At 70.8% G+C, this 57448-nt stretch carries 51 protein-coding genes, 8 tRNA genes and 1 riboswitch (2 of these 60 cut by a window edge); of the genes, 24 read left to right on the top strand and 35 right to left on the bottom strand.

The features are described 5' to 3' along the window. Positions 1-497: the 5' end (the start) of an ABC transporter permease gene (locus tag P3G67_RS19960; protein ID WP_276094651.1), read on the bottom strand. Its footprint begins 1096 nt before the window's first position; the window shows 497 of its 1593 coding nt (coding positions 1-497); it begins with the start codon at positions 495-497; its stop codon lies off the left edge, out of view. Next, entirely contained in the window at positions 494-1390 is an 897-nt protein-coding gene (locus tag P3G67_RS19965; protein WP_276094652.1) for an ABC transporter ATP-binding protein, read from the bottom strand. Before P3G67_RS19965 ends, P3G67_RS19960 begins: the two co-directional genes overlap by 4 nt. A 61-nt stretch (positions 1391-1451) precedes the next feature. On the opposite strand from P3G67_RS19965, the gene P3G67_RS19970 reads away from it, so the two are divergent. Further along, positions 1452-1928, top strand: coding sequence for a GbsR/MarR family transcriptional regulator (locus tag P3G67_RS19970; protein WP_276094653.1), 477 nt, complete (start codon positions 1452-1454; stop codon positions 1926-1928). A 102-nt stretch (positions 1929-2030) separates the two neighbouring features. Here the strand turns inward: P3G67_RS19970 and P3G67_RS19975 are convergent, their stop codons facing one another. Further along, the gene (locus tag P3G67_RS19975; RefSeq protein ID WP_276094654.1) at positions 2031-2834 is read right to left on the bottom strand and encodes a diacylglycerol kinase; all 804 of its coding nucleotides are present in this window, start codon (positions 2832-2834) and stop codon (positions 2031-2033) included. A gap of 137 nt (positions 2835-2971) precedes the next feature. On the opposite strand from P3G67_RS19975, the gene P3G67_RS19980 reads away from it, so the two are divergent. Continuing rightward, positions 2972-4255, top strand: a complete 1284-nt coding sequence (locus tag P3G67_RS19980) for an adenylosuccinate synthase (protein WP_276094655.1) — start codon at positions 2972-2974, stop codon at positions 4253-4255. A gap of 116 nt (positions 4256-4371) precedes the next feature. After that, entirely contained in the window at positions 4372-5724 is a 1353-nt protein-coding gene (locus P3G67_RS19985) for an aspartate aminotransferase family protein (RefSeq protein ID WP_276094656.1), read from the top strand. Positions 5725-5745: 21 nt separating this feature from the next. Here P3G67_RS19985 and P3G67_RS19990 read toward each other — a convergent pair whose 3' ends face one another. Next, complete coding sequence (locus tag P3G67_RS19990) at positions 5746-6027, bottom strand: hypothetical protein (protein ID WP_276094657.1); 282 nt, start codon at positions 6025-6027, stop codon at positions 5746-5748. 164 nt (positions 6028-6191) lie between these two features. On the opposite strand from P3G67_RS19990, the gene P3G67_RS19995 reads away from it, so the two are divergent. Both P3G67_RS19995 and P3G67_RS20000 read left to right on the top strand, forming a co-directional pair. Next, positions 6192-6881 (top strand): GntR family transcriptional regulator, encoded by a 690-nt coding sequence (locus P3G67_RS19995; RefSeq protein WP_276094658.1) that lies wholly within the window; start codon positions 6192-6194, stop codon positions 6879-6881. Between the two features lie 113 nt (positions 6882-6994). After that, positions 6995-7645, top strand: coding sequence for a hypothetical protein (locus P3G67_RS20000; RefSeq protein WP_269858655.1), 651 nt, complete (start codon positions 6995-6997; stop codon positions 7643-7645). A gap of 36 nt (positions 7646-7681) precedes the next feature. Here P3G67_RS20000 and P3G67_RS20005 read toward each other — a convergent pair whose 3' ends face one another. After that, a complete protein-coding gene (locus tag P3G67_RS20005) occupies positions 7682-8515 on the bottom strand; it encodes an SLATT domain-containing protein (protein ID WP_269858656.1) in 834 nt (277 codons plus the stop codon). A 204-nt stretch (positions 8516-8719) separates the two neighbouring features. Here P3G67_RS20005 and purD point away from each other — a divergent pair, with 204 nt between their 5' ends. The 4 genes from purD to P3G67_RS20025 all read left to right on the top strand — a co-directional run bounded on the left by purD (position 8720) and on the right by P3G67_RS20025 (position 14647). Then, on the top strand, positions 8720-9970 hold the full coding sequence (purD, locus tag P3G67_RS20010) for a phosphoribosylamine--glycine ligase (RefSeq protein ID WP_276094659.1): 1251 nt from the start codon (positions 8720-8722) through the stop codon (positions 9968-9970). 233 nt (positions 9971-10203) lie between these two features. Then, entirely contained in the window at positions 10204-11886 is a 1683-nt protein-coding gene (locus tag P3G67_RS20015) for a hypothetical protein (protein ID WP_276094660.1), read from the top strand. A 239-nt stretch (positions 11887-12125) separates the two neighbouring features. Next, a complete protein-coding gene (locus P3G67_RS20020) occupies positions 12126-13652 on the top strand; it encodes a N,N-dimethylformamidase beta subunit family domain-containing protein (RefSeq protein ID WP_276094661.1) in 1527 nt (508 codons plus the stop codon). 95 nt (positions 13653-13747) lie between these two features. Continuing rightward, positions 13748-14647, top strand: a complete 900-nt coding sequence (locus P3G67_RS20025) for a phosphoribosylaminoimidazolesuccinocarboxamide synthase (protein WP_276094662.1) — start codon at positions 13748-13750, stop codon at positions 14645-14647. Between the two features lie 71 nt (positions 14648-14718). Here the strand turns inward: P3G67_RS20025 and P3G67_RS20030 are convergent, their stop codons facing one another. From P3G67_RS20030 to P3G67_RS20070, 9 genes are all read right to left on the bottom strand, one after another. Then, a complete protein-coding gene (locus tag P3G67_RS20030; protein WP_276094663.1) occupies positions 14719-15963 on the bottom strand; it encodes an MFS transporter in 1245 nt (414 codons plus the stop codon). A 112-nt stretch (positions 15964-16075) separates the two neighbouring features. Further along, positions 16076-16151, bottom strand: a tRNA-Gly gene (locus P3G67_RS20035). 18 nt (positions 16152-16169) lie between these two features. Then, positions 16170-16811: a response regulator transcription factor gene (locus tag P3G67_RS20040; protein ID WP_276094664.1), complete on the bottom strand. Its 642-nt coding sequence runs from the start codon at positions 16809-16811 to the stop codon at positions 16170-16172. Next, positions 16808-18031: a sensor histidine kinase gene (locus P3G67_RS20045; RefSeq protein WP_276094665.1), complete on the bottom strand. Its 1224-nt coding sequence runs from the start codon at positions 18029-18031 to the stop codon at positions 16808-16810. Before P3G67_RS20045 ends, P3G67_RS20040 begins: the two co-directional genes overlap by 4 nt. 48 nt (positions 18032-18079) lie before the next feature. Beyond that, complete coding sequence (locus P3G67_RS20050) at positions 18080-18847, bottom strand: ABC transporter permease (protein ID WP_276094666.1); 768 nt, start codon at positions 18845-18847, stop codon at positions 18080-18082. Continuing rightward, complete coding sequence (locus P3G67_RS20055; protein WP_276094667.1) at positions 18844-19848, bottom strand: ABC transporter ATP-binding protein; 1005 nt, start codon at positions 19846-19848, stop codon at positions 18844-18846. Before P3G67_RS20055 ends, P3G67_RS20050 begins: the two co-directional genes overlap by 4 nt. A gap of 125 nt (positions 19849-19973) precedes the next feature. Further along, a tRNA-Gly gene (locus P3G67_RS20060) sits at positions 19974-20049 on the bottom strand. Between the two features lie 77 nt (positions 20050-20126). Further along, positions 20127-20198, bottom strand: a tRNA-Gly gene (locus P3G67_RS20065). A gap of 360 nt (positions 20199-20558) precedes the next feature. After that, positions 20559-20876, bottom strand: coding sequence for a histone-like nucleoid-structuring protein Lsr2 (locus tag P3G67_RS20070; protein ID WP_269858666.1), 318 nt, complete (start codon positions 20874-20876; stop codon positions 20559-20561). A 367-nt stretch (positions 20877-21243) separates the two neighbouring features. Here P3G67_RS20070 and purS point away from each other — a divergent pair, with 367 nt between their 5' ends. The 6 genes from purS to purM all read left to right on the top strand — a co-directional run bounded on the left by purS (position 21244) and on the right by purM (position 28204). Further along, a complete protein-coding gene (gene purS / locus P3G67_RS20075) occupies positions 21244-21489 on the top strand; it encodes a phosphoribosylformylglycinamidine synthase subunit PurS (RefSeq protein ID WP_269858667.1) in 246 nt (81 codons plus the stop codon). Then, entirely contained in the window at positions 21486-22214 is a 729-nt protein-coding gene (gene purQ / locus P3G67_RS20080; protein WP_276094668.1) for a phosphoribosylformylglycinamidine synthase subunit PurQ, read from the top strand. The genes purS and purQ overlap by 4 nt, the downstream gene beginning before the upstream one ends. Before the next feature lie 32 nt (positions 22215-22246). Further along, a complete protein-coding gene (gene purL / locus P3G67_RS20085; RefSeq protein ID WP_276094669.1) occupies positions 22247-24496 on the top strand; it encodes a phosphoribosylformylglycinamidine synthase subunit PurL in 2250 nt (749 codons plus the stop codon). A 206-nt stretch (positions 24497-24702) separates the two neighbouring features. Then, positions 24703-25497 carry a maleylpyruvate isomerase family mycothiol-dependent enzyme gene (locus P3G67_RS20090; RefSeq protein WP_276094670.1) on the top strand — a complete coding sequence of 265 codons (795 nt, stop codon included), beginning with the start codon at positions 24703-24705 and terminating at the stop codon, positions 25495-25497. Between the two features lie 84 nt (positions 25498-25581). Beyond that, on the top strand, positions 25582-27099 hold the full coding sequence (gene purF / locus P3G67_RS20095; protein WP_276094671.1) for an amidophosphoribosyltransferase: 1518 nt from the start codon (positions 25582-25584) through the stop codon (positions 27097-27099). 34 nt (positions 27100-27133) lie between these two features. Further along, on the top strand, positions 27134-28204 hold the full coding sequence (gene purM, locus P3G67_RS20100; protein ID WP_276094672.1) for a phosphoribosylformylglycinamidine cyclo-ligase: 1071 nt from the start codon (positions 27134-27136) through the stop codon (positions 28202-28204). 68 nt (positions 28205-28272) lie between these two features. Here the strand turns inward: purM and P3G67_RS20105 are convergent, their stop codons facing one another. Further along, positions 28273-28533 carry a DUF3073 domain-containing protein gene (locus P3G67_RS20105; protein ID WP_269858673.1) on the bottom strand — a complete coding sequence of 87 codons (261 nt, stop codon included), beginning with the start codon at positions 28531-28533 and terminating at the stop codon, positions 28273-28275. Positions 28534-28784: 251 nt separating this feature from the next. Then, positions 28785-29897, bottom strand: a complete 1113-nt coding sequence (locus P3G67_RS20110) for a Leu/Phe/Val dehydrogenase (RefSeq protein ID WP_276094673.1) — start codon at positions 29895-29897, stop codon at positions 28785-28787. A 217-nt stretch (positions 29898-30114) separates the two neighbouring features. On the opposite strand from P3G67_RS20110, the gene P3G67_RS20115 reads away from it, so the two are divergent. Next, positions 30115-30987, top strand: a complete 873-nt coding sequence (locus P3G67_RS20115) for a hypothetical protein (RefSeq protein ID WP_391858303.1) — start codon at positions 30115-30117, stop codon at positions 30985-30987. Positions 30988-31464: 477 nt separating this feature from the next. After that, positions 31465-31671, top strand: coding sequence for a developmental transcriptional regulator BldC (gene bldC, locus P3G67_RS20120; RefSeq protein ID WP_003980577.1), 207 nt, complete (start codon positions 31465-31467; stop codon positions 31669-31671). A gap of 308 nt (positions 31672-31979) precedes the next feature. Here bldC and P3G67_RS20125 read toward each other — a convergent pair whose 3' ends face one another. The 3 genes from P3G67_RS20125 to hrpA all read right to left on the bottom strand — a co-directional run bounded on the left by P3G67_RS20125 (position 31980) and on the right by hrpA (position 36458). After that, on the bottom strand, positions 31980-32198 hold the full coding sequence (locus P3G67_RS20125; RefSeq protein WP_269858676.1) for a DUF6274 family protein: 219 nt from the start codon (positions 32196-32198) through the stop codon (positions 31980-31982). 153 nt (positions 32199-32351) lie between these two features. Then, positions 32352-32426: transfer RNA gene (locus P3G67_RS20130), tRNA-Asp, on the bottom strand. A gap of 84 nt (positions 32427-32510) precedes the next feature. Beyond that, a complete protein-coding gene (gene hrpA, locus P3G67_RS20135) occupies positions 32511-36458 on the bottom strand; it encodes an ATP-dependent RNA helicase HrpA (RefSeq protein WP_276094675.1) in 3948 nt (1315 codons plus the stop codon). A gap of 89 nt (positions 36459-36547) precedes the next feature. Between hrpA and P3G67_RS20140 the strand changes: the two genes are divergently transcribed. Beyond that, entirely contained in the window at positions 36548-37573 is a 1026-nt protein-coding gene (locus tag P3G67_RS20140) for an ABC transporter permease (RefSeq protein ID WP_276094676.1), read from the top strand. Positions 37574-37654: 81 nt separating this feature from the next. Here P3G67_RS20140 and P3G67_RS20145 read toward each other — a convergent pair. From P3G67_RS20145 to crcB (P3G67_RS20180), 8 genes are all read right to left on the bottom strand, one after another. Further along, positions 37655-37728 (bottom strand) — tRNA-Phe (locus tag P3G67_RS20145). A 4-nt stretch (positions 37729-37732) separates the two neighbouring features. Then, positions 37733-37807, bottom strand: a tRNA-Asp gene (locus tag P3G67_RS20150). 38 nt (positions 37808-37845) lie between these two features. Continuing rightward, positions 37846-37918 (bottom strand) — tRNA-Glu (locus P3G67_RS20155). Positions 37919-38013: 95 nt separating this feature from the next. After that, positions 38014-38364, bottom strand: coding sequence for a metallopeptidase family protein (locus P3G67_RS20160; RefSeq protein WP_276094677.1), 351 nt, complete (start codon positions 38362-38364; stop codon positions 38014-38016). Further along, positions 38358-38969: an MFS transporter gene (locus P3G67_RS20165; protein WP_276094678.1), complete on the bottom strand. Its 612-nt coding sequence runs from the start codon at positions 38967-38969 to the stop codon at positions 38358-38360. The genes P3G67_RS20160 and P3G67_RS20165 overlap by 7 nt, the downstream gene beginning before the upstream one ends. Positions 38970-38976: 7 nt before the next feature. Next, complete coding sequence (gene crcB / locus P3G67_RS20170) at positions 38977-39351, bottom strand: fluoride efflux transporter CrcB (RefSeq protein ID WP_276094679.1); 375 nt, start codon at positions 39349-39351, stop codon at positions 38977-38979. Beyond that, positions 39348-39692, bottom strand: coding sequence for a DUF190 domain-containing protein (locus P3G67_RS20175; RefSeq protein WP_269858682.1), 345 nt, complete (start codon positions 39690-39692; stop codon positions 39348-39350). The genes crcB (P3G67_RS20170) and P3G67_RS20175 overlap by 4 nt, the downstream gene beginning before the upstream one ends. Then, entirely contained in the window at positions 39683-40177 is a 495-nt protein-coding gene (gene crcB / locus P3G67_RS20180; protein WP_276094680.1) for a fluoride efflux transporter CrcB, read from the bottom strand. Before crcB (P3G67_RS20180) ends, P3G67_RS20175 begins: the two co-directional genes overlap by 10 nt. Positions 40178-40415: 238 nt before the next feature. Here crcB (P3G67_RS20180) and P3G67_RS20185 point away from each other — a divergent pair, with 238 nt between their 5' ends. The 4 genes from P3G67_RS20185 (at position 40416) to P3G67_RS20200 (ending at position 45019) form a co-directional block, all read left to right on the top strand. After that, complete coding sequence (locus P3G67_RS20185) at positions 40416-40895, top strand: hypothetical protein (protein ID WP_269858684.1); 480 nt, start codon at positions 40416-40418, stop codon at positions 40893-40895. Between the two features lie 226 nt (positions 40896-41121). After that, entirely contained in the window at positions 41122-43209 is a 2088-nt protein-coding gene (locus P3G67_RS20190; RefSeq protein ID WP_276094681.1) for a DEAD/DEAH box helicase, read from the top strand. A gap of 166 nt (positions 43210-43375) precedes the next feature. Continuing rightward, the gene (locus P3G67_RS20195) at positions 43376-44905 is read left to right on the top strand and encodes an amino acid permease (RefSeq protein WP_276094682.1); all 1530 of its coding nucleotides are present in this window, start codon (positions 43376-43378) and stop codon (positions 44903-44905) included. 41 nt (positions 44906-44946) lie between these two features. Then, positions 44947-45019, top strand: a tRNA-Lys gene (locus P3G67_RS20200). Positions 45020-45395: 376 nt separating this feature from the next. On the opposite strand, the gene P3G67_RS20205 is transcribed toward P3G67_RS20200, so the two are convergent. Then, the gene (locus P3G67_RS20205; protein ID WP_276094683.1) at positions 45396-46706 is read right to left on the bottom strand and encodes an alpha/beta hydrolase; all 1311 of its coding nucleotides are present in this window, start codon (positions 46704-46706) and stop codon (positions 45396-45398) included. A gap of 473 nt (positions 46707-47179) precedes the next feature. On the opposite strand from P3G67_RS20205, the gene P3G67_RS20210 reads away from it, so the two are divergent. Continuing rightward, complete coding sequence (locus tag P3G67_RS20210; protein WP_269858719.1) at positions 47180-48586, top strand: FtsW/RodA/SpoVE family cell cycle protein; 1407 nt, start codon at positions 47180-47182, stop codon at positions 48584-48586. Here P3G67_RS20210 and P3G67_RS20215 read toward each other — a convergent pair. Further along, a complete protein-coding gene (locus tag P3G67_RS20215) occupies positions 48540-49616 on the bottom strand; it encodes an alpha/beta hydrolase (RefSeq protein WP_276094684.1) in 1077 nt (358 codons plus the stop codon). The two genes, P3G67_RS20210 and P3G67_RS20215, sit on opposite strands and share 47 nt — an antisense overlap. Before the next feature lie 233 nt (positions 49617-49849). Beyond that, positions 49850-49994: riboswitch (cyclic di-AMP (ydaO/yuaA leader) on the top strand. 12 nt (positions 49995-50006) lie between these two features. On the opposite strand from P3G67_RS20215, the gene P3G67_RS20220 reads away from it, so the two are divergent. Further along, positions 50007-50948 (top strand): M23 family metallopeptidase, encoded by a 942-nt coding sequence (locus P3G67_RS20220; RefSeq protein WP_276094685.1) that lies wholly within the window; start codon positions 50007-50009, stop codon positions 50946-50948. A 156-nt stretch (positions 50949-51104) separates the two neighbouring features. On the opposite strand, the gene P3G67_RS20225 is transcribed toward P3G67_RS20220, so the two are convergent. From P3G67_RS20225 to P3G67_RS20250, 6 genes are all read right to left on the bottom strand, one after another. Next, positions 51105-51407, bottom strand: coding sequence for a hypothetical protein (locus P3G67_RS20225; protein ID WP_276094686.1), 303 nt, complete (start codon positions 51405-51407; stop codon positions 51105-51107). Positions 51408-51499: 92 nt separating this feature from the next. Continuing rightward, a complete protein-coding gene (locus P3G67_RS20230; protein WP_276094687.1) occupies positions 51500-52192 on the bottom strand; it encodes a hypothetical protein in 693 nt (230 codons plus the stop codon). Between the two features lie 337 nt (positions 52193-52529). Beyond that, complete coding sequence (locus P3G67_RS20235; protein ID WP_276094708.1) at positions 52530-53858, bottom strand: PrsW family glutamic-type intramembrane protease; 1329 nt, start codon at positions 53856-53858, stop codon at positions 52530-52532. A 215-nt stretch (positions 53859-54073) separates the two neighbouring features. Continuing rightward, entirely contained in the window at positions 54074-54862 is a 789-nt protein-coding gene (trmB, locus tag P3G67_RS20240; RefSeq protein ID WP_391858304.1) for a tRNA (guanosine(46)-N7)-methyltransferase TrmB, read from the bottom strand. A gap of 92 nt (positions 54863-54954) precedes the next feature. Then, a complete protein-coding gene (gene lhgO, locus P3G67_RS20245; protein ID WP_276094688.1) occupies positions 54955-56163 on the bottom strand; it encodes an L-2-hydroxyglutarate oxidase in 1209 nt (402 codons plus the stop codon). Between the two features lie 550 nt (positions 56164-56713). Further along, positions 56714-57448, bottom strand: partial view of an MFS transporter gene (locus P3G67_RS20250; RefSeq protein ID WP_269858710.1) — the 3' portion only. 657 nt of this gene lie beyond the right edge of the window; the window shows 735 of its 1392 coding nt (coding positions 658-1392); the start codon falls outside the window, past its right edge; the stop codon is at positions 56714-56716.

Here is a 57448-nt window from a genome sequence, read left to right on the forward strand (position 1 = left end):
GCGCCGCCGAACGCGAGCCCGAACGCCAGTGCTCCGGTGGCGCCTTGGGGCAGCAGGCCGAGGGTGACGATGGCGGCGAGGGCGAGTGAGGTGCCGAAGCCGGTGAGCAGTGCGGCGGCCAGGGGCGCCCGCCGTCCGATGGCGCCCGCGCCGAGCAACTCCAGCCGCCCGTCCTCCTCTTCCTCGCGGGTGTGCCGCACCACCAGCAGCAGTGCCATCAGCCCGGCCAGCGCAGGGCCTGTCGACCCCATGCGCCAGGCGGTGAGCCCGCCGATGCCGGTGTCGTAGACGGGGCCGTAGAGCGCGCGCAGCGAGCCGTTGGCGGCCATGCTGGCGGCGAGTGAGGTGCGGCTGGCCTGGGTGGGGTACAGGCCGCTGATGGCGGACCGCATCGCGATGGCCAGCAGGCCGAGCGGGAGCACCCAGGCCGGGATCATGATCCGGTCGCGCCGCAGTGCCAGCCGGACCAGGGCGCGGGTGCCGGTGAGGTCGTTCATCGGGCCGCCGTCTCGCTCCGGTAGTGGCGCAGGAAGAGCTCGTCGAGCGTGGGCGGGGTGCAGTTGAGGGCGCGGACGCCGACCGAGGTGATCTGCCGTAGTACGGCGTCGAGTTGGTCGGTGTCGACCTGCAACGCGACGCGCTCGCCGTGGACGTCGAGGTCATGGACGCCGGGCAGACGCGCGAGTCCGTTGGGCGGACCGGCGAGTTCGGCGGTGATGGAGGTGCGGGTCAGGTGCCGCAGCTCGGCGAGGGTGCCGGTCTCCACGGTGCGGCCCCTGCGGATGATGCTGACCCGGTCGCACAGGGCCTCGACCTCGCTGAGGATGTGACTGGAGAGCAGGACGGTGCGGCCCCGGTCGCGCTCCTCGCGCACGCACTCGCGGAAGACCTCCTCCATCAACGGGTCGAGCCCTGACGTCGGTTCGTCGAGGATGAGCAGCTCCGCGTCGGAGGCGAACGCCGCGACGAGGGCGACCTTCTGCCGGTTGCCCTTGGAGTAGGCGCGGCCCTTCTTCGTGGGATCGAGTTCGAAGCGGCGCAGCAGCTCCTGCTTGCGGTGCTGGTCCAGGCCGTCGCGCAGTCGGCCGAGCAGGTCGATGACCTCGCCGCCGGACAGGTTGCGCCACAGGGTGACGTCTCCGGGGACGTACGCCAGCCGCGCGTGCAGCCGTACCGCGTCGCGCCAGGGGTCGCCGTCGAGCAGCCGCGCCTGGCCCCGGTCGGCGCGCAGCAGGCCGAGCAGCAGCCGGATGGCGGTGGACTTCCCGGCGCCGTTCGGCCCCAGGAAGCCGTGGACCTCACCGCGTGCGACGGTCAGGTCGAGCCCGTCCAGCGCCTGGGTGCGGCCGAACGCCTTGTGCAGGCCGGTCACCTCGATTGCCGAGTTCATGGTTTCGAAGCTACGCTGGTTTCAGAAAGTTGTGAAGTTAGAGAATCGTATAGTGATCGCCATGGCAGACCAGCAACGGGACGAAGAAGCCGTCGACCGGTTCGTGGAACGATTCGCCTCCGAACTCGTGGAGGCGGGCATGCAGCGGATGCCCGCCCGGGTGTTCGCCGCCCTGCTGGTCGCCGACGACGGTGCGCTGACCTCCGCGGAAGTCGGCGAACGGCTCAAGGTCAGCCCGGCCGCCGTCTCCGGCGCGGTGCGCTACCTCGCGCAGGTCGGCCTGATCAGCCGGGAGCGGGAACCCGGCTCACGGCGCGAGCGGTACCGGCTGCACAGCGACCAGTGGTACGAGACGTTCACCCGTCGCGACCGCTTCCTCACCCGGCTGGAGAGCACCCTGGCCTCCGGCGTCGATGCGGTCGGCGGCAGGACCCCGGCGGGGGAGCGGATCGCCGAGACCGCCGACTTCTTCGCCTTCCTGCAACGGGAGTGGACCAAAACGATGGAGCGCTGGCGCGCGGAACGCTCGGGCCGCTAGGGACTCCGGCGGTTCTTGGCGGATCGCGGTTCGTCCGACCACGGCGGCGGAGACCGGCGGCGTCGAACGAACCGCAACCCCGACCGCGTGATCCCCCGGCGGCTAACGGGGAACCGTCAGCCGCCAGGCGTCGGCCTGTACCGTCCAGGTCCTGGTGCGCACCGGGCCGGTCAGCGACTCGTCGGCGTGGTAGCGGAAGTCCCGGCCGGAGATCGTCACCGCCTGGGCGCGCACCCGCAGCGGGCGGCCGCTGGTCTGCTGCACGTAGACGTCCGCCAGACCCCCGGTCGGGGAGCGCACCGACACCTCGTGCACCGGGCGGTCCAGGTCGGCCAGCAGCACCCCGTCCGCCTCCACCCGCAGCCGGTGCCCCGGCGACTGGCCGGGGCCGCCGGTCAGGGTGCGCAGCAGCGAACGGGCGCCGCGCTCAAGCCAGTTGCGCCGGGGCGGCGGGGCGGGCCAGGACGGGATCCGCAGCGTACCCAGCACGATCCCGCCGCTCTCGTCGAGCAGCAGGTCGAGGTCGCGCACCGCGCCGTCCAGCGCCGCGCGGGCCGCCGCCACCGTGGACGCCGGCACACCCAGCCGTCGGGACAGCGCCAGTTCGGAGCGCTGACCGACCGGCACCATCGACAGCGCCGCCTCGCCCAGCGCGCCCTCCAGATGCAGCAGTCGCACCGTGCGCAGCAGCGCGTGATCGTCGCCGATCACCACCGGACGGCGGCGACCGCGGTGCACCAGCGCCCGGCGCAGTTCCTCGCCGCTGTCCGGAAGACAGACCTTCAGCGACGACGCGCCCGCCCGCAGGACGTCCTTCGCGATGCGCACCGATTCACCGTCCAATGTGCGGGCCGCGGGGTCGATGACCACCAGCAGCGGAAGCCCGGCCGAGGCTTGAGCCGACACCTTCGTCCTTCCTCAGGTAAAATCTCGGTGCAAGAGCCCCTTGCGCCTTTGCGCCAGGGGCTTCGTCTATTCCGGGGCACCGGTTCGACGGCTCTTACGCACGTTGGACATGCCCCGCCCGGAAGGGGTGTACGCCTGTGCCCGCACTTGTGCTGCTCGGTGCTCAGTGGGGTGACGAGGGCAAGGGAAAGGCCACCGACCTGCTCGGTGGCTCGGTTGACTACGTGGTCCGCTACCAGGGCGGCAACAACGCCGGTCACACGGTGGTCGTCGGCGACCAGAAGTACGCGCTGCACCTGCTCCCATCCGGGATCCTCTCCCCGGGGTGCACCCCCGTCATCGGCAACGGAGTCGTCGTCGACCCGGCGGTCCTGCTTTCTGAGCTGAGTGGACTCCAAGCGCGTGGTGTCGACACCTCCAAGCTCCTGATCAGCGGAAACGCCCATCTGATCACCCCGTACCACCAGACCCTGGACAAGGTCACCGAGCGCTTCCTGGGCAAGCGCAAGATCGGTACCACCGGCCGCGGCATCGGCCCGGCCTACGCCGACAAGATCAACCGGGTCGGCATCCGGGTGCAGGACCTGTTCGACGAGTCGATCCTGCGGCAGAAGGTCGAGGCCGCGCTGAACGACAAGAACCAGATCCTGGTCAAGATCTTCAACCGCCGGGCCATCTCCGCCGACAAGGTGGTCGAGGAGTACCTGGGCTACGCGGAGCAGATCCGCGACTACGTCGCCGACACCACCCTGGTGCTGAACCAGGCGCTGGACGAGGACAAGGTCGTGCTGCTCGAGGGCGGCCAGGGCACGCTGCTCGACGTGGACCACGGCACGTACCCCTTCGTGACCTCCTCCAACCCGACGGCCGGCGGTGCCTGCACCGGTTCCGGTATCGGCCCGACCCGCATCTCGCGCAGCATCGGCATCCTCAAGGCGTACACCACCCGGGTCGGCGCGGGTCCGTTCCCGACCGAACTGTTCGACGAGGACGGCGAGAAGCTGCGCACCATCGGCGGCGAGCGGGGCGTCACCACCGGCCGTGACCGCCGCTGCGGCTGGTTCGACGCGGTGATCGCCCGGTACGCCACCCGGGTCAACGGGCTCACCGACTTCTTCCTCACCAAGCTCGACGTGCTCACCGGCTGGGAGGAGATCCCGGTCTGCGTGGCGTACGAGATCGACGGCAGGCGCGTCGAGGAACTCCCGTACAGCCAGACCGACTTCCACCACGCCAAGCCGGTCTACGAGACGCTGCCCGGCTGGAACGAGGACATCACCAAGGCGAAGACCTTCGACGACCTGCCGAAGAACGCCAAGGCGTATGTGAAGGCCCTGGAGGACATGTCCGGCGCCCCGATCTCCGCGATCGGCGTGGGCCCGGGCCGGGACGAGACGATCGAGATCAACTCGTTCATCTGAGGCACCGGCCTGGCACCGCTTCGGCCACTGCCGTTGACAACATGTCGACGGCAGTGGCCGAAGCCATACAGGCTGAGCATTTCGGCGTGCGGTCGCGGCTCCTTACGCTGGGCGGCATGACAGCCCCTCTCGCAGATCCCGAGCGCGGCGCTGCCGTCAAGGCCGCGGACCGTGCGCATGTCTTCCACTCCTGGTCCGCGCAGGCGGTCATCGACCCGCTGGCGGTGGCCGGGGCCGACGGCTCCTACTTCTGGGACTACGAGGGCAACCGCTACCTGGACTTCTCCTCCCAGCTGGTGAACACCAACATCGGGCACCAGCACCCCAAGGTGGTCGCCGCCATCCAGGAACAGGCCGGGAAGCTGGCCACCTTCGCGCCCGCGTTCGCGATCGACGTACGGTCCGAGGCGGCGCGGCTGATCGCCGAGCTGACCCCGGGCGACCTGAACAAGATCTTCTTCACCAACGGCGGCGCCGAGGCGGTGGAGAACGCGGTGCGGATGGCCCGGCTGCACACCGGGCGGCACAAGGTGCTGTCGACCTACCGGTCGTACCACGGGGCGACCGCGGCGGCGATCAACCTCACCGGTGACCCGCGCCGCTGGGCGTCCGACACCGGCTCGGCCGGGGTGGTGCACTTCTGGGGGCCGTTCCTGTACCGCTCGCAGTTCCACGCCGACACCGAGGCGCAGGAGTGCGAGCGGGCGCTGAAGCACCTTGAGGAACTGATCGCCTTCGAGGGCCCGCAGACCATCGCCGCGATCATCCTGGAGACGGTCCCCGGCACCGCCGGGATCATGGTCCCGCCGCCCGGCTATCTGGCGGGGGTACGGGAGATCTGCGACCGGTACGGGATCGTCTTCGTCCTCGACGAGGTGATGGCGGGCTTCGGGCGCACCGGCAAGTGGTTCGCCGCGGACCACTGGGGGGTCGTCCCGGACCTGATGACCTTCGCCAAGGGCGTCAACTCCGGTTACGTGCCGCTCGGCGGGGTGGCGATCTCCGAGCGGATCGCGGAGACCTTCGCCCACCGCCCGTACCCGGGCGGACTCACCTACTCCGGCCATCCGCTGGCCTGTGCCTCGGCCATCGCGACGATCAACGCGATGCGGGAGGAGCGGATCGTGGAGAACGCCGCCGAGATCGGCGAGCGGGTGCTCGGGCCCGGCCTGCGGGAGCTCGCCGCGCGGCACGAGTGCGTGGGGGAGGTGCGGGGGATGGGTGTCTTCTGGGCGCTGGAACTGGTCAAGGACCGGTCGACCAGGGAGCCGCTCGTGCCCTACAACGCCTCCGGCGCGGACGCCGCCCCCATGGCGGAGTTCGCCGCCGCGTGCAAGCGGGGTGGGCTGTGGCCGTTCGTGAACATGAACCGGACGCATGCGGTGCCGCCGTGCAACGTCTCCGAGGCGGAGGCCAAGGAGGGGCTCGCCGTCCTGGACGCGGCGCTGTCCGTCGTGGACCCGCGATGATCCCGCCCGTTCGCCGCGGCATCAGTGCCAGGAGGCCAGCAGGTCCCCCAGGGGCATCGCCGGACAGACGTTGACCCGAGCCTGGAGTTCGCGGAACAGCGGTTCCGTCACCGCGGGCAGCTGCGTCGCGTCGCGGAGGTCGAAGACCAGCAGAACCGTCCGTACCCCGTCCGCGTAGAACGCGTACGCCGCCTCCGGCCGCACCCGCTCGGCCAAGCGCCGCAGCGTCTCGCGCAGCGTCCCGGACTCCAGCGCCCGGCTCCCCGCCTCGGCCTCGATCTGGATCGTCATCAGCGTCCGCACGTAGCCCATCGTCCGGCCGCGCGGCGCCGCGCACCCGCCCCGCGGGCCGAACGGGTGGTGGCGCTGGTCACGTGGCGGAGTACCGGCCGTCGGCCCGGGTAGCCGCCTCGCATATCTTGTCCCGGGCACATCAGGCCCCCGGGGCCCAGGAGCGAGGAGGCGGCATGCCGGGCAGCACGCCGGTTCGGCGCAGCAGTCTGCGCCAGCAGATCGCCGACGCGCTGCGCGACGAGGTCCTCACCGGACGGCTGGCCGCCGGACGCCACTTCACCGTCAAGGAGATCGCCGACCTGTACGGCGTCTCGGCCACCCCGGTGCGCGAGGCGCTGGTCGACCTCGCGGCGCAGGGCCTGCTGGACGTCGAACACCACCGCGGCTTCCAGGTGCGGCAGTTCACCCACGACGACTACCGCGGCCTGGTCGAGGCCCGCACGCTGGTGAGCGAGGGGATATTCCGCCGGCTGGCCGCGCACGGCCCGCTGCTGCTGCCCGACGAGGGCATGGCGTCGGTGCGCCGCCGCGCGGAGGCCGCCGCGAGCGCCGCCCGGGCGGGTGCGCTGGACGTACTGATCGGCTGCGACCTGCGCTTCTGGCGGGAGTTGGCGGTGCTCACCGCCAACACGCACGTGTGTGAGTTCCTGGACCGGCTGCGGGTGCAGTCGTGGGTGTTCGCGGTTCCTCTGCTGCGTCGCGAACCGGATCTGGCGGGAGTGTGCTGGACCGAGCACGTCGCACTGGCGGACGCCATCCGGGACGGCGACACGCAGGGCGCGCGCCGCATAGTGGAGGCGTACAACGAGCACTCGCTCTCCCTGATGCGGCGACTCGTCGAGCGGCACGGCGACGGCCGCTGACTGCCGGCTGACGCCCCCCTGACGTACGGCACGGGTCCGTCACGTACCCCTGACGCGACGCCGAGCTGCGGTTACGCTGGCGATCCTGCCTCCTACCACCTCCTGGAGCGCCCGTGGCCTGCGACCTATGGTTGGTCCCCCTGGTCGATGTGCTGTGTCACAGCCCGGAAAACCCGTTCGCGGAAGAGATCGGCGCGTACAACAAGGCACTTGGTGAGGCGGGCCTGCCGCCGGTGCCGATCCACGGCTACATGCCCGGACTGTCGGGGGACGTCGCCCCGGTCGCCGGGTTCGACTACGCGGCCCTGCACTTCCTGCGCCGCGCCCACATGCTGATGCTGTGCGGGCTTGAGGTGACGCCGGTCGGTGAACTCGGCGGAGACTACGAGCAGTTGCTGGAGATGTTCGAGTCCGCGGCGCAGCAGTCGCACCTGGTCTGGCACTACGACCACGCGGGCGCGTACGTACCGCTGGACTTTCCCGCACCGGTGGTGAACGACGAACTCCTCGCGGGCGGTGGGCCGTTGGGGTCCAGCCATGGGCTGCTGCGCGAACTGGAGTCGGTGGCACCGGCGATCGGCGTCGACCCGGCCAACCCGCCGCTGGCGCCGGCCCCACCGGAGCGGCCGACGGCGCTCGACGAACCGGCCGCACAGATCCCGTACGAGGACCATCCGTTCGCCCGGGAGCGGCACGTCTGGCTGGGGCTGCACGCGGCGGCGACCCGCAGCCTGGCCCAGGGCTCGATGATCATGTTCAGCTGAGCGGCGGTGCGGTCCGGGGGCCTGCGAGGAGAACCCTTACCTCCCAGGACCCTCCGGTGGGCGCTGCCGGGGCATGTTGGGGCGGTTTCCGGGCGGCAGCGGAAACCGCCCGAGCTGCTGCCCGCCCTCGCCGCGCCGCCAGGACACCAGGGCCTGGGTGCGCAGCGGCGCGGTTCCTGCGCCGAACTCCACCATCCACTCGGCGGTCTCGCCACGCACCAGCTCCGAGACGTCCTCGCTGAACCCGCGCAGCACCGCCAGGCACCGCTCGGCGGCCTCGCTCGCGGTGCCCTCCGTGGGGCCGAGCACCTCGCGTACGCTCTCCGACGCCCAGTCGAACCGCAGCTTCTCCAGTCGCCGTTGCACCGCCTGCGCGGTCGCCACGTCGCGCATCCACCCAGAGGTCAGGCCGAACCACCGGTCGACGCCCACGCAGACCGCGGCGGCCAGCAGCCCCAGGTAGCCCCAGGCCGCCAGGTCGCTCGCGGTGTGCGTCAACTGCACCAGCGGCAGCGCCAGTCCGGTGGCCACCCCGAGCACCGTGGCGATCCGCAGCGCGCGGGCCCAGCGGCGCTTCCACACCCGGTCCGCCAGGTACCAGTCGGCGGTGCGCAGCGCGCTGTCCTCAGCCCAGCGGTACAGCTCGCCGAGGCGGCGCGCCGGGTCGCCCCAGTCACCGAGCGGGAACGGGACGCCGCGCAGATCCCCCTGCGGTGGACCGCCGCGCCGGGGAGTGCCGTCCACCCGCCCCACGGGCGGCCGACCGGACGGTGCCGCGTCGCCACCCGCCCGGCCCAGCGGCCACAGGCCGCGCCCCGGGCCGTTCCCCTCCTGAGGGGTCCCCTCGGGGTGCTTGTCCGGTTGGCTCACCCGTAGAACTCCCTCGCACTCGCGTCGTCCCGCCGAAATCCCCTTCTTACCGCCGAACGGCTGACCACGGGGGCACGATCGACGGAATTCCGCCCGAAAGTGCCGTGTGGTCGGGTATATGCGCCTCGACGTGTTACCCGAAAGAGTGAAGCGGGGAGAAAGGGCGGCTGGGTGGGGGAAGACCCCCGCAACTAGGCTGACCCCGTGAAGGTCCTCGTAATCGGCGGTGGCGCCCGCGAACACGCCCTGTGCCGCGCCCTCTCCCTCGACCCCGACGTCACCTCCCTGCACTGCGCGCCCGGCAACGCCGGAATCGCCGAGCTCGCCGAACAGCACCCGGTGGACGTGCTCGACGGCGGGGCCGTCGCAGACCTCGCCGCCCGGCTCGCCGCCGACCTGGTCGTGGTGGGCCCGGAGGCCCCGCTGGTGGCCGGCGTCGCCGACGCGGTGCGCGCCCGCGGCATCCCGTGCTTCGGACCGTCCCGCGAGGCGGCCCGCTTGGAGGGCTCCAAGGCATTCGCGAAGGACGTGATGGCCGCCGCGGGGGTGCCCACCGCCCGTTCCTACGTGTGCACCACGCGGGAGGAGATCGACAGGGCGCTCGATGCCTTCGGCGCGCCGTACGTCGTCAAGGACGACGGGCTCGCCGCGGGCAAGGGCGTGGTGGTCACCGAGGACCCGGCGACCGCCAGGGAGCACGCGCTGGCCTGCGACCGCGTGGTCATCGAGGAGTTCCTGGACGGCCCCGAGGTCTCGCTGTTCGCGATCACCGACGGCACCACCGTGTTGCCGCTGCAGCCCGCGCAGGACTTCAAGCGGGCGTACGACGCGGACCAGGGCCCGAACACCGGTGGCATGGGCGCGTACTCGCCGCTGCCGTGGGCCGACGCGAAGCTGGTGGACGAGGTCATGTCGACCGTGCTCCAGCCCACGGTGGACGAACTGCGCCGGCGCGGCACGCCGTTCGCCGGTCTGCTGTACGCGGGCCTGGCGATCACCTCGCGCGGGGTGCGGGTCATCGAGTTCAACGCCCGCTTCGGCGACCCGGAGACCCAGGTCGTGCTCGCCCGGCTGAAGACCCCGCTGGCGAGTGTGCTGCTGAACGCGGCGACCGGTCGGCTGGACGAGGAGCCGCCGCTGCGGTGGAGCGACGGCGCGGCGGTGACCGTCGTGATCGCCTCGCACAACTACCCCGCCACCCCCCGCACCGGTGACCCCATCGAGGGGCTTGAGGCGGTGCCGTCCAACGACCCTCATACGTATGTACTGCATGCGGGTACGAAGTGTGATGCAGAGGGACGCGTGGTGAGCGCGGGCGGCCGGGTACTGTCCGTGACCGCGACGGGTACGGATTTGGCCAAAGCTCGGGAGCGTGCGTACGCCGGTGTCGACCTGATCCACCTGGACGGATCACACCACCGGAGGGACATCGCCAAGGCGGCGGCGGAGGGCTGAAACGGAGCCTCCTGCTCCGGAGCGCCACCATCGGGTGAGCCCTTGCCCATCCGGCTGACGCGGCCCCCGCTCGCAACTAGGGTGCCCCGCATGCGGACTCCAGCCGTGCCCTTAAGGCAACTGGCCGCACCGCATTGCGATGTCAGTGGGCAGTGCCACAGTGGGGGGATGAAGCAACGCCGTCGGCGTCTCGTTCTCAGCGGGGCCTTCTCAGCTAGGGGGTGAACAGCTCGGTGGCCGGTGAAGACGCAGCACGCACCCGCGCCCTCGCGGTGCTCCGCATCCGCAGCACCGCGCTGGCGGTCGCCCTGCTGCCCGCCGCCTTCGCGGTGGTGCTGCTGGTCGCCGGTGCCACCGGCCGGATCGGCGGCGGGGGCTGGGACGCGCTGCGCTGGGCCGTACTGGGCGGCGCGCTTGCGGTGCTGGTGCTGGCGGGCGGAGTGGCCGCGGTGATCGTACGGGCCAGGCCCGCCGTCAGCCCGACCGTCCCGGTGGCCGAGTCCTCCGCGCCCGAGCTGTACCGGATGGTGCGTGACCTGGCCGGACGCCTCCAGGTACCGGCGCCGTCGGCGATAGCGCTCACCCCGGACTGCGACAGCTGGCTGGAGGACCGCAGCCACCAGCGGCACCGCACGGGCCGTGCCGGCCGTCGGCTGGCGCGCCGGGCGCCGCAGGCCCCGGTGCTGGTCATCGGCTCGCCGTTCATGTGGTGGATGCGGGTGGCCGAGCTACGCGCGCTGCTCGCCCCGGTCGTCGCGGGCACCGGCCCGTCCGCCGACCCGGACATAGCCGCCGCCCGGCGCTTCGTACGCGGGCTGGACGCCGCCGTTGCGGTGTCGGCGCAGGGTGCCGCCGTGCCGGGCGGGCGCGGCGGGCTGACCCGGATGGTCCGGCGCCCGGCGCTGGCGTTCATCGGCTGGGTGGCCCGGCTGCTGCTGCGCGGCTGCCGGGCGCACATCGCCGAGATGGAGCGCGCGGTCGCGGCGGCGGCCTCGGAGCGCGCGCAGGCGGTGGACTACGGGCTGCGGATCGTCGCCCAGGAGCAGGTCGGCCTGGCGTACGCCGGGTGGGACCGGCTGCTCACCCGGGTGGCGCTGCCCGCCTGGCGAATGGGCCGCTGGCCGTCCCGGCTGGACGCGGGCGTGGTCTCGGCGCTCACCGAGCTGTCCCGCCGGGACCGGCTGGCCGAGGGCTTCGAGAGCAGACTCGGTGAACGTCCCGCCTGCGACCTGCTGGAAGAGCCCGGCACGATCGACGAGGCGGCCTCCCTGCTCGCCGCCCGCCTCTTCCACGGCGTCCCGTCGCGCCCCGCCATCGGCTGGTCCCCGGTCGCCTGGGAGGCGTACCCCGAAGAGGTGGTCGACCGCATATGGCGCAGCGACGCCGCGCGGCTGCACCGGGTGCTGGACGAGCTGTCGCCGCCCGCCGGAGTGCCGGACGGCGCCGGGATCGGCGAGGGGCACGGCCCTGCCAAGGCGACCCTCGCCCGTGTGCTGGACCGGCTCTCGCAGGGCGGCAGCGAGGAACTCGCGGCCCGGATCAGCGTGTTGCAGGCGCGCGAGGAACGTGAACAGGCGCAGGCCGAAACGCTGGTGGGGCCCACCGTGCCGACCGCCGCCGTGGGCCCGGAGGGCGACCCGGCCACCCCCGTCTACCAGTTGCTTCCGCCGCGCACCGGCCGTGAGCTGCTCACCGACCACGTCACCGCGATGGTGTGCTGCGCCGCCGTGGACACCGCAGGCGCCGCCCCCGGGCTCGACTGGCTGGACGGTCCGGCGCTGCTGGTCGGCGGCACACCTCGGTCTGACCTGTCCTGGCCGGTGCTGCGGCTGGTGGAGAACGGGGACGCCGCGCCACTGCGGTCCTGGCTGAACGCGGTCGGGGTCCGCCTGGAGAAGCCGGTGCGGCTTGTCTGATTCGACGGCTGGTGGCTCCACCGACGGCCCGCTAGCGGCCGCCACACTGCCCGGCTCACCTCACATCGGTCTCATCGGTCACATCTCGGCAGACAGCACAGATGACCGGAAATGGACCCTTCACCGCGAATCTGTTCCGATAATTAGCCACTAAGGGTGATGGACGGACCGCATTGTGTGATGTGCTGGGGCAAACAGCAGGCGCACCGCCAGCAGGACAAGGCGGGGAGGGGATTTTCGTGGGGACGGACCAGATCCGGCGCTGGGACTCCGGGGCCCTCGCGCACGCCGTGACCGACCCCTTCGGCCAGGGGCCACTGCCCTGGCTGCGCGGCCGGGAGTACTACCTGGACGGATCGGGGCAACTGCTGCCCTGGTACGTGGAGTTGGCCGCCATCGACGCGATGGACGCCCTCGACGGCGAACGCGTTCCCGAGCAGCGCTCGATGCGCAGGCATGTGTCGGGACCGCGCAACGCCGATGACGTGCGCCTGCAGATCAAGGGCTTCGCCTCGTCCGGCTCCGTCGTGCCCGGCGGGAGCGTCGACTTCCACATCACCGTCGATCCGCCGCAGCAGTTCAGCGTCGACGTCTACCGGATCGGGCACTACGGCGGTGACGGCGCCGCCCACATCACCACCAGCCCCCGGCTGTCCGGCATCGTCCAGCCGCCGCCGCTGGCCGCGGGGCGCACCGTCTCCTGCCACCACTGGTGGCTGTCCTGGCGGTTGCAGGTCCCCTCGTACTGGAACACCGGCGCCTATGTCGCGGTGCTCACCACCGCCGACGGCTACCGCAGCCACGTCCCGTTCACCGTTCGAGACTCCCGGCCCGCCGATCTGCTGCTGGTGCTGCCAGACATCACCTGGCAGGCGTACAACCTCTATCCCGAGGACGGCCGCACCGGCGCCAGCCTCTACCACGCGTGGGACCAGGAGGGCCGACTGCTCGGCGAGGAGGCGGCCGCGGTGACCGTCTCCTTCGACCGCCCCTACGCGGGTGCCGGCCTGCCGCTGCACGTGGGCCACGCCTACGACTTCATCCGCTGGGCCGAACGTTACGGCTACGACCTCGCGTACGCCGACACCCGCGATCTGCACGCCGGACGCATCGACCCCGGCCGCTACCGGGGCATGGTCTTCCCCGGTCACGACGAGTACTGGTCGGTGTCCATGCGCCGGGCCGTCGAGCGGGCCCGGGACCAGGGCACCTCGCTGGTGTTCCTGTCCGCCAACACCATGTACTGGCAGATCGAGTTGGGGCCTTCTCCCGCGTCCGCCCCCGACCGGCTGCTCACCTGCCGCAAGCGGCGCCGCGACCCCGGTGATCCGCGTTGGCGCACCGCGCTGTGGCGGGACATGGGCGAGCCGGAACAGCAACTGCTCGGGGTGCAGTACGCGGGCCGGGTACCCGAACCGTCGCCGCTGGTGGTGCGCAACGCCGACCATTGGCTGTGGCAGGCGACCGGCGCCGACGAGGGTGACGAACTGCCCGGCCTGGTCGCGGGCGAGGCGGACCGTTACTTCCCACGTACCGCGCTGCCGGAGTACACCGACCGGATCCTGCTCGCACACTCCCCGTACGAGGACACCCAGGGGGCGCGGGTGCACCAGGAGACCTCGCTGTACCGGGCGCCCAGCGGCGCGTATGTCTTCGCCTCCGGCACCTTCGCCTGGTCGCCGGCGCTGGACCGGCCCGGCCATGTCGACCCCCGGGTGCAGCGGGCCACCGCCAACCTGCTGGACCGCATCTGCAAGCGGGACTGAACCGGGGTTGGAAAGGGTGACCGACCCCGGGCCGCGCGGCCGGACGGCGGGTACGGGAGAATCAGGGCACTTGGACCAACCCACGTGGAGGAACCGTGTCCGGATTCGTCGAGAAGCCCGAGCCCGAGCAGGTACCGGGCCTGGTGCATCTGCACACCGGCAAGGTCCGTGACCTCTACCAGGACGCCGAGGGGCGGCTGGTGATGGTCGCCAGCGACCGCATGTCGGCGTACGACTGGGTGCTTCCGACGGCCATCCCGGACAAGGGGCGGATCCTCACCCAGCTGTCCCTGTGGTGGTTCGAGCAGCTCGCCGACGTGGTCGCCAACCATGTGATCTCCACCGACCTGCCCGAGGGGGCGCCCGCCGACTGGGCGGGCCGCACGATGGTCTGCAAGTCCCTGCGCATGGTCCCGGTCGAATGTGTGGCCCGCGGCTACCTGACCGGATCCGGCCTCAAGGAGTACGAGCGCGACCGTACCGTCTGCGGACTGGCGCTGCCCGAGGGGCTGGTCGACGGATCCGAGCTGCCCGCGCCGATCTTCACCCCGGCGACGAAGGCGGCGGTCGGTGAGCACGACGAGAACGTCTCCTACGAGGAGGTCGCCCGCCAGGTGGGCGCCGAGACCGCGGCGCTGCTGCGGCAGACGACGCTCGCGGTGTACGGGCGGGCTCGTGACATCGCCCGGGAGCGGGGGATCATCCTCGCGGACACGAAGTTCGAATTCGGCTACGAGGGCGGGGAGTTGGTGCTGGCGGACGAGGTGCTGACGCCGGACTCCTCGCGGTTCTGGCCGGCGGACGGCTGGCAGCCGGGGCGCGCGCAGCCGTCGTTCGACAAGCAGTACGTGCGGGACTGGTTGACGTCGGACGCCTCCGGCTGGGACCGGTCGGCGGACGCTCCTCCTCCGGCGCTGCCGGAGGAGGTCGTCGAGCGGACCCGGGCGAAGTATGTGGAGGCGTACGAGCGGCTCACGGGTACGCCCTGGGCGTAGGGGGCCTCTCCCGTCGGCCCTCACCCGGCGTTGCGCACGGTTGGTTGTGGGTCGGGGCGCCCCGCGAAGAACTATGTGAGCCCCGACGGAGCCGACTCCGTGCCGAAGCGGACGCCCCGTGCCTCCTTGCCGAAGGCGCTGAGAGCGATGACGACCGCCAGCGTCGGGAAGATCGTCACCATCAGGGCCGTCGGATAGCTGTACTGCTTCGCCAGCGCCTCCTGAATCGGCAGGTTCAGCGCGGCGATGAGATTGCCGAGCTGATACGTGACGCCGGGATAGAAGCCCCGAATCGCGTCCGGGCTCAGCTCGTTGAGGTGCGCCGGAATCACACCCCAGGCCCCCTGCACACACAACTGCATCAGGAACGCGCTGACCGCCAGCCACCCGGCGGTGGTCGACAGGGCGAAGGCCGGAACCACCAGCAGCCCGGCCGCAGCGGCGATCGTGATCACCCGGCGGCGGCCGAGCCGCTCCGAGTACGCGCCCAGCAGCGGGCCGCCGATCATCGCGCCGGTGTTGTAGATGATGGCGATCACGATCGCGGTGTCCGCGGACATCCCCAGGCCCTTCTTGATGAAGGTCGGGTAGACGTCCTGGGTGCCGTGCGACATCCAGTTGAACGCGGTCATGAGCGCGACGAGGTAGACGAACCGCCGCAGCACGGTCGGGTTGCGGAACACCTCACGGGCCGGAGTGGCGTTCAGCCGTACCGTGCGCTCCCAGACCTCGCTCTCCTCGACCCTGGTCCGTACGAACAGCGCCACCAGCGCCGGGACCAGACTGAACGCGAACAGGCCGCGCCAGCCGAAGGCCGGTTCGATGAAGAGGAACGCGACGGCGGCCAGCAGATAGCCGAAGGAGTAGCCGCCCTGGAGCATCCCGGACCAGAAGCCGCGCTTCTCGGCCGGGATCTTCTCCATCGCCAGCGCGGCGCCGAGACCCCATTCGCCGCCCATGCCGATGCCGTACAGCAGCCGCAGCACCAGCAGCACCGTGTAGTTCGGGGCGAAGGCGCAGGCGAAGCCGACGACGGAGTAGAACAGCACGTCGACCATGAGCGGTACGCGGCGCCCGCGCCGGTCGGCCCACAGTCCGAAGACGAGCGCGCCGACCGGCCGCATGATCAGCGTCGCGGTGGTCAGGAACGCCATGTCGGTCAGCGAGACCTTGAACTCGTCGGCGATCTCGCTGTAGACGAGGACCACGAGGAAGTAGTCGAAGGCGTCCATCGCCCAGCCCAGATAGGCCGCGACGAACGCGTTGCGCTGGTCCTTGGTCAGGCCGCGCGCTTGCTCCCGTACCGTACTCAGCATTCTGCGGAAACTATGCCCAGGTCAGGCCCATGTCAACGTTCTGATCATGGCCCACGCCGAAGCGGAATACACGAAGGCCCCGGTTGGTCAGCCAACCGGGGCCTTCGCTTACTGGAGCGGACGACGAGGCTCGAACTCGCGACCTCAACCTTGGCAAGGTTGCGCTCTACCAACTGAGCTACGTCCGCGTGCGCTGCTGAGCACCATCATAGCCAACCCTGGGACCGCGCGATGCGCACCGCCGCATGGCGGTTCTCCGCGGAGAGCTTCGCCGCCGCCGACGAGAGGTAGTTACGGACGGTTCCGGGCGACAGCGCGGCGCGCTCGGCGATCTCCGCGATCGGCGCGCCGTTCGCCGCCAGCTCCAGCAGCTGGGTCTCCCTGGCGGTCAGCGGGGAGTCGCCCGCGCTGATCGCGTCGGCCGCCAACTCCGGGTCCACATAGCGGCCTCCGGCGTGCACGGTACGGATGATCTCGGCGAGCCGCTGCGCGGAGACGGTCTTCGGTACGAAACCGCGTACCCCCGCGGACAGCGCGCGCTTGAGGTGGCCGGGGCGGCCGTGCCCGGTGACGATCATGGTTCGGCAGTCGGGGAGTTCGGAGCGCAGCGATGTGGCCACTGTCACACCGTCCGCGCCCGGCATCTCCAGGTCCAGTACGGCGACGTCCGGCCGGTGTGCCCGGGCCATCGCCAACGCCTCCGGCCCCGAGGCCGCCTCCGCCACCACCCGAAGATCCTCCTCGAACGACAGCAGCGCGGCCAGCGCGCCCCGGATGAGGTGTTCGTCGTCGGCCAGCAGCACCCGCACCGGCGCCGTGTCCCCGGCTGGTTGGTCCTGCGCCTTCATCCCGCTCCCCCTGCCGTGACCGCTCGGTACGACCGCGGTTCGTCCGGCGCGGTCGCCCTCGGCACCTCGGCGGTCAGCTGGAACACCCCGCCCGTCCGGCGCTCGGCGGTCAGTGTGCCGTCCACCGCGGTGAGCCGCTCGCGTAGTCCGTCGATGCCGTTTCCCTTGCCCGTCGGCCGGTCGTCCACCCCGTCGTTCTCCATCGTCAGCACCGCCGCGCCGTCCGGACACGCCCGCAGCCGTATCGCGCAGCGCCGCGCGTCGCCGTGCCGCAGCACGTTGGTGGTGCCCTCGCGGACCACCCAGGCCAGCACCGACTGCGCCCGCTCGGGCAGCGCCGACGCGTCGTCGCCGTGCACCCGGCAGTCCACCCCGGCGGCGCGCAGCACCGACAGGGCGCCCGCCAGTTCGGTGTCGAGGTCGGCGGTTCGGTAGCCGCGCACCACGTCGCGTACCTCGCCCTGCGACTCCCGGGCGATGCGCTGCACCTCGATCATCTGCTCCACCGCCTCCGGCCGCTCCCGGCGGGCGAGTTGGACCGCCAGCTCGCTCTTGAGCGCGATGACCGAGAGGTTGCGGCCGAGCACATCGTGCAGGTCCCGCCCGAACCGCAGCCGCTCCTCGGCCACCGCGAGCCGCGCCTGCACGTCACGGGCCTGCTCCAACTCGCGCAGCACCGACAGGATCCAGCCGCACCCTCTGGAGGAGAAGCCGAACGACGCACTGCCGACCGCGCCCATGAACAGGCTGCCGGCCAGGGGCGCCACTCCCCGTCCGGTGACCCCGACCACGACCGACACCGTCACCACTGCCAGGGCGGAGACCCACACGGTGCGCCGGATCGGCATCAGCAGCGAGAACGGACCGGTGAGCAGGGCCATGCTGAACATCACGGCCTCCACCACCACCCAGGAGGCCAGCACTCCGGCCGCGTGCGACACCGCCACACACGACAGCACCGCCGCGGACACCGCCGCCAACCCGATCGTCAGCCTTCGGCCCGGAGCCTCGCGTAGCTTCAGGTAGTGGTCGAGCGCCTGGCTGTTCAAGGCGATGGCCAAGGCGCCCTGGCAGAGCAGCAGTAGCATCGACAGCGGGGTGAGCAGCAGCGCGCACGGGTGCCGGCGGAAGGTGGCCAGGCCCGGGAGGAGTACCGACATCCCACCGAGCGTGAACAGCCCGAACGTCACGTACATCGAACAGCGGCTGTACAGCTCCACCCGCCCGGCACCGCTCCGCTTCCCCCAACCCAACACCGGACCTACCCCTCAACGCCTCGGCTCCCAGCGGAACCACCGTCGCACAGACCACCCCGCGAGACCGAGCCAGACCCCCGCGGTCAGCACGTCCCGCACCACCCGCATCGCGCCGGCGCCCCCCAGGAAGCCCGCCCGGAAGAGGTCCACGACCGGGGTCATAGGCAACAGACGGCAGACGTCGGCCAGTTGGTGCGGCATGATCTCCAGCGGTACGAACAGCCCGGAACCGGCGAGCGAGACCAACCACAACGGCATCGTCGTCAGCTGGGCGACCTCCGCGCTACGGGTGACGATGGTCGTCGCGGCGGCGCAGGCCACCATCAGCGGTATGCCCAACACCACGCCGAGCAGCAGCACTTCGGGCCGCCGGGGTGCGGACAGGTCGAGCATCGCGGTTCCCGCGACGACCAGCACTGCGCACTGCGCCAGCGCCACGACCACCGAGGGCAGCGCGGTACCGGCCAGGATCTCCAGGTCCGTCGGCTCTCCGGTGCGCAGCCGCTTGAGCACCAGCTCATCGCGCCGGGTGACGTACGCGGGCACCAGGTTCGCGTAGACGGCGAAGGCAAGGATCATGCCGATCCCGCCGGTCACCGACACCCCCGTGGCGGTCATGCCGACCCTGCCGACGTTCACCTTGGCGGTGGTGGCGTGCATCGCGTAGATCATGACCAGCGGCATGGCCAGGGCCGTGAACGCCGCCGACCGGTTGCGCCACAGCAAGGTCGCCTCGGCCCGGCCCAGCGCCGCCATCCGCGTCATCGTGGTGGTGCTCATGCCGCCAGCTCCCCCCTCTCGCCCGCGGCGATGTCCAGGAACGCCTCTTCGAGCGAGGCGGACCGGGCGTCCAGGCCGACGAGTTCGACCTGCTTGTCCCTTGCCCACAGCAGGAGTTCGGTCAGCGCCGCCTGCAGCCGCTCGGTGCGGACCTCCACCCTGCGGCCGGTCGCCGCAGCGGGTACGGACAGCGGCAGCTCGGCCGGTGAGACGCCGGGCGGCAGCTCGAACCGGATGCGGGCCGGGCGCGCCGCGGTCACTTCGGCCGGGGTGCCGGAGGCCACGATCCGGCCCCGGTGCATGATCGCCAGCCGGTCGGCCAGCGCCTCCGCCTCGTCCAGGTAGTGGGTGGTCAGGACGATGGTGGTGCCCTGGTCACGCAGCCGCCGCACCAACTCCCAGGTCTCCCGGCGCACTTCGGCGTCCAGGCCGGTGGTCGGCTCGTCCAGGAACAGCAGTTCCGGGTTGCCGAGCAGGGCCAACGCCAGGTCCAGTCGGCGCCGTTCGCCGCCCGAGAGCAGCTTGACCCGCACCTGGTGGCGCGCGGTGAGGCCGACCATGTCCAGCGCCTCGGCCACCGGCCGCGCGCCGGTCGTGCACCCGGCCCACATGCGGGCCGTCTCCAGGACAGTCAGGTCGGACGGGAACCCGCCCTCCTGCAACATGACACCGATCCGCGGCCGGACGGCGGCGCGATCCCGGTACGGGTCGTGGCCGAGTACCCGGACCTGGCCGCCGGAGGGTGCGGCCAGCCCCTCTAGCAGTTCGACGGTCGAGGTCTTGCCCGCCCCGTTGGTGCCCAGCAGGGCGAACAGCTCGCCCCGGGCGACGGTGAAGGAGATGCCGCGGACGGCTTCGAAGCCGGTGGGGGTGGCGGTGCCGATGGGGCGTTTGGTGCCGTTGGCGGTTGTGGCGCTCTTGGTGGTCCTGGACCGGAACGAACCGTAGCGGCGGCGCAGTGCGGTGACCTCGATCACCTGCCGGTCAGTGTCGGTGTGCATGACATCAGCGTTCCGCCGCGGCGGGGCGTTGGACGGTGCGCGGTGTCATCAGTGCTGATGACATTTGTCATCGGAGTAACGCAAAAAGAAAAGGACCCGCCTCTTACGAGGTGGATCCCTTTCGCTGGAGCGGACGACGAGGCTCGAACTCGCGACCTCAACCTTGGCAAGGTTGCGCTCTACCAACTGAGCTACGTCCGCAGGTTGCCTCCGAGCGGCTTTCACCGCCCGGCGCGCTGACCACTCTACCTGATCGAATCGACCGGTAGGGCCGTCGGAGCGGGTGACAGGAATCGCACACTGCGCCTCCCCTTTGGAAAAGGGGCGCTCTACTACTGAGCTACACCCGCGCGGTTCGGTGGTTCGGCCTTTCGGCCTCGCCCCCGGCGCGCTTCAGACTTTAGCTGATCACCGGGGGCTGCTGTCCAATCGAGCCCTCAACTGCCGGGCAGATGGCTGCATATGGAGGCTTAAGTCCGATTCGACCCGGCGCCGTGGGCGCCAGGTCGCAGTCGCCCACCTCTGTCCGTCTGGGGGCTCGGGGCCGCCCAGGGTCTCCGGACAGGCTCGGGGGGCTTGCCCCCTCGCCCCAAGAAATCCGCGATGGCGAACAGCCTGGACGGCGCGGTCTCGGCGGTACCGAACCCACCGCAACCCCCGGCCGGGGACGGGAGGCCGCCCCCGGCTTCCGGCCGCAGGGGATCGAACCGTCACCGCGCGGCGTCGAACGCCTCGTACACCTTCTTGGGGATCCGCCCTCGCGGCGGCACGTCGAACCCGTGGGACCGCGCCCAGGCCCGCACCGCCGCCGGGTCCGGCGCGACCGACGTCCGCTTGTACGTCTTGCCCGACCGGCTGCGGCGGCGCCCCGCCTGCAGGTAAGGCATCAGCGCGTCGCGGAGCTTGTCCGCATTCGCGGCGGAGAGGTCGATCTCGTAAGACTTGCCGTCAAGGCCGAACGCGACCGTTTCCTCTGCTTCGCCGCCGTCGATGTCGTCGGAGAGGGAGACCACCACGCGCTGCGCCATGGATATCGGTCCTTTCGTGCGGCAACGGCTGCACGGGTACGTACCAGGTACCCATGTCGTCCGCCCTGACGTGCGGAGATGTGCCGTAGCCGACTGGTCGGGGTCAATGCGTTTTGATTTGCGCAAGGGACGGTATTACGAGCGGAAGCTGTGGCATATTTCCCTGCCTCATCGCGCCGCAATCGGGACCATACGGTTTTCCTTGCGCTTTCCACAGAGGTTACCCCGGTCGATGCATAACCGTGATGGGGTGACGGGGATATCTATGCGCGTAGATTTTTCGGCCGGGTACGCTGAGAGCACTTCGGAGGTCGTCACAGTCGCCACCTTCGAGGTCACCTCACGCACCACACCACCGGGAGTGCACGTGGCACGCGTCGTAGTCGACGTCATGCTCAAGCCCGAGATCCTCGACCCCCAGGGACAGGCGGTGCAGCGCGCACTTCCTCGCCTGGGCTTCGAAGGCATCTCGGACGTTCGCCAGGGCAAGCGATTCGAACTCGAAGTCGAGGGGCCGATCGATGACGACGCCCTCGCCCGTATCCACAAGATCGCCGAGAGTTTCCTCGCCAACACCGTGATCGAGGACTTCACCGTCAGGGTCGACTCGTGACCGCCCACCCGTCGCCCACCACCCCCAAAGGCGGCCCTTCGGGCCTCGGTAACTCCAGGATCGGAGTTGTCACCTTTCCCGGTTCGCTCGACGACCGGGACGCGCTGCGCGCGGTGAAGCTCGCCGGGGCCGAGCCGGTCTCGCTGTGGCACCGGGACAAGGACCTCCAGCAGGTCGACGCGGTCGTACTGCCGGGCGGTTTCTCCTACGGGGACTATCTGCGCTGCGGCGCCATCGCCCGGTTCTCGCCGATCATGGAGATGATCATCGAGGGCGCAAAGCAGGGTCTGCCGGTCCTGGGCATCTGCAACGGATTCCAGATCCTGTGCGAATCCCATCTGCTGCCCGGCGCGTTGACCCGCAACGACCATCTGCACTTCATCTGCCGCGACCAGAAGCTGCGGATCGAGAACGCCTCGACCGCCTGGACCGCGGACTACGAGCAGGGCCAGGAGATCACCGTCCCGCTGAAGAACGGCGAGGGCGGCTATGTCGCCGATGAGCGCACCCTGGACATGCTGGAGGCCGAAGGCCGGGTCGTCGCCCGTTACCTGGAGCTGAACCCCAACGGTTCGCGCCGCGACATCGCCGGCATCACCAACGAGGCCGGAAACGTCGTCGGCCTGATGCCGCACCCCGAGCACGCCGTGGAGCCGCTGACCGGCCCGACGACCGAGGGCCTCGGGTTCTTCACCTCGATCCTCAAGCGGTTGGTGAACACGTGACCGAGCGCAGCGAGGGCACCAAAGGACGCAGCATGACCCTCGACACCGTCAAGAACGCCGAACAGACCCCCGACACCGCCCTGCCGTGGGCCGAACTCGGCCTCAAGCCCGACGAGTACGAGCGGATCACCGGCATCCTCGGCCGCCGTCCGACCGGCGCCGAGCTGGCCATGTACTCGGTCATGTGGTCCGAGCACTGCTCGTACAAGAGCAGCAAGGTCCATCTGCGGCAGTTCGGCGAGAAGGCCCCGGAGAGCTCGGCGATGCTGGTCGGCATCGGCGAGAACGCCGGCGTGGTCGACGTGGGCCAGGGCTACGCGGTCACCTTCAAGGTCGAGTCGCACAACCACCCCTCGTACATCGAGCCCTACCAGGGCGCGGCCACCGGCGTCGGCGGCATCGTGCGCGACATCCTGGCGATGGGCGCCCGCCCGGTCGCGGTGATGGACCCGCTGCGGTTCGGTGACCCGAAGGAGGCCGACACCAAGCGCGTCGCGCACGGTGTGGTCGCGGGCATCGGCGGCTACGGCAACTGCCTTGGCCTGCCCAACATCGGCGGCGAGGTGGTCTTCGACTCCTGCTACCAGGGAAACCCGCTGGTCAACGCGCTGTGCGTGGGCGTGATGAAGCACGAGGACATCCACCTCGCCAAGGCCTCCGGGCCGGGCAACAAGGTGATCCTGTACGGCGCCCGCACCGGCGGCGACGGCATCGGCGGTGTCTCGGTGCTCGCCTCGGAGACGTTCGAGTCGACCGGACCGACCAAGCGGCCCGCGGTCCAGGTCGGTGACCCGTTCCAGGAGAAGCTGCTCATCGAGTGCACCCTGGAGATCTTCCGGGAGAAGCTGGTGGTCGGCATCCAGGACCTCGGCGGTGCCGGACTGTCCTGCGCCACCAGTGAGTTGGCGTCGGCCGGTACCGGCGGCATGCGCATCGAGCTGGACACGGTGCCGCTGCGCGACGCCACGCTCAGCCCCGAGGAGATCCTGATGAGCGAGTCCCAGGAGCGGATGTGCGCGGTCGTCGAGCCGCGCAACGTCGACCGCTTCCTGGAGATCTGCGAGAAGTGGGATGTCATCGCCACCGTCATCGGTGAGGTCACCGACGGCGACCGGCTGGAGATCTACTGGCACGGCGAGCAGATCGTCGACGTGCCGCCGCGCACCGTCGCCCACGAGGGACCGGTGTACGAGCGGCCGTACGCCCGGCCGCAGTGGCAGGACGCGCTCCAGGCCGACGACGCCAACAGGCTGCCGCGCCCGGCCACCGGCGACGAACTGCGCGACGCCCTCCTGCAGTTGGTGGCCAGCCCCAACCAGGCGTCGAAGTCCTGGATCACCGCTCAGTACGACAAGTACGTACTCGGCAACACGGTGCTGGCGCAGCCGGAGGACTCCGGCATGGTCCGCATCGACGAGGAGACCAACCTCGGCGTGGCGGTGGCCACCGACGGCAACGGGCGGTACGCCAAGCTCGACCCGTACGCGGGAGCGCAGCTCGCGCTGGCCGAGGCGTACCGGAACGTCGCGGCTACCGGCGCCAGGCCGCTGGCCGTCTCCGACTGCCTCAACTTCGGCTCGCCCGAGGACCCGGCCGTGATGTGGCAGTTCGCCGAGGCGACGCGTGGTCTCGCCGACGCCTGCCAGGTGCTGGGCACTCCGGTGACCGGCGGAAACGTCTCGCTGTACAACCAGACCGGCGAGACCGCCATCCACCCGACGCCGGTGGTCGCGGTGCTCGGCGTGATCGATGACGTCACCCGCCGCACTCCGATGGGGTTCGCGGAGGAGGGGCAGCTGATCTACCTGCTGGGGGAGACCCGGGAGGAGTTCGGTGGTTCCGCCTGGTCGCAGGTCGCGCACGGTCACCTCGGCGGGCTGCCGCCCAAGGTCGACCTGGAGCGGGAGAAGCTGCTCGCCGAGATCCTGATCTCCGGATCCCGGGACGGCATGATCGACGCGGCGCACGACCTGTCCGACGGCGGACTGGCGCAGGCGCTGGTGGAGTCCTGCCTCAAGGGCCGCAACGGCGCCCGGATCGTGATCCCGGAGGGGGCGGACGCGTTCGTCACGCTGTTCTCCGAGTCCGCCGGGCGGGCGGTCGTCTCCGTACCGCGCAGCGAGGAGTTGCGGTTCACCGACATGTGCCGGGCGCGCGGCCTGGCGGCCACGCGCATCGGCGTGGTCGACGGCGACGCTCTCGACGTGCAGGGCCAGTTCACCGTCCCGCTGTCCGCGCTCCGTGAGGCGCACGAGGGCACCATCCCCGCGCTGCTGGGCTGAGCCCTCCGGGATCGCGGACGGCGTGACCCCATCGGTCCACGCCGTCCGCGTCGCCTGCCGTTTCCCTCCGGCCGCCGCGACGGCGGGTGACTCCCGCGGCGGAGCCCGCCGGAGCCCGGCGGTGTCCGAACCCTCCGCACCCGCCGGGGCCGCCCGGCCCTGGAAAGGACATGTCGCCCCCCGCCGCAGGTGGATACGCTGCGGCCATGCCGTCTCGTAGCCGTAAGAGCCGTTCCTACGACCCCGAGAAGACCCGCCGCGCACTGGTGGCGCAGGCCGGGGCCGTGGCGGAGGCGGTGCGGGGGCTGGCCCCCGAGGCGTTCCAGCGGCGGACCAGGGTCGGTGGCTGGACGGTGCGGGAACTCGTCGCGCACCTCGCCCGGCAGGTGGAGGTGATGCCCCGGGTACTGGCCGCCGAGGCCCCCGCCGCCGCGGACCTCACGCTCACCCGCTGGGCCCGCTCGACCGCGAGCCTGGCCGACCGGCTGGACGCGGACACCCGCGAGGCGGCGGACGAATCCCCGGACGTGGCGGACCGGTTGGCCCGCGCCGTGGCGGCCCTGGAAGCCGCTGTGGCCGGTCCGCTACCGGACCGGCTGGTCCGCATCACCCTGGGCTCGCTGACCGCCGCCGACTTCGCGGTGACCCGGCTGGTCGAACTCGTCGTGCACACCGACGACCTGGCCGACGCCACCGGCCTCGACATCCCCGTCGACCGCCAGGCACTGGCCGCCACCACCCGGCTGCTCGCCGACGCGCTCGCCGAGGCCGCGCCTGGCAACTCCGTCGAGCTCCGGGTTCCGCCGTTCGCCGCCGTGCAGTGCGTCACAGGGCCGCGGCACACCCGCGGCACCCCGCCGAACGTGGTGGAGACCGATCCGCTGACCTGGATCCGGATGGCCACCGGCCGTCTCACCTGGGCGGAGGCGCTGGATTCCGCGCGCCTGTCGGCCAGCGGGGAGCGGGCCGATCTCTCCGGGTACCTGCCGGTACTGGGGTGACCTGGCGTTCCGCGCAGGTCACCCTGTGGGTTTCGATCGATCCCCGGTTCGGACCATCGGGGGGCCTGCCCTAGACTCGGTCTCGTGCCACGTGGTGACGGACGACTCAACCACGATCTCCTTCCCGGCGAGAAGGGCCCCCAGGACGCTTGCGGCGTCTTCGGCGTCTGGGCCCCGGGTGAAGAGGTCGCCAAGCTCACCTATTTCGGGCTGTACGCCCTGCAGCACCGCGGACAGGAGTCCGCGGGCATCGCAGTGAGCAACGGCTCCCAGATCCTGGTCTTCAAGGACATGGGCCTGGTGTCCCAGGTCTTCGACGAGACCTCCCTCGGCTCCCTCAAGGGCCACATCGCCGTCGGTCACGCGCGCTACTCGACCACCGGTGCCTCGGTGTGGGAGAACGCCCAGCCGACCTTCCGGGCGACCGCCCACGGCTCGATCGCCCTGGGCCACAACGGCAACCTGGTCAACACGGCCGAGTTGGCCGAGCTGGTCGCCAAGCTCCCGCAGGGCGACGGCCGGGCCACCAACGTCGCGGCCACCAACGACACCGACCTGGTCACCGCGCTGCTCGCCGGGCAGACCGACGACGACGGCAAGCCGCTGGCCGTGGAGGACGCCGCGCAGCGCGTACTGCCGCAGGTCAAGGGCGCGTTCTGCCTGGTCTTCATGGACGAGCACACGCTCTACGCGGCGCGTGACCCGCAGGGCATCCGTCCGCTGGTGCTCGGCCGCCTGGAGCGTGGCTGGGTCGTCGCGTCGGAGACCGCCGCGCTGGACATCGTGGGCGCCACGTTCATCCGCGAGGTGGAGCCGGGCGAGCTGATCGCCGTCGACGAGAACGGGCTGCGCTCCTCCCGGTTCGCCGAGGCCAGGCCGAAGGGCTGCGTCTTCGAGTACGTCTACCTGGCGCGCCCGGACACCGACATCGCGGGCCGCAACGTCTACCTCTCGCGCGTCGAGATGGGCCGCAGACTGGCCAAGGAGGCGCCGGTCGACGCCGACCTGGTGATAGCGACGCCGGAGTCCGGTACCCCGGCCGCCGTCGGCTACGCCGAGGAGAGCGGCATTCCGTACGGCTCCGGCCTGGTGAAGAACTCCTATGTGGGCCGTACCTTCATCCAGCCCTCGCAGACCATCCGCCAGCTGGGGATCCGGCTCAAGCTGAACCCGCTCAAGGAGGTTATCCGGGGCAAGCGCCTGGTGGTGGTGGACGACTCGATCGTCCGCGGCAACACCCAGCGCGCGCTGGTCCGGATGCTGCGCGAGGCCGGTGCGGCCGAGGTGCACGTACGCATCTCCTCGCCGCCGGTGAAGTGGCCCTGCTTCTTCGGCATCGACTTCGCCACCCGCGCCGAGCTGATCGCCAACGGCATGTCAGTCGAGGAGATCGGCAAGTCGCTGGGCGCCGACTCGCTGGCCTACATCTCCATCGACGCCATGGTCGAGGCGACCACGATCGCCAAGCCCAACCTGTGCCGCGCCTGCTTCGACGGCGAGTACCCGATGGAGCTGCCCGACCCGGAGCTGCTGGGCAAGCAGCTGCTGGAGACCGAGCTGGCGGGCGGCCCGGACGCGGCCAACGCGCTCCGCCGCCCGTAGGGCTCGTATCCCCTCAACGAAAGATCTCAAGGCAATGTCTTCAGAGACCACTGGTGCGAGCTACGCCGCCGCGGGAGTCGACATCGAGGCGGGCGACACCGCCGTCGAGTTGATGAAGGAGTGGGTGCGCAAGGCGACCCGCCCCGAGGTGGTCGGCGGACTCGGCGGCTTCGCCGGGCTGTTCGACGCCAGCGCGCTGAAGCGCTACGAGCGCCCGCTGCTCGCCTCCGCCACCGACGGCGTCGGCACCAAGGTGGACATCGCCCGCCGCATGGGCGTGTACGACACCATCGGCCACGACCTGGTGGGCATGGTGGTGGACGACCTGGTGGTGTGCGGTGCCGAGCCGCTGTTCATGACCGACTACATCTGTGTCGGCAAGGTCTTCCCCGAGCGGGTCGCCGCCATCGTCAAGGGCATCGCCGAGGGCTGTTCGCTGGCCGGCTGCGCGCTGGTCGGCGGTGAGACCGCGGAGCACCCCGGGCTGCTCGGCGTCGACGAGTTCGACGTGGCCGGCGCCGGTACCGGTGTGGTCGAGGCGGACCGGCTGCTGGGCGCGGATCGCATCCGAAAGGGTGACGTGGTCATCGCCATCGAGTCCTCCGGACTTCACTCGAACGGGTACTCACTCGTTCGCCATGTGCTGTTCGACCGGGCTGGCTGGGCGCTGGACCGGGAGGTTCCGGAGTTCGGCCGGACGCTGGGCGAGGAACTGCTGGAGCCGACCAAGATCTACGCGCTGGACTGCCTGGCGCTCACCCGCACCGCCGAGGTGCACGCGTTCTCCCACATCACCGGCGGCGGGCTGGCCAACAACCTGGCCCGGGTGGTCCCCGACGGGCTGCACGCCGTGGTCGACCGCTCGACCTGGACCCCGGACCCGATCTTCGACCTGGTCGGCAGGTTGGGCGAGGTCAGCCGTCCGGAGCTGGAGAAGACGCTGAACATGGGCGTCGGCATGATCGCCGTGGTGCCGCCCGAGTCGGTGGACGTGGCGTTGACGACCCTCGCCGACCGCGGGGTGGACGCCTGGGTGGCGGGCGGGATCGAGGACCGCGGCGACCGTACCGAGGCGGTGGCGCTCACCGGCGACTACGCGGCCTAGGGCACCGGTAGGGCGCACGACGAAACCCGGTCCGGGCGAGGCCCGGACCGGGTGAGCGAGACGAAGGGTCAAGCGCGGCGACGCTGTTGCGACGAGTGGTGCCCCTCGGCGTCCTCGTCATCGTCGTCTTCGTCGGTGTTGTACAGATCCGCGTACCGTGCGTACGGGTCGTTGTTCCGCTCATCGTCGTCGTGCTCCGGCTTCACCGGTCGCGTCGGCGACGATGCGCCCAGCTCCTCGGCCAGACGTGAGAGATCCGTTCCGCCGCTGTTGTACTTCAGCTGGCGGGCGACCTTTGTCTGCTTGGCCTTGGCCCGGCCGCGCCCCATGGCTCGACCCCCTCAACGGCGGGGCTCGACGGCCCCGAGTCTTGACACGCGTTCATGAATGGGAACGGTCTCCATGGCGAAGACCGGCCCGTAGGGCTTCAACGGTACCTGCTTCCGCGCCCACACGGTACGTCGCCCGCACGACGCGCGTCGAAGCAGGGGCCGTTAACGGCCCCGTCCTAGCTGGTCAGCCACGATTTTACCTTCTTTCGCGGCGGGGCGACGGCCGGGTCGTGGTACGGGTCACCCCGTCAGTCAACCGTTGGGCGCAACCAGCTCTCGGCCGGGGTGCGGTCGGCCATCCGCTGCTCGGCCAACCGGTCCGCGGCGGCGGCTGGCGGAATTCCATCGGCCGCGGCGCGTTCGAATATTGCCAAAGTTGTGTCAAAGATCTTCGTGGCCTTTGCCTTCGCCCGGTCGAAATCGAACCCGTGCAACTCGTCGGCCACCTGGATCACGCCACCGGCATTCACCACGTAATCCGGCGCGTAAAGGATTCCGCGGTCGGCCAGATCCTTCTCCACGCCGGGATGCGCCAGTTGGTTGTTGGCGGCACCACAAACCACCGAGGCTGTGAGGTTGCGCACACTGTCGTCGTTCAGGGCGCCACCCAGTGCACACGGTGCGTAAACATCCAGCTGCGCGCCGATGAGTTCGTCGGTGCTCGCGACGGCCTCGACCCCGGGGTGGGCGGCGCGGATCCGCTCCACCGCGTCGGCCCGCACATCGGTGACCACCACGACCGCGCCGTCCGCCAGCAGGTGCTCCACCAGGTGGTGGCCGACCTTGCCGACGCCCGCGATGCCCACCCGCCGTCCGCGCAGCGTGGGGTCGCCCCAGCGCACCTGCGCGGAGGCCCGCATGCCCTGGAAGACGCCGTAGGCGGTGAGCACCGAGGAGTCGCCCGCCCCGCCGTTCTCCGGGGAACGGCCGGTGGTCCACGGGTTCTCGGCGGCGACGACGTCCATGTCGGCGACGTAGGTGCCGACGTCGCACGCGGTCACGTAGCGCCCGCCGAGCGAGGCGACGAACCGGCCGTAGGAGCGCAGGAGTTCAGGAGTCTTGTCGACCACCGGGTCACCGATGATGACGGCCTTGCCGCCGCCGTGGTCGAGCCCCGCGAGCGCGTTCTTGTAGCTCATGCCGCGGGCGAGGTTCAGCGCGTCCTCGACGGCGTCCTCGTCGCTGGCGTACGGGAAGAAGCGGGTGCCGCCGAGCGCGGGGCCCAGGGCGGTGGAGTGGATGGCGATGACGGCCTTCAGGCCGGTGTCGCGGTCCTGGCAGAGCACGACCTGTTCGTGTCCCCCCTGCTCCGATCGGAACAGCTTGGAGACCACGGAATCTGATGGACGTACGTCGGTCACGGTGGTGACTCCCGAGGTCGGTGAATAAGCCCTCCGGGAGGGTAGGGGAGGGCCCGTTGAACAGAAGACTAGGCCCGTTCACACGCTGTAGCGCCTGCCGTGTCACGGATCACCCCCGGGGTTGACGAAAGCCTTGCCCAGCGGGCCGGTGGATGGGAGACGGAAGGGCGGCGGGCGTGGCACGATGCGGCATACAGACGGCGACGAGGGAGCTGGTGTGGGCTGGTCTGCGGTTGCGGTGCCGTACGCCTCGTATCTGCGCGTCTACGAGCCTCTCGCGGCCTTTCCCGAGCCCGAGCGCAGCCACTGGAAGCGGTACGCCGCGGCGGGCCATCTGCCCACCGCCCAGGACGAGTTGCGCCAGTCGCTGGCCGATCTGGTGCCCGTGCCGCCGGTACCGGTTCCGGTGCACGAGAGCCAGGACGCGTTCGTCGTGGTGGCCGACGAGGTGACCCACATCTGTCCGTGGCGCACCCGGCTGCGCGCCTGGCTGGCCCTTGAGCAGCTCCAGGAGGAACTGCCCGCCCCGGTCCTGGACGCGGTGCTGCCGCCGCTCGTACGGCGCCAGACGGCCGCCGACTACGACCTGTGGCGGGTCGCCAACCCGGACGCCCGGCCGTGGATCCGATCGGCCACCTGGCATGTGCCGGTGCGCTGGTTCGTCCTTTTCGACGACGCCGAGCGGGAGTTCGAGCCGGGCGGCGTCTGCGCATCGGACGACGACGGCGACGAGAAGCGGCGCAGCGCGCCGGTGCTGCGCTACCGGGCGCCGATGGTGCAGGCGCGCCGCCGCGTGGCGCGGGGGCTGCGGGTGCTGCGGGACAGCCTGGAGGAGGGGCCGTTGATCGACGGCCTGGTGGACGTCGGCCGCTGGCTGGAGGAGTTCCACCCGCGCTCCTTGGTGGAGTTGGACTACGGCGGCCTGGTGCACGCGATTCCGGAGAGCCGTCTGGCCGGTGACCACAGCGCGGCGGAGGTGGCGGAGGGGCTCGCGGCGCTGCGCGAGGGCGACGGCGCCCGGGCCGCGGAGACCTATGCCCGGCTGACCGCCCGCTGGCGCGGGGTGCGCGAGCTGCAGTACGCGAGCTGAACGCGCGTTTGACCCGCACGTGGTGATGTGTACCCTTACCGAACGCTTATCCCGGGAACGGGGTTTGGACTGGACCTGACCGGGTCCTTGGTCCCGATCCCGGCCAATTGGGCAAGCGTGATGGAGAGCACGTTTCCCGACTCTTGCCTCCATAGCTAACCCTCGTGTCAAAATAGGACAACTTGCGTGTTCTTGTCTCGTCCCGGTCCTTTGATCTCACTGTGACTGATCGTCACGCCTGCGTGACTGTCCGTTATGGCCCGGTCCATCGGCTTCCGCCGAGCTTGAACACCTGAGAGGGCAATTCCATCGGTTTGGCCGACACGGCTGGACAGATGGTGTAGTTGTAGTGCCGAGGACAAGCCGTTCGTCCTATTACCGACTCGGCTCGCGTCCGCCATTTCGGGCAACGCGGGTCAAGGTGCAGAATTTAGAGGAAAGAACCGTGATGGTTCGGTTCTCCCGAGGAGGCCGCTCATGACCGCTCGCACCCCTGATGCCGAGCCGCTGCTGACCCCCGCTGAGGTCGCCACCATGTTCCGTGTGGACCCCAAGACGGTCACGCGCTGGGCAAAGGCAGGCAAGCTCACGTCCATCCGCACGCTCGGTGGCCACCGCCGCTACCGCGAGGCGGAGGTTCGGGCTCTGCTCGCGGGCATTCCGCAGCAGCGTTCCGAGAGCTGAAACACCCCAGTACATCCGATTCCGGGTCCCCCAGCCCGGAACGCCTAAGCACTTCCTGACCCCTGTCCCCATCAGGGTTCGCCTCTAGATCGCGTCGGACTCCGCCGGGTCCGACGCGATCTTTTTGTGTTCGAAAGCTGTTCGGGTGGCGGTGCGGCGGGAGTGCAATTTCACATATTAAATTGACGGCATACGGAAGGGGTGGAAGTTCCACCTTCTCCGCATCTCTTCCGGTGACTCCCGTCACATGTGACGGTATTGCCGTCCGATGTAGGGATGCGGTAAGGGGGGCTCTGTCGGATTTTGGGTCAGCTGGGGGCGTCCGCGCCGCGCGGTTCCGAGGGGCACCCGTCCCCCGAGGGGGCCAGCAGCGCCAGGCGCAGCAGGCGGTGGCAGATCGGGCAGTGGCGGGTCAGATGGCCCCGGCCCGCGGCGGCCGACAGATGGGCGCGGAGCAGCGCGCGGGTCTCGTGTCGCGGGTTTCGAGCGGTCTGACGCTGCGCGTCTCCTGATACGGCTGTCGACATCGGGGTCCACCGCCTTCCGCTGGGCTTATGCCACAGGTACTCGCCGTTTCCCGGTGCGTCAAGGTCGCGGCGGCGCCAGGGTTTCGGACCCCGAACGGCAGAGTGTGAGCGGAAACGCAAAATAGCCCACATCCGAAGGATGTGGGCCGGTTGCGGTCCTGACGGGATTTGAACCCGCGGCCTCCACCTTGACAGGGTGGCGAGCACTCCAAACTGCTCCACAGGACCAGGTTTCGCAGCTCTCAGAACTTCCTGCGCTGCGATGAAGACTGTACAGCAGTGCGGGCCCCCAGGTCGAACTCGCGATTCGGCCTAGGGCCAGGCCGCGTCGATCGCCTTGAGGATGCGCTTGTCGGAGACCGGATAGGCGGTGCCCAGCGCGTGCGCGAAGTAGCTGACCCGCAGCTCCTCCAGCATCCAGCGGATCTCGCGCACCTCCGGCGGCACCGGCCGCCCCGGCTTGAGGGCGCCCAGCAACTGCGCGTACTCGTCCCGCATCTCGTGGACCTTGTCCATCCGGGTGCGGTCCCGCTGGGCGCCGGTGGGCATCTGCTGCAGCCGCCGGTCCACGGCCACCAGATAGCGCAGCAGGTCCGGCAGGCGGCGCCAGCCGGCGGCGGTGACGAAGCCGGGGTGGACCAGGCCCGCGAGCTGCTCCTTGACGTCGGTGAGGTTGGGCAGCAGCACCGGGCTGGTCGTCGCCTTCAGCCGCCGCTCGCACGACTGCCAGGCGGCCAGCACCTGGCGCACCTTGGCGACCGTGTCGAACGTGGTGTCGACCACATCGGCCCGCACCTTGTCGAACAGCTTGCGGAAGCCCTCCTCGTCCCATGCCGGCCCACCGTGGTCGGCGATCAGCTTGTCCGTGGCGGCGGTCACACAGTCGTCGAACAGTGCCTGCACACTGCCGTGCGGGCTGCGGGAGAGCGCCAGCTTGTCCGCGTTGGTCAGCTTGGACTGGGCGAACTTGGCGGGGTTGGAAGGCAGGTTGAGCAGGATCAGCCGACGGGTGCCGCGCCACATGGCCTCCGCCTGCTCGGCCTCGGTGTCGAACAGCTTGACGGCGACCGACTCGCCCTCGTCCACCAGCGCCGGGAACGCCCTGACCGGCTGTCCGGCCCGCCGGGTCTCGAAGGCGGCCGGCAGCGTGCCGATCGTCCACTGGGTCAGCCCGCTGCGCTGCTCGATGCCGATGGATCCGGCGGCCTTGGAGATCGCCTCCCGGGTCTTCGGCTTGAGCTTCAGCTTCAGCGCTTCGAGGTCCTTGTCCTCGGCGAGCTTGCGCCTGCGCTCGTCGACCACCCGGAAGGTCATTTTCAGGTGGTCGGGGATCCTGGACAGGTCGAAGTCCTCGGGGTGCACGTCCACCCCGACCATCCGGTGCAGCTCGTCCGCCAGCACGGTGGTCAGCGGCTCGGGGCCGGCCACCGCGCGCTCCAGGAACACCTTTGCGTAGTTGGGCGCGGGGACGCACATCCGGCGGATCGGCTTGGGCAGCGAGCGGATCAGCTCGGTGACCAGGTCCTCCCGCAGCCCCCTGATCTGCCAGTCGAACCCGTCCGGGGTCACCTGGTTGAGCACCTGGAGTGGGATATGCACGGTGACGCCGTCCGCGTCCGCGCCCGGCTCGAACTGGTACGTCACCTTGAACTTGAGCTTGCCCTGGCGCCAGGAGTCCGGGTAGTCGTCCTTGGTGACCGCTTCCGCCGACTCGTTGATCAGCATGGAGTGCTCGAAGTTGAGCAGTTCCGGTTCCTCGCGGCGCTTGTGCTTCCACCACGAGTCGAAGTGGGCGCCGGACACCACGTGTTCAGGTAGCCGCTCGTCGTAGAAGTCGAACAGCGCCTCGTCGTCCACCAGGATGTCGCGGCGGCGCGCCCGGTGCTCCAACTCCTCGACCTCGCCGAGGAGTTTGCGGTTGTCGTGGAAGAACTGGTGGTGGGTGCGCCAGTCACCCTCGACCAGGGCGCTGCGGATGAACAGCTCGCGGGAGACCTCGGGGTCGATCCGGCCGTAGTTGACCTTGCGCTGGGCGACCAGCGGTACGCCGTACAGCGTGACCCGCTCGTAGGCCATCACCGCGGCCTGCTTCTGCTCCCAGTGCGGTTCGCTGTAGGTGCGCTTGACCAGGTGCTGGGCCAGCGGTTCGACCCACTCCGGTTCGATTCTGGCGTTGACCCGGGCCCACAGCCGCGAGGTCTCCACCAGCTCGGCCGACATGATCCAGCGCGGCGGCTTCTTGAACAGCGCGGAGCCGGGGAAGACCGCGAACTTGGCGCTGCGCGCGCCCAGGTACTCGTTCTTGTCCGTGTCCTTGAGACCGATGTGCGACAGCAACCCGGCCAGCAGCGAGGTGTGGACACGCAGCGGGTCGGCGTCCTCCTCGTTGATGTGGATGTCCATCGTCCTGGCGACGGTGCGCAACTGGCTGTAGATGTCCTGCCATTCGCGTATCCGCAGGTAGTTGAGGAACTCCGAGCGGCACATCCGGCGGAACGCGGCGGAGGACAGGGTCTTCTGCTGCTCGCGGACGTACCGCCACAGGTTGAGGAACGCCAGGAAGTCACTGGTCTCGTCGGCGAACCTGCGGTGCTTCTCGTCGGCCTGCTGCTGCTTGTCGGAGGGGCGCTCGCGCGGGTCCTGGATGGACAGCGCGGCGGCGATCACCATGACCTCGCGTACGCAGCCGTTGCGGTCCGCCTCCAGGACCATCCGGGCCAGCCGGGGGTCGACAGGCAGCTGGGAGAGTTTGCGGCCGACCGGGGTGAGGCGTTTGCGGACGTCCTTCTGCTGGGGGTCCAACGCGCCGAGTTCTTCCAGCAGTTGGACGCCGTCCTTGATGTGGCGGCTGTCCGGCGGGTCGATGAACGGGAACCTGGCGATGTCTCCCAGGCCCGCGGCGGTCATCTGGAGGATGACCGAGGCCAGGTTGGTGCGCAGGATCTCGGCGTCGGTGAACTCCGGGCGGGATTCGAAGTCGTCCTCGGAGTACAGCCGGACGCAGATGCCGTCGGAGGTTCGGCCGCAGCGGCCCTTGCGCTGGTTGGCGCTGGCCTGGCTGATCGGCTCGATGGGCAGCCGCTGCACCTTGGTGCGGTGGCTGTAGCGGGAGATGCGGGCGGTGCCCGGGTCGATGACGTACTTGATGCCGGGAACGGTCAGCGATGTCTCCGCCACGTTGGTGGCGAGCACGATGCGGCGGACCGCCCCCTGGCCGGGCCTTTGGAACACCCGGTGCTGCTCGGCGTGTGACAGCCGCGCGTACAGCGGCAGCACCTCGGTAGCCTGCCCATATGCGCCTCCGGCGCGGGTCAGGTTCTTCTTGTTGAGCGCGTCCGCGGTGTCGCGGATCTCCCGTTCGCCGGAGAGGAAGACCAGGATGTCGCCCGGTCCCTCGCGCTGCAGCTCGTCCACGGCGTCGCAGATCGCGGTGACCTGGTCGCGGTCGGCGTCCTCGCCGCCCTCTTCCAGCAGCGGCCGGTAGCGCACCTCCACCGGGTACGTACGGCCGGAGACCTCGACGATCGGCGCGTCGCCGAAGTGCCGGGAGAACCGCTCCGGGTCGATGGTCGCCGAGGTGATGACGACCTTCAGCTCGGGGCGGCGGGGCAGCAGCTGGGCCAGATAGCCGAGGATGAAGTCGATGTTGAGGCTGCGTTCGTGCGCCTCGTCGATGATGATCGTGTCGTACTGGCGCAGCTCGCGGTCGGTCTGGATCTCGGCCAGCATGATGCCGTCGGTCATCAGCTTCACCAGGGTGGAGTCGCCCACCTGGTCGGTGAAGCGGACCTTCCAACCGACCGCGGAGCCCAGCGGGGTGTCCAGTTCCTCCGCGACCCGCTCGGCCACCGTACGGGCCGCGAGCCTGCGCGGCTGGGTGTGGCCGATCAGGCCCCGGACGCCGCGGCCCAGCTCCAGACAGATCTTGGGGATCTGGGTGGTCTTTCCGGAGCCCGTCTCGCCCGCGACGATCACCACCTGGTGGTCCCTGATCGCCGCCAGGATCTCGTCCCTCTTCTGGCTGACCGGCAGCTGTTCCGGATATGTGACGGTGGGCACGGAGGCGCGGCGCCGGGCGACCCGGGCCTCGGCCTCCTCGATCTGCGCGGCGATCTCCGCGTAGACCGCGGCGCGGGCCTCGGGCTTGCGGATCTTGCTGGCACCGTCGAGTCGGCGGCCGAGGCGGTGCTGGTCGCGCAGCGTCAGTTCGGGCAGCCGCTCCAGGAGGGCTGTCAGGGCGGGGGCAGGCGCAGTGGACATACGGCTCCCAGGATCTCACCCGCCGCGTGCGTGCCGCGAACGGGTTTCACGGCGTGCGCGACGCCCGGCCGACCGGGAGGGTGGGCGGCATGAGCCAGCAACGGGATACGGGCCGTGCACACCGGATTCGGGAGAAGTGGCACGCCTTCCGCGTGTCGCCGTTCCTGCCCGCGGTGGTGGTCACGTTCATCGTCGCGGTGGCCGCGGGGCTGTTCGCGGGCTCGTACACGTACGCCTTCGCCAACCCGACTCCGCGTCACATTCCGACCGCCGTCACCGGTGTCCCGGCCTCCGAGGTCAAGCGGGCGCAGTTCGTACAGGGCATGGAGAGGGCGCTCGGCGCGTCGCTCCGGCTGCGCCACTACCCGACCTACGCGCAGGCGCTGCACGCCGTCAACGAGCAGCAGGTCTTCGCGATCCTCCAGGAGCGAAGGGGCAGAGCGGAGCTGGACCTCTCCGGCGCGTCCGGTGCCTCCGTCGCCCAGCTGCTGGCGGAGGCGGCGCCGCGGGTCAGTTCGTCGGTCGGGGTACCGCTGGTCGTGAAGGACATCAGGCCGTTGCAGCCGGGTGACCCGCGCGGCCTGGCCGTCTTCTACATCTCGCTGGCCTCGGTGATCCTCGGCTTCATCGGCGCGGTGCAGTTGAGCGTGCACGCCAAGGAGCTCACACCGGCGGAGCGGATCGCCTTCACGGTGGCCTACTCGCTGCTCGGCGGCTTCTCGATCTGCGCGGTGGTGGACTGGGGGCTGGGCGCGCTACGGCTGCCGTTCGTGGAGTCCTGGCTGATCCTGGCGCTGACGATGTTCACCTCGGGGATGGTCTTCAGCATGTTCAACGTCCTGATCGGGCGCTGGGCGCTGCTGCCGACCTGGGGGCTGATGGTGATGCTCGGCAACCCGTCCTCGGGCGGCGCGGTCTCCTGGCCGCTGCTGCCGTCCCTGCTCGGTACCGTCGGCCGCTGGCTGCCCCCGGGCGCCTCGGTCAACGCCCAGCACACCGCCGTCTACTTCCGCCACTACCAGCACCCGTTCCCGTTCGCCGTCCTCGCGGTCTGGGCCGTGGCGGCCGGCACGGTCTTCTGGGTGTGGCGGCACCGGCATCCGGGCGGGCGGTAGCACGGGATGGGCGGGGTCTCATACGAGTGAACGAGGCGACAACGACGAAGACCCCGCCGGGGCGGGGTCTTCGTCGTGCGGTGGCTGGGGCCGGGGTCGAACCGGCGACCTACCGCTTTTCAGGCGGTCGCTCGTACCAACTGAGCTACCCAGCCGCAGCGGTCCTGACGGGATTTGAACCCGCGGCCTCCACCTTGACAGGGTGGCGAGCACTCCAAACTGCTCCACAGGACCAAGCTTGTGCGAGCACTAGTCTCGCACATGGTGGTGCGTGCCCCCAACGGGATTCGAACCCGTGCTACCGCCTTGAAAGGGCGGCGTCCTGGGCCACTAGACGATGAGGGCTGATGGCCCGCCTTGGCGCGTTTTCCTGCCGCCGTCGGGGACGTGAGAAGCATATGGGATGCCGAGCGGTATCGCCAAAACGGTTTCAATGCGGGTCAGCCCCAGCCCAACTCGTGCAGCCGCGCGTCGTCGATGCCGAAGTGGTGGGCGACCTCGTGGACCACCGTCACCGCCACCTCGTGCACCACTTCCTCCGGCTCCTGGCAGTGCCGCAGGATCGGCCCCATGTAGATGGTGATCCGGTCGGGGAGCACGCCCGCGTACCACTCGCCGCGTTCGGTCAGCGGAGTCCCCTCGTACAGGCCCATCAGCTCCGGGCCCGACGGGTCGGGCTCGTCCTCCACGAAGACCGCGATGTTGTCCATGGCCTGGGACAGCTCGGAGGGGATCCGGTCGAGTGCGGAACCGACCAGCTCCTCGAACTCCTCCCGCGACATCTTCAGCACCCCGCCATTCTCCCGGACCGGCGCGCCACGGCGAGCAGGACGAGCGCCGCGGCCTGTGTCGCGGCGACGGTGCCGACCAGCGCCCGCACCGAGTACCCGTACAGCGTCCCGGTGAGTGCCCCGCCGACCAGCGTGGCGGCGCCGACCACTCCGGCGAAGACGCCGTACGCGGTGGCCCGGCGGGCGGCCGGGACCAGGTCGGCGACGGTGGCCAGCAGCGTGGACTCCTGCACGCCGAGCGCCGCGCCCCAGGCCAGCGCACCGCCCACCGCCACCGCGACCGTGCCGGTGAACGCCAGCGCGGGCACCGCCGCGGTCAGCAGCGGCAGCGCCACCAGCGCCCGCACCCCGATCCTGTCGTACGCCCAGCCGGTGGCCAGCGCGCTCAGCGCGTCGGCCAGCATCACCCCCGCGTACAGCACCGGCACCGCCGCGTCCCCGGCGCCGGTGACCACGCCGATCACCGCAGCCGAACCGCCGAGCGAGCCCAGCAGCGGTCCGGTGACCGAGCGGGCGCCCTCGTAGACGAAGTCCGCCAGCAGGCTGACGACGCCGAAGGAGACCACGAAGCGCCAGGGAGGCAGCGCAGCCCTGGCGGCGGTCATCCCCGGCTCATCCCCACAGGACCCGGGCCAGCCCGGCTCCGGCGAAGGCGGCGGTGACCCCGGCGACCACGCTGGCCACCACGTTCGCCACGGCGAGCAGTCGCGCGCCCTGCTCGGCCAGCCGCAGCGTCTCGTAGCTGAACGTCGAGTACGTGGTCAGCGCCCCGCACAGGCCGGTGCCGAGCAGCAGTTGCAGCCGCGAGGACGCGGCCCCCGCCGCGGCCGCGCCGGTGAGCGTGCCGAGGACCAGACAGCCGATCACGTTGACGGTGAACGTCCCCCAGGGGAAGAGCGTGTCGTGTCGGGACTGGACCGTGCGGTCGGTCAGATAGCGCAGCGGGGCGCCGACCACCGCTCCGGCGATCACCAGTAGCCAGTTCACCGCCGCTCCTCGTTTCCCACGTACCGGATGACCTCGCACTCGTCGAGGGTCACCAGGCCCTCCGAGACCAGTTCGTCGAGTTGCGGCAGGAAAGCCCGCACCCGCTCCTCGGTGTCGACGATCACCACGGCCACCGGAAGGTCCTCGCTGAGCGACAGCAGCCGTGAGGTGTGGATCAGTGAGGACGCGCCGAAGCCCTCGACTCCCTTGAAGACGGAGGCGCCGGCGAGCCCGGCGGCGTGCGCGCGGTGCACGATCTCGCTGTGCAGCGGCCGGTGGTGCCAGGTGTCGTTCTCCCCGACGTAGATCGTCACCCGCAGCGCGGGACCGGTCAGTCGCATCGTGCCTCCCGCCGGTCGAGGAAGCGGCGGGTCAACGCCGCCGCCGTCCATACCGATACCAGGGCGGCCACCGCCGTCCCGGTCAAGTAGCCCAGCGCCACGCCAATCTGATCACCCGTCAGTAGCCGCTGTGTGTCGACCGCGTAGGTGGAGAACGTGGTGAACCCGCCGAGCACGCCGGTGCCGAAGAACGGCCGCACCAGACGGTGCGCCGAGACCCCCTCGGTGATCACCACCATGAAGACCCCGATCACCGCGCAGCCCACCGCGTTGACCAGCAGCGTGGTCCACGGGAACGTCCCGTGCCCGGTCGGCCACAGCAGCGAGGCGCCGTATCGGGCGCACGCGCCGAGCGCGCCGCCGAGCGCGATCACCGCGAGGGCGGGGAGCTGGCCGCGCAGCGGCGACCGGCGGATGGGCGGGGAGGGGGTGAACCGCGGACCGGGCTGGTGCGCGGTCGGGGTCTTCGGCCCGGTTCCTGGCATGGACGCTTCCGCCTCCACTTTCGCCTCCTACTCGCGTGGCGCCCCTTGGTGTGCGGGCGCGCTCCATCGGCAAGTAGGGACCGTTGGCGGCTGACACCGCGGTTCGGGTACGGCGGGCCCCACCGCCGCGCGGCCGCCGTAGACCGGGCGGACCGCTTTTCCCACCCTAACGGGATGCCGTCCGGCGCACCCGACGTGCTCCCGTGTCCTCCGGCCGGGGGAATGCGTTGGGTAGGCCGTGACTCGACTTTCCGCGCGGGCCCGTAGGGCCGCCGCCGCGCTGCCGTTGGTGTTCCTGCTCGCTGGGACCGCGGGTTGTCTGCGGTTCTCCGAGCCAGGCCGTCCGCAACCGCATGGCTCGACGGCTCCCTCGGCCGGTGCGGGCAGCGCGAGCGCGGACCCGCACGACGACGCAGCCCGGACGCGCGGGGCGCTGCCGGGCGTGCCCGGGGACGCCTCGGTCTCGCCGGGCGCGGCTTCGGTGCAGGCGGCGGCGCCGTCCGCGGGGCACCCGGCGGACCAGCCCGCCCCCGCGGGGCCCGGACGGCCGCCCTCCGGGCAGCACGGCCCGGCGCCCCGGCCGTCGTCGGAGCGGCCGAGCCCGCCCGCGGGGCCGCCGCCGGTGTCCAGCCCGGTGTCCACCCCGACGCCGACGCCTCCGCCGTCCACCGGCGGGGCCTCGCCCTCGCCGGGCGCGCAGCCGAAGGCCGGGGGCTGAGACGGCGGCCCCGGATGTCACGCCGCTCACCCCGGCTGGGAAGGCGATTTGGCGTTCAGCGCCGTCTGTCGGTATGGTGGTAGATCGTTTGCCCCATTTCCCCGGCGCCACACCGAAGCGCGCCGTGCGGCGCGTTCCTTGACTCCTGTGGCTGACCGCATCGAGGCGGTTGTAAGCAACCTGCGGAGCTGGCGCGTGCCCAGTCTCCGAGAGGTTCAGCTTCAGCATGTCCATTGACACTGCCGACCGTTCTGCCATGCCCGAGAACATCGAGGTCGACACCGCTTCCGAGGAAGCCCCCAGCATCACCTTCGCGGACCTCGGGCTGCCCGAGCAGATCGTCCGCAAGCTCGCGCAGAACGGTGTGACCACCCCGTTCCCGATCCAGGCCGCCACCATTCCGGACGCCCTGGAGGGCAAGGACATCCTGGGCCGCGGTCGTACCGGCTCCGGCAAGACCCTGTCGTTCGGCCTGCCGCTGCTGACCACGCTCGCGGGCGGCCGCACCGAGCAGAAGCGCCCGCGCGGTGTGATCCTCACCCCGACCCGCGAGCTGGCGATGCAGGTCTCCGACGCGCTCCAGCCGTACGGCGACGTGCTCGGGCTGAAGCTCAAGGTGGTCTGCGGCGGCACCTCGATGGCCAACCAGATCTACGCGCTGGAGCGCGGCGTCGACATCCTCGTCGCCACCCCGGGCCGGCTGCGCGACCTGATCGACCGCGGCGCCTGCGCCCTCGACCAGGTGCGGATCGCGGTGCTCGACGAGGCCGACCAGATGGCCGACATGGGCTTCCTGCCCGAGGTCACCGAGATCCTCGACCTGGTGCCGGCCGGCGGCCAGCGGCTGCTGTTCTCCGCGACGCTGGAGAACGAGATCGACACGCTGGTCAAGCGGTACCTGGTGAGCCCGGTCACGCACGAGGTCGACCCCTCGGCGGGCGCGGTCACCACCATGACCCACCACGTGCTGGTCGTGAAGCCGAAGGACAAGGCGCCGGTCACCGCCGCCATCGCCGCCCGCAAGGGCCGCACGATCATCTTCGTCCGCACCCAGATGGGCGCCGACCGGGTCGCCGAGCAGCTGCGCGACGCGGGCGTACGGGCGGACGCGCTGCACGGCGGCATGACCCAGGGCGCGCGCACCCGCACGCTGGCCGACTTCAAGGACGGCTATGTGAACGTGCTGGTGGCGACGGACGTCGCCGCGCGCGGCATCCACGTGGACGGCATCGACCTGGTGCTGAACGTCGACCCGGCCGGTGACCACAAGGACTACCTGCACCGCTCGGGCCGTACCGCCCGCGCGGGTCAGAGCGGCACCGTGGTCTCGCTCGCCCTGCCGCACCAGCGCAAGACCATCTTCCGCTTGATGGAGGACGCGGGCGTCGAGGCGTCCCGCCACATCGTCGGCGGTGCGGGCTCGTTCGACGAGGACGTGGCCCGGATCACCGGCGCCCGCTCGCTGACCGAGGTCCAGGCGGACGCGGCCTCGAACGCGGCCCAGCAGGCCGAGCGCGATGTCGCCGAGCTGACCCGCGAGTTGGAGCGGGCGCAGCGCCGGGCGACCGAACTGCGCGAGGAGGCCGACCGGTTGACCGCCCGCGCGGCGCGCGAGCGCGGTGAGTCGGTCCCCTCGGCCCCCTCGGCCGACGAGACGGAGCAGCCGGAGGCGGTTGTTCCGGCGCAGGCCGCCGCGCCGGTGGAGGAGCGGCGTGAACGCCGCAACGAGCGGGGCGAGTTCGAGCGCCGGGGCGACCGCGAGCGGTCGGAGCGTCCGGCCCGGTCCTCGTACGAGCGGCGGGAGGAGCGCGGCTCCTCCTACGAGCGGCGCGACGACCGGCGGCCGGTCAACCGGGACCGCGACCGGGACCGGTCCTTCGACCGCCGTGACGACCGCCGTCCGTTCAACCGCGACGAGCGCCGTGATGACCGCCGCGACGACCGCCGCCCGTTCAACCGGGACCGTCGTGACGAGCGTCCGGCGTTCAACCGCGACGACCGCGAGCGCCGCCCGTTCAACCGGGACCGTCGTGACGAGCGCCCGGCGTTCAACCGCGACGACCGCGAGCGCCGCTCGTTCGACCGCCGGGACGACCGGGGCGGTTTCAACCGCGACCACCGCGAGCGCCGTGACCACCGGGGCAGCGACCGCCCGTTCAACCGGGACCGTCGCGACGACCGTCCGGCGTTCAACCGGGACCGTGACGACCGCCGCCCGTACGGCCGTCGGGACGACCACCGGGGCGCGTCCGGCACCGGTGCCCGTGGCTTCGACCGCCGGGCGGACAAGCCGCGTTGGAAGCGCAACGGCTGACGGCGGTAGCTGACCGAGACGAACCCGGACGATGTGCACCATCGTCCGGGTTCGTCGTTTTGTACCCGGAGGGCACGGCCCGCCTGGGCGGTAACGGTCTGGTTTCATACCTTTAAATTCCGCACGCGCTGCTTTGGAACCACCATCGCGGGGAAACGCAGTGGGCATGACAGAACTCAATGGTTCCCCGGGCGAAAGAATCGCCGCCGAACACCCCCCGCCGCCGCACGACTCCGACGAGGAGCGGCTGCGCCAACTCGGCTACACCCAGGTGCTGGCGCGGCGGATGACGGCGTTCTCCAACTTCGCCGTCTCCTTCACCATCATCTCGGTGCTATCCGGCTGTCTGACGCTCTACGGCTTCGGCATGAACACCGGCGGCCCGGCGATGCTGATCTGGGGCTGGGTCGGGGTTGGCCTGATGACGCTGATCGTCGGGCTGGCGATGGCGGAGGTGTGTTCGGCGTATCCGACCTCGGCCGGGCTGTACTTCTGGGCGCACCGGCTGGCGCCGCCCCGGACCGCCGCCGCCTGGGCCTGGTTCACCGGCTGGTTCAACGTGCTCGGCCAGATCGCGGTGACCGCCGGTGTGGACTTCGGCGCGGCGAGCTTCCTGGGCGCCTATCTGAACCTCCAGTTCGGCTTCACGGTGACCGCGCCGCGCACCATCGGGCTGTTCGCGGTGATCCTGCTGCTGCACGGTCTGCTGAACACGTTCGGCGTGCGGATCGTGGCGATCCTCAACGACGTCAGCGTGTGGTGGCACGTCCTCGGCGTGGCGGTGATCGTCGGCGCGCTCACCCTCGCACCGGCCAAGCACCAGTCCGCGTCCTTCGTCTTCACCCACTTCGTCAACAACACCGGCTGGCACAGCTCCCTGTACGTGGGACTGCTGAGCCTTCTCGTGGCGCAGTACACCTTCACCGGCTACGACGCCTCCGCCCACATGACCGAGGAGACCAAGGACGCCTCGGTGGCCGGGCCGCGCGGCATCGTGCGCTCCATCTGGCTGTCCTGGATCGCGGGCCTGGTGCTGCTGCTGGGCTTCACCTTCGCCATCCAGTCCTGGGACGGCACGTTGAACACCAGGACCGGAGTGCCGCCCGCGCAGATCCTGCTGGACGCGGTCGGCGCGACCGGCGGCAAGCTGCTGCTCCTGGTGGCGATCGGCGCGATGCTGTTCTGCGGGATGTCGTCGGTGACGGCCAACAGCCGGATGATCTACGCCTTTTCACGGGACGGCGCGCTGCCGTACTCGCGCGTCTGGCAGCGGATCAACCCGCGCACCCGCACCCCCACCAACGCGGTCTGGCTCGCCGCCCTGGGCGCGCTGGTCCTGGGCCTGCCGTACCTGATCAACTCGACCGCCTACGGGGCGGTGACGTCCATCGCCACCATCGGCCAGTACATCGCCTACGTCATCCCCATCTACCTGCGGCTGCGACAGGGCGACCGCTTCGACCGCGGCCCCTGGCACCTGGGCCGCTGGAGCCGTCCGATCGGCGTGGTGTCGGTGGCCTGGGTGACGCTGATCACGCTGCTGTTCATGCTGCCGCAGTCCAGTCCGGTGACCGCCGAGACCTTCAACTACGCGGTGATCGCCGTGCTGGCGGTGCTGGGCTTCGCCGCCACCTGGTGGCTGCTGTCGGCCCGCGGCTGGTTCCTCAAGGATCCGCGGCCCACCGACACCATATGAGATCGAAGCCAGGGCCCCCGCCCGGCTATGCTGCGGGGTGCGGGCCATTAGCTCAATTGGCAGAGCAGTGGACTTTTAATCCATTGGTTCAGGGTTCGAGCCCCTGATGGCCCACCGGCCCAGCGCCCCTCGCGGGGCGCTGACCTGTGAGATCGCGCCCCGGCTGGTTGCTTCGGCCGGGGCGCTTTCCCTTACCCGGGGCGTCCGCGGGGGTGGGCGGCTCGGCATCCGCCGACGGAGCGGACGCCGGACGGGGCACGCGGGACGGTTCCGCGGCGGCGTGACCGCACAGATGACGGCGGGTCAGGCTTGCGGCGTGTCGGCGCTGAGGGTGGTGTTGGAGCGCCTCCGCCACGGCGCGCTGGGCCCGGTCGGTCGTCACCGCCGCGCGGACGTCCGACAGCGCGGTCCGGTACGCCGTACGGCCGCCGCGCTCGGCCCACCCCCGGTCACCGGCGTGGCGCCGCTGACCAGGGTCCTTCGGGGACGTTCAGGGGCGCTTGGGGTCGAGGACCGCCGGGAGCTTCGGGGTGTGCGTCTTCGGGAGCTCCTTGGCGCCGGGGGTGCCGAGTTGCTGGGCGAGCCAGGGCAGGGCCTGGGCGAACGCCCTGGAGCCGAACTGCCAGTCGTGGAAGCCCGGAGCCACGTTCACCTTGCAGCTGATGCCGTCCCTGCCGGCCGCCGCGCACAGCTTGTGGGCCTGGACGATGTGCTTGCCCTCCTGGTCGCCGCTCTCGAACCAGCCGGAGATGTGCCGGTACCTGCGGTGGTGGGCCAGCACGGTCAGCGGGTCATGGGCGTTCCACGCCGCGGCGCTGCCGCCGTACAGCTTGTTGATGGTCTGCTGCTTGTTGCCGCTGTTGGGGCCGATGTCCCCGGAGATGTCCTCGAAGTGCGTGAAGACGTCGGGGTGCTCGACGGTCATGTCGACCGCGCAGGTGCCGCCCATCGACCAGCCGGCCACACCCCACTTGGCGGGGCTGGTGCTGCTGCCGAAGGTCTTCTCGATGTACCGGGGCACGTCCTTGACCAGGTGGTCCTCGGCCATACCCAGCGGGCCGTTGACGCACTCGGTGTCCACCTTGAAGCCGCCCGCCGGGTCGGCGAAGACCAGTATCGGCGAGAAGCCGTGGTGCTTCTCGGCGTACGCGTCGGAGGTCGCCACGGCGTTTCCGGCCCGTACCCAGTTGTCGGGCTCGGAGAACTCGCCGCCGATCATCTCCAGCACCGGCAGCTTGGGGCGGGCCTTGCTGCGGAACCACGCGGGCGGCAGGTAGACGAGTTCCTGGCGCGGCCGGAATCCGCTGTTCCCGGGTATGTTCACCGACACGATGCGGCCGGTCTTGGTCTTGCCGGTCACCGTGCCCAGTTGGGCCAGGGTGATCTGCTGCGGCAGCGGGCTGTCGGTCAGCTCGCCGATCGCGTCGTCCAGCGTCGGGTAGTAGCCCGTCGACAGGTTGAGCGCGTTGGCCCCGCACAGGACGGCCAGCAGGATGGCGACCGGTGCCAGCAGCCGCCGCCACCACCGGGCGCCGCGCCAGCCGACCACCAGGACGACCAGCGCGGTGATCGCCACCCCTGCCCAGATCCACAGCGAGAACGGCAGTGGATCGGTGATCCCGGCCGTCCTGATCACGACCACCGCCAGGACTGCGGTCACCGCGGCGGACGCGACGACGGCCGCTGGCGCCCGGCGCAGCCGCCAGCGCCGGTCCCGCCAGCCGATGGCGGCGAGGCAGGCCAGCGCGGCCGCTATTTGGACGGTCCAGGGGAACCAGCCGTCGAGCAGTGAGACGTTCATGGCGGGGAAGCGTAACCACGCAGGTTATGCCGCCGATCGATTTTCGTACCCGTGAGCGATCTTGGGGCACGGCTGCGACAAAAGAAACCCGGCCGTGTCGGTGCCCGGCCCGCGGCGCTTTCCGTCAACTGACCTGCGGACAAGGCCCGTTGGGCGGGCGGCTGGGCGGAGCGGGAGTTGCGGTCGGGTCCGCGCGGGCCGTTCCGGGCGCCGGTCGTGTGCGCGAAGTCACCGGTGCCCACGAGGGCGGCAGGCGACTGAACCCGTGTCCGGCGTGCGACGTACCGTGATGTGACGCGAGACGCGCCGTAGCTTCCGGTACCCCGGGTACGGGAAGCTGGGGACGGCCGCCGGTGCCCGGTGCGGGCAGGCGGAACGGACCTTTGCGTAACCGTGCAACAATGCGGCTGATCCCCACCTGGAATCGCTGGGATCGGGACCGCAGGATCTAGGGAGGGCGCGTGGCTTCACCCATGGTGAATCGGCGCAGGAACACCGAACTGGTGCTGATAGTCGGCGCCATCGCGCTCGGCATGCTGGGCTACGCCAGCGCCTCGCTGGCGCTGAACGACACCGTGTCCGGCAAGCTCTACATGGTCGGTGGCGTGCTCGGCGTGATGGCACTGGGCGCGCACTTCGCGGTCCGCCGCTTCGCCCCGTACGCGGACCCGCTGATCCTGCCGATCGCGGTGATGCTCTCCTCCACCGGTCTGATGCTCATCGGCCGGCTGGACATCAGCTACAAGGTGGAGTTCCCCAAGAGCTTCAGCGCCAAGACGCCGAACCAGGTCATGTGGATGGCGATCTCGATGGTGGTGTTCGTCGGGGTCATGATCTTCCTCAAACACCACCGGGTGCTGCAGCGTTACGCATACGTGCTGATGACGGTGGCCCTGGTGCTGCTGATAGCGCCGGTGTTCTCGCCCAGCGACACCTACGGCGCCAAGCGCTGGATCCAGCTGCCCGGCGCGACCCTGGAGCCCGACGAGTTCGTCAAGGTGGCCATCGCCGTCTTCTTCGCCGCGTACCTCACCGTCAACCGTGACGCGCTGGCGCTGGTCGGACGCAAGGTGTGGGGGATCAGCCTGCCGCGCGGGCGCAACCTCGGGCCGGTCATCGCGGTGTGGGCGGTCAGCCTGCTGGTGCTGGTCTTCGAGAACGACCTGGGCACCTCGCTGATCTTCTTCGGCGTGTTCGTGATCATGCTGTATGTGGCCACCGAACGCACCGGATGGGTGGTCGTCGGCCTGCTCATGGCGGTGGCGGGCGCCGGAATCGTCGGCTCGACCTCGTCCCACGTGGTCGGGCGTGTGGTGGCCTGGCTGCACCCGATGGACATCTTCCTGCCGCCCGCCCAGCGCCCGGCGGGCCTGGTCTCCGACCAGGCGGCGCAGGCGCTGTTCAGCTTCGGCAGCGGCGGCATCCTCGGTACCGGCCTGGGTCAGGGCCACCCCTGGCTGATCGGCTTCGCCGGGCAGAGCGACTTCATCCTCAGCACGGTCGGCGAGGAGCTGGGCCTGGCGGGCGTCACCGCCGTCCTGCTGCTCTACGTGCTGCTGGTGGAGCGCGGCCTGCGGACCGCGGTCGTGCTCACCGACCCGTTCGGCAAGCTGCTGTCCGCCGGGCTGTCGGCGGCGCTCGGCCTGCAGGTGTTCGTGGTGGCGGGCGGTGTCACCGGGCTGATCCCGCTGACCGGTAAGGCGCTGCCGTTCCTGGCCGCCGGTGGTTCCTCCGCGCTGGCCAACTGGCTGATGGTCGCGGTGCTGATCAAGCTGAGCGACGCGGCGGGCCGGATCTCCGAGGAGGCGTTGAGCCCGACGCCGTCGCTTGCCACTACCTCCGAGGCGCTGACTGCTGTGGTGCCGCGAGCTGCTGGCTGAGCCAGCCGAACGCGGCCGGGTACTCGCTGGTCCACGTCCCGTAGTTGTGCCCGCCGGTGGCGAGCAGCTCGGTCTGCACCCGGACCTTGCTGCCCTGCGCGGCGCGTACGAACTGCTCGATGTAGAACGGTTGGCTGAAACGGTCCTGCTTCGAGGTGGCCAGGAAGATCCCCACGTCTGCCTTGGAGTGCCGGACCATGTCGGTCGGGCTGTTGAGACGGCGCAGCTCGGGGTCGGACAGCACCGACGGGTCACCCGACAGCCGGTCGGGGTCGAGCGCGGCGCCCGCGCCGAACACGTTCGGGAACTCCAGCGGAAGCTTGGCGGCGCAGTAGCCGCCGGTGGAGAACCCCATCACGCCCCAGCTCTTGGGACCGGGGATGGTGCGGAACTTGTCCCTGATCAGGCTCGGTACGTCGGCCGACAGCCAGGTGGCCACCTTGCGGCCCGGGATGTCGGTGCAGTCGGTGTCGACGCTGCCCGGGTTGACCACCGGCATGGCCAGGATGAACGGATGCGCCTTGTTGGCGTCCACCAGCCGCTGGAAGGCGGTGGGCATCCCGCCGTGCTCCAGCCAGGACTGCGGTGAGCCGGGCACCCCGTGCAGCAGCATCAGCACGGGGAACCTCATGTTCCGGTTCTTGGGGTCGTCGTACTCGGGTGGAGTCCACACGATGACCTGGCCGGAGAGCTTGGAGTGCGCACCGTGGAAGTACGTGTCCAGGATTCCGGTTCCGCTTCGGCTGAACTTCGCTCTGGAGGCGGGCGGTCCGGGCATCGCGGCGGCGTTGGCGTTGCTGTTCGTGCCCAACAGGTCCGCCCAGGAGGCGTAGAGCCCGTAGCTGGTGTTGATCCACGCCGCGACCACGGAGATGGCCGTCAACTGACAGAGCAGGATCATGACCAACCGGGACAGCCAGCGCACCGGCCGCGGCCCGGGGATACGGGACCACAGCAACAGGGTGGCCAGGACCATCAGTACCGTCGCTGCGATCAGGACGGCGAAGAACGACGTGCCGGTGAGACTCACGACGTACTAGACGGGTGGAGAGGGGTTGGCGTTCCGCCGGATTCTGCCGATTCACGTGGTTGACGTACTGTTCACCGCCCGACCGCCGAGCCGTTACCGCGGCCGCGTGCCTACGGCTGGCGGCCCTTGGCGCGCTTCCGGTGCGCTTCCGGCGCGGGCGGCGCCAACTCCCTTGCGCTGGCACCGCTTTCCCCGAACGGGTTGGAAACAAGCCCTCGGGTCTATTAACGTTCGATAACGCAACGCCGAATCCCGCGCTCAAGCGCGGGAACCGGGGACCCATCCTCTGGGGTGAATCCGGCCTGTGCAAGGGCCGGTAGGAGACCTTCCTGCTTCCGAACCCGTCAGCTAACCCGGTAGGCGTGAAGGAAGGAAAGGAGTGCGCCACCAGTGGCGTCGCAGCAGCCCGCCTTCGCGGATTCCGCTCCCTCGGCCGATCCGGCCACCCCGGTTGACCCGGCCGCCGGTGACGGGGGTAGGCACCGGCTCCCCAAGCAGCGTTCCGTGTCGCGTGGTTCGACGGTTCTCGGCGTCGCCGCGATAGCCGCGGTCGGCGCTGGCGGGGTGGCCGCCGCCCAGGGCAAGTCCCCCGTCTCGATTCCGGTTTCGGTTCCCGACGTGCTGCCGCAGGTGGTGCACGCCGTCGCCGGTTCGACCGCCGAGCAGCCTCCTGCCGCCGCCCCCGCGGCGCCGCTGGACGCGGGCGAGTCGCTGCTCACCCGGATCCTGGCGCAGGCACAGGCGCAACGGACCACCGCCGACACCGCCGTACGCGAGACGGAGCGCAAGGCCGCCGAGGAGGCCGCCGCCAAGGAGGCGGCGGCGCAGAGGGTGCGCGAGGAGGCGGCGAAGAAGAAGGCCGAGGAGGAGGCGCGGCGCAAGGCGGCCGAGGAGGCCGCCGCCAAGGCGCAGGCGGAGCAGGCCGCCCAACTCGCCACCAGCTACGGCAAACCCGTCACGTCCTACACGCCCACCGCCGGTTTCGGCGAGTCGAGTTCGCTGTGGTCGTCCACCCACACCGGTCAGGACTTCGCCGCACCGACCGGCACTCCGGTGATGGCCATCCACAGCGGAACGATCACTTCCGCCGGGTGGGCGGGCTCGTACGGCTACCGCATCGTGCTGACCCTCGATGACGGCACCGAGCTGTGGTACTGCCATCTGTCCTCGATGGTGAAGACCGGCGGCAAGGTAACCACCGGCGATGTCATCGGCCGAGTGGGCGCGACCGGCAATGTCACCGGCCCGCATCTGCACCTGGAGGTCCGCCCGGGCGGTGGCGGTCCGGTCGATCCGCTGCCCTGGCTGCGGGACCACGGGGTTTCGGTATAACATTCAACAAGAACGCGTACTGAGCGCCCGTTCACCGCTGTTCGGTCGGCGACGCCCGACCGATGCCGCCGTTTACGCCGTGCCGCTCGCGCGTCCCTGAACCGCCGACGGCCCCGGTGCCATCCCCCGACACCAGGGCCGTCGGCGCACCACTTCTCAGTACTTGCGGTCGGCGGCTATCCATGCGGCCGCCGCGACCGTGCCCGCCGCGGTGAACACCGCCGGCCAGGCGCCGACCTTCTTCGCCAGCGGGTGCGAGCCCGCGGCGGCGGCCGCGTACAGCCCGGTCAGCGTGGCGGCCGTCTTCAGCCCGGCCTTGCCGTTCCAGTCCCGCGCGGCGAAGGCACCGGCCACCGCCAGCGCGGCACCGCCCAGCGGCCGCTTCTTGGTCCAACGCGCCACACCGTAACCGCCGACCAGCCCGGCCGCCGCCGCCACGGAACCCGGAATCCTGGGCATCCGCGTTACCTCCCGTTTCAAGGAACTCCTGTGTGGTTCCTGAGACTAACCCCGTCCGAAACGCCGCCGTGCGGTGGGCCGGTGCCTACCGGTCACGCCGTCCAGTTGCGCCCGAGCTGCCTGAGTCCCGCCAGGTCGAAGTCGGTGAACCGCCCGCCGCGGCTGCCGCTGTAGCCGCCGTTCGGGCTGCACATCAGAGGGCGGAAACCCCGGGCGTCGGTGACGCACCTGAACGGGATGTCAGCGCCCTTGGCGTCCTTGGCGTTGGGGTGGTCCAAACCCACCAGGTGCCCTATCTCATGGACGACGGCGTTCGCCTTCCACCAGTCCGGATCCTTCCAGGCCGGGGTCCAGTACTCGCTGTCTATCCTTGCTATGCCGCCGAACGCCGAGTGGTCGACGGTGTCGTAGCAGGGCAGCGCCCGGCTCATCCCCCGCTGCCCGTTCAGCGGCCGGTAGTCGAGGCTCATCACCAGGTGGTGCTTGGTGGGGCAGCCTCCCGTGAAGCCCTCCACCGTGCGGCTCAGGACGAACTTCGCCCCCGTGGCGCTGCTCAACTGGCCGAGTACCGGGGCGATGTACGGGGTCAGCCGCTCCCGGGCGGCGGCCGAGGTGAAGGTGAAGGTGTAGGGCTCGGAGCGGTTGACGGAGTGGATGCCCCAACTGGTCTCTATCGCCCACCCCCGCCCCGAGTAGACCTGCGCCGCGGACGCGGTCGGAGCGGTGGTCACGGCCACCACGGCCGCGACCACGGCCAGCAGCACGGCTGCGGTGCGTGTCTTCATGATCTCCCCCGTGTGATGGTGCGCGTTCAAGTGCCGAACTGGTGAACTCACCCCCGTGGAGCACCAGTTCGACGCTGGACATGACTCTACCGAGGGGCACTGACAATCCCCCTCGGCGATCGGGACGGCCCTGGTCCGGATCTCCGGCTTCCTGTCGGCGTCCCAGGCGGCCGGCGCCCGACAACGACGTCGTCGCGGCCAAGCGCGCCGGGCTCCGGGCCGGGCTGCTGCGGCGTGGGCCGTGGGGATTCGTCGAGCGGGGGCCGGACGGTGGTGCCGATGTGCGGCTCGCCGGGCTGGCCTAGTTGCCCGGTTGGGTGGCCGCGCGGCGCCGAGGTCAGCGGGGCGGGCCGTAGGGGCCGTAGTACGGGGGCGGAACCTGCGGGCCCGGCCAGGCGGGCAGGACCGGCGGGAGCACCGAGTACGCGGCCTGGACGAGGACCGGCTGTGCCAGGGCCTTGCGTTGCCACATGTGGTGCAGCAACTCCTGCTCGCGGACGGCGAAGTCCGGGTCCGCGTCCCCGCGTGCGGCGCGGGCCCGCAGGAACGCGAGCGAGGTGGCGAACGACTGGTACTCGCGCACCGTGCGGGCTGCCGCCGTGCCGCGGGAGCCGCGGGCCAGGTCACGGGCGAGTTTGCGGGCCTTCATCGACGACAGGGCGACCGGTTCGAGCGGCGCGAGCCAGCCTGCCATCGCGTACACCGGCAACTGGGCGCGGATCGTCCGTAGTTCGTTGCCCCGCGACCACACCGCGAGCCAGGCCAGCAGGGCGAAGACCGGGACCATGAAGGCCGCGTAGATCAGCAGGAAGCCGAACTGGCCAAGCGAGGACGAACCGTTCCATATGCCGTGCAGCAGCATGGCTATCGCCCAGCCGCCGAGCGGTGCCAACCAGCGGCGGGCCTGGCCGCGCCGGCTCATCGCGGCTATGCCGAAGCCGACGCCGGTCATGCTGGTGAACAGCGGATGCGCGAACGGGGACATGATCACGCGGATGAAGAACGTGGCGATGGTCGTGGACCCCAGGCCGGTCGAACCCAGCACCTGGTCCTCGCCGAAGGCGTTGCCGATGTAGAGGATGTTCTCGGTGAACGCGAAGCCGGTCGCCGTGATCCCGGCGACCACCACGCCGTCCACGATGCCCTGCACATCGCGGCGCCGGAACAGGAAGATCAGCAGCACCGCCGTGCCCTTGCAGGTCTCCTCGACCAGCGGTGCGACGAAGGTACCGCCCCAGGTGTCGCTCTCGCCGGGGTTCGAGGTGAACGTCGTCGCCAGCAGATGTGTCGCGTAGCTGTTGGCGAGCAGTGCCACGAGGGTCGCCGCGCACGCGCCCCAGGCGAAGCAGAAGACCAGGTTCCGCCAGGGCTGCGGTTCCACGCGGTCGATCCACAGAAACGTTCCGACGAGCAGTGGGACGGGCAGGACGGCCAGCGCCACGCCGACCAGGAAGCCTTCGGTGCCCGTCTGTTGGCGCACTATCGCCAAAATGATCAGACCGCACAGTGCCAGCAGGGCGATCAGCGCTCCGGCGCGCAGCGCCTTGCTCTCCCAGAACGCGCGGCGCGGCTTGTAGCGCCAGCGCTTGGGCAGCGCGAACTGCGGTTGCTGCTCGTACGACGGGACCGGGTGCGCGCCCTGCTGGGCGGGGACGGCGCCGGTCACCGGGGTGGGGTTCGTTCCGTTCGTACCCGGGGCCGGGTAGGCCGGGCCGGTGGGCCCGTACTCGTTCGGCCCGGTGTGCTGGGATCCGGAGGGACCGGGCGAATGCGGGTGCGAGTACACCCGTCGAGCCTAAGGCCGAAGGGGCGGTGTACGCGACGCCGCGTCGGGCTGCCGTTCGCAGGTGGGCGAGGTGGGGGCGCTGCGGGCCGTGGGGCTCAGCGGCGGGTGAAGATCAGGTCGTGCACGACATGGCCCTTCGCCAGACCCTGCCCCTCGAACTTGGTCATCGGCCTGGAGTCCGGACGGGGCGCGTAGCCGTCGTACGCGTTGCGCAGCTCCGGTTCGGCGCTGAGCACCTCCAGCATCTGCTCCGCGTACGGCTCCCAGTCGGTGGCGCAGTGGAAGACGGCGTCGGGGGCGAGCCGGGAGACGGCCAGTGAGACGAACTCGGGCTGGATCATCCGGCGCTTGTGGTGGCGGGCCTTGGGCCAGGGGTCGGGGAAGAAGACCCGCAGGCCCGCGAGCGAGCCGGGCGGCAGCATGTCACGGAGCAGGATGACCGCGTCGCCGTTGGCCACCCGGATGTTGGACAGGCCGTTTCGCTCCGCGAGACAGAGGAGGTTGCCCTGGCCGGGCGTGTGGACGTCCACGGCGAGGATGCCGGTGGCCGGATCGGCGGCGGCCATCTGCGCCGTCGCGTCGCCCATGCCGAAGCCGATCTCCACGATGACCGGGAGGTCTGCGCTGCCGAAGAGTGCCGTGAGGTCGAGCGGCGTGCCGTCGATGTCCAGACCCCACTGCGGCCACAGCCGGTTGATCGCGTCGCCCTGCGCGGCGGTCACCCGGCCGCGGCGCGGGTGGAACGTGCGGATCCGCTGCTCGTGGTGCGCGTCGGGATGCGGACGGGCCGCCGGACCGTTCGGGAACATCGGCGGCTTGCCCTCGCGGGCCGCGCGGGTGTTCTCGGCTTCGACGGTGGACGTGGGGGTGCGGGACTCAGACACAGTGCCCCCAATTCTAAGGGGGCGGCGGAGAAGACCCGGGGCGCCGAGATCCGGGGGCGGAGATCCCCGGGCCGACCCGATGGGCGCGACGGCTACGCGGCGGTCAGCGCTGCCAGGGCCCGCCGGGCCACCTCCCGGCCGATGGGCAGGGACGCGGTCGCCGCGGGGGATGGCGCGTTCAGTACGTGGACGTAAGGGCCGCTCCCCGCGAAGAGGAAGTCGTCGGCCAGGGTGCCGTCGCGCAGCACCGCCTGGGCGCGGACGCCCGAGGCGGCCGGTATCAGGTCCTCCGGGCGCACATCGGGTAGCAGGCGCTGGACGGCGCGGGTGAACGCGTGCTTGGACAGCGAGCGGCGGATCTCGTCGACCTCGTACCGCCAGTGGCGGCGGGCTATCCGCCAGGTGCCGGGGAAGGCGGCGGTCTGCACGAGGTCGCGCGGGCTGACCGTACGCCAGCCGTAGCCCTCGCGGGCGAGCGCGGGTACCGCGTTGGGGCCGATGTGGACGGCGCCGTCCACACCTCGGGTGAGGTGCACGCCGAGGAAGGGGAAGGCCGGGTCCGGCACCGGGTAGACCAGTCCGCGCACCAGGTCCGCGGCGGACGGTGCGAGCTCGTAGAACTCGCCGCGGAAGGGGACGATCCGCATCGCTGGGCGGAGACCCGCGAGGCGTGCGACGCGGTCGCAGTGCAGGCCCGCGCAGTTCACCAGCACCTTGGCGCGGAACTCCTCGTCGGCGGTCGACACGACCACCTCGCTGCCGCGCTGGGTGATCGCCCGCACCTGGCGGCCGTAGCGCAGGTCGGCGCCCGTGTCCTGGGCGAGACGGGCCAGCGTCTCGGTCACCGCGCGGAAATCGCAGACGCCGGTGGTGCCGACATGGATGGCCGCGATGCCGCGTACATGCGGTTCGTGATCCGCTATCTGGGACGGGACGAGTTCGCGCACCGGGATGCCGTTCTCCCTGCCGCGCTGCACCAGGCCGTGCAGGCGCGGCAGTTCCTCGCGCTCGGTGGCGACGATCAGCTTTCCGGTGACCTCGTGCGGGATGTCGTGCTCGGCGCAGAACTTGACCATTTCCGCCGCGCCCTGCACGGCGTAGCGGGCCTTGAGGGATCCCGGGCGGTAGTAGATCCCACTGTGGATCACGCCGCTGTTGCGGCCGGTCTGGTGCTGGGCCGGGCGGAGCTCCTTCTCCAGTACGGTGACCCGGGTGCCGGGGGCGGTGCGGGTGATCGCGTACGCGGTGGACAGGCCGATGATGCCGGCGCCGATCACCAGCACGGCGTCTGCGGTCGCCATCGCGTCACCTCCGTTTCCCTCGGGTCGTCCGCTGGGTGTGGTGCGGGTTCCATCATGGACCGGGGCACTGACAACGGCCCCCTTCTTTCCCGGCCACCCGCCCGTACGGTTCTTTCCCGCCCTCCCACCCGCACGGGGCTCCGCCCCGGACCCCGCACGGGGCTTCGCCCCTGTGCCCCGGTATGGGTGCGGGCCTGCGTCTGGGCGGGAGGGCCGCCGCGCCCGGTGCTGGGGGGCTTCGCCCCGGACCACCGGCGAGGCCCTGCCCCGGTCCGGCGAGGTTTCGGCCCTGCCCCGGTCCGGCGAGGCTCCGCCCCTGTGCCCCGGTGGCCGTGCGTGCCCGCGCCCCCGTGGGGCTCCCCGTGTGGCTGTGCCCGTTAGCGGGTCGTGCCCCAGGCGCGCCCGCGTGCTCTGGCGCTGTCCGCGCAGCGGTCCGCGCCACCGCTGCGTGGCTTCGTGCGCCTCCGTGCTCGCCGGACAGTGAACTGCCCACGGTATTAGCCGACTTGGGGCCGCCGTCCATGTTGGCTGGCCGCCAGGCCCCCGCGGGCTACGCCGGGGCGGCGAGCAGCGGGCGGGCGCGTTCGCGTAGTTCGGCTACTCGGGGTTCGTCGCCGTAGGGCTCCAGGCGGTGCAGTAGGTCGCGGACGTACTCCGTGGTGCGGGCGGAGGAGATGCGGCCCGCGACCTCCACCGCGCGGGCGCCCGCGGCGCAGGCCGCGTCCAGGTTGCCGGACTCCAGTTCCGCCACCGCGGAGACCACCAGGCGCAGACCGTGGGAGCGGACGAAGTCCTCGGTCGGGCGGGACAGCGCGGTCTCGGTGAAGCGCCGCACCTGGCGTGGCACCCCCAGATCGCTGTAGCACTCGGCGGCGTCGGCGGCCAGCCGGTCGTACGAGTAGAAGCCGAGCCACGCCGGATCCGGGTCGCCGTCGCGGGCCCGCTCCAGCCAGCCCTCGGCGGCCGACAGCGCCGTCCCGCACGCCTGCGGGTCGCCCGCCTTCGCATGGGCGCGGGCCTCGATCAGATGGAAGAAGCTCATCGTGCGGGCGGTCGCCAGCCCCCTGTTGCGCTCAAGTGCGGCCTGCGCCAGGTCCACGCCCTCGTCGGCGAAGCCGCGGTAGATGGCCTGCAGGCTCATGGACGCCAACACATAGCCGCCGAGCGGCACATCGGCCGCCGCGCGGGCCAGCCGCAGCGCCTGGATGTAGTAGCGCTGCGCGGCCTCCTGCTGGCCGGTGTCGAACGCCATCCACCCGGCGAGCCGGGTCAGTTCGGCGGTCGC

The organism is Streptomyces silvisoli, from assembly GCF_029269905.1.
Lineage (GTDB): Bacteria > Actinomycetota > Actinomycetes > Streptomycetales > Streptomycetaceae > Streptantibioticus_A > Streptantibioticus_A silvisoli_A.

Excerpts from the sequence above, each read along its gene's own strand:
- purM (WP_276094672.1), top strand. The coding sequence starts at position 27,134 with ATGTCTTCAGAGACCACTGGTGCGAGCTACGCCGCCGCGGGAGTCGAC.
- P3G67_RS20030 (WP_276094663.1), bottom strand. The coding sequence starts at position 15,963 with ATGCTGAGTACGGTACGGGAGCAAGCGCGCGGCCTGACCAAGGACCAG.
- P3G67_RS20070 (WP_269858666.1), bottom strand. The coding sequence starts at position 20,876 with ATGGCGCAGCGCGTGGTGGTCTCCCTCTCCGACGACATCGACGGCGGC.
- purL (WP_276094669.1), top strand. The coding sequence starts at position 22,247 with ATGACCCTCGACACCGTCAAGAACGCCGAACAGACCCCCGACACCGCC.
- P3G67_RS20195 (WP_276094682.1), top strand. The coding sequence starts at position 43,376 with ATGACAGAACTCAATGGTTCCCCGGGCGAAAGAATCGCCGCCGAACAC.
- P3G67_RS20225 (WP_276094686.1), bottom strand. The coding sequence starts at position 51,407 with ATGCCCAGGATTCCGGGTTCCGTGGCGGCGGCGGCCGGGCTGGTCGGC.
- lhgO (WP_276094688.1), bottom strand. The coding sequence starts at position 56,163 with ATGGCGACCGCAGACGCCGTGCTGGTGATCGGCGCCGGCATCATCGGC.
- P3G67_RS20210 (WP_269858719.1), top strand. The coding sequence starts at position 47,180 with ATGGTGAATCGGCGCAGGAACACCGAACTGGTGCTGATAGTCGGCGCC.
- P3G67_RS19965 (WP_276094652.1), bottom strand. The coding sequence starts at position 1,390 with ATGAACTCGGCAATCGAGGTGACCGGCCTGCACAAGGCGTTCGGCCGC.
- P3G67_RS20050 (WP_276094666.1), bottom strand. The coding sequence starts at position 18,847 with ATGAGCACCACCACGATGACGCGGATGGCGGCGCTGGGCCGGGCCGAG.
- P3G67_RS19995 (WP_276094658.1), top strand. The coding sequence starts at position 6,192 with ATGCCGGGCAGCACGCCGGTTCGGCGCAGCAGTCTGCGCCAGCAGATC.
- P3G67_RS19985 (WP_276094656.1), top strand. The coding sequence starts at position 4,372 with ATGACAGCCCCTCTCGCAGATCCCGAGCGCGGCGCTGCCGTCAAGGCC.
- P3G67_RS20190 (WP_276094681.1), top strand. The coding sequence starts at position 41,122 with ATGTCCATTGACACTGCCGACCGTTCTGCCATGCCCGAGAACATCGAG.
- P3G67_RS19970 (WP_276094653.1), top strand. The coding sequence starts at position 1,452 with ATGGCAGACCAGCAACGGGACGAAGAAGCCGTCGACCGGTTCGTGGAA.
- P3G67_RS20175 (WP_269858682.1), bottom strand. The coding sequence starts at position 39,692 with ATGCGACTGACCGGTCCCGCGCTGCGGGTGACGATCTACGTCGGGGAG.
- P3G67_RS20165 (WP_276094678.1), bottom strand. The coding sequence starts at position 38,969 with ATGACCGCCGCCAGGGCTGCGCTGCCTCCCTGGCGCTTCGTGGTCTCC.
- P3G67_RS20205 (WP_276094683.1), bottom strand. The coding sequence starts at position 46,706 with ATGAACGTCTCACTGCTCGACGGCTGGTTCCCCTGGACCGTCCAAATA.
- P3G67_RS20230 (WP_276094687.1), bottom strand. The coding sequence starts at position 52,192 with ATGAAGACACGCACCGCAGCCGTGCTGCTGGCCGTGGTCGCGGCCGTG.
- hrpA (WP_276094675.1), bottom strand. The coding sequence starts at position 36,458 with ATGTCCACTGCGCCTGCCCCCGCCCTGACAGCCCTCCTGGAGCGGCTG.
- P3G67_RS20055 (WP_276094667.1), bottom strand. The coding sequence starts at position 19,848 with ATGCACACCGACACTGACCGGCAGGTGATCGAGGTCACCGCACTGCGC.
- P3G67_RS20125 (WP_269858676.1), bottom strand. The coding sequence starts at position 32,198 with ATGTCGACAGCCGTATCAGGAGACGCGCAGCGTCAGACCGCTCGAAAC.
- P3G67_RS20140 (WP_276094676.1), top strand. The coding sequence starts at position 36,548 with ATGAGCCAGCAACGGGATACGGGCCGTGCACACCGGATTCGGGAGAAG.
- crcB (WP_276094680.1), bottom strand. The coding sequence starts at position 40,177 with ATGCCAGGAACCGGGCCGAAGACCCCGACCGCGCACCAGCCCGGTCCG.
- P3G67_RS20105 (WP_269858673.1), bottom strand. The coding sequence starts at position 28,533 with ATGGGGCGCGGCCGGGCCAAGGCCAAGCAGACAAAGGTCGCCCGCCAG.
- P3G67_RS20090 (WP_276094670.1), top strand. The coding sequence starts at position 24,703 with ATGCCGTCTCGTAGCCGTAAGAGCCGTTCCTACGACCCCGAGAAGACC.
- P3G67_RS20040 (WP_276094664.1), bottom strand. The coding sequence starts at position 16,811 with ATGAAGGCGCAGGACCAACCAGCCGGGGACACGGCGCCGGTGCGGGTG.
- bldC (WP_003980577.1), top strand. The coding sequence starts at position 31,465 with ATGACCGCTCGCACCCCTGATGCCGAGCCGCTGCTGACCCCCGCTGAG.